At 62.2% G+C, this 56,332-nt stretch carries 55 protein-coding genes and 1 pseudogene (1 of these 56 cut by a window edge); 35 read left to right on the top strand and 21 right to left on the bottom strand.

Translation table 11 applies throughout. From position 1 onward, the window contains the following. The 4 genes in view from AB9K34_RS15585 to AB9K34_RS15570 are tightly spaced (each overlapping or abutting the next) and all read right to left on the bottom strand, a layout consistent with a single transcriptional unit that may run on beyond the window. Positions 1-748, bottom strand: partial view of a heme ABC transporter ATP-binding protein gene (locus tag AB9K34_RS15585; RefSeq protein WP_369955350.1) — the 5' portion only. 29 nt of this gene lie to the left of the window's left edge; the window shows 748 of its 777 coding nt (coding positions 1-748); it begins with the start codon at positions 746-748; its stop codon lies beyond the left edge, outside the window. Further along, entirely contained in the window at positions 748-1,818 is a 1,071-nt protein-coding gene (locus AB9K34_RS15580) for a FecCD family ABC transporter permease (RefSeq protein ID WP_369955349.1), read from the bottom strand. Before AB9K34_RS15580 ends, AB9K34_RS15585 begins: the two co-directional genes overlap by 1 nt. Further along, positions 1,815-2,678: a hemin ABC transporter substrate-binding protein gene (locus AB9K34_RS15575; RefSeq protein ID WP_369955348.1), complete on the bottom strand. Its 864-nt coding sequence runs from the start codon at positions 2,676-2,678 to the stop codon at positions 1,815-1,817. The genes AB9K34_RS15580 and AB9K34_RS15575 overlap by 4 nt, the downstream gene beginning before the upstream one ends. After that, the gene (locus tag AB9K34_RS15570; protein ID WP_369955347.1) at positions 2,678-3,730 is read right to left on the bottom strand and encodes a hemin-degrading factor; all 1,053 of its coding nucleotides are present in this window, start codon (positions 3,728-3,730) and stop codon (positions 2,678-2,680) included. Before AB9K34_RS15570 ends, AB9K34_RS15575 begins: the two co-directional genes overlap by 1 nt. 326 nt (positions 3,731-4,056) lie before the next feature. On the opposite strand from AB9K34_RS15570, the gene AB9K34_RS15565 reads away from it, so the two are divergent. The 9 genes from AB9K34_RS15565 to AB9K34_RS15525 all read left to right on the top strand — a co-directional run bounded on the left by AB9K34_RS15565 (position 4,057) and on the right by AB9K34_RS15525 (position 10,671). Further along, positions 4,057-4,230, top strand: a complete 174-nt coding sequence (locus AB9K34_RS15565; RefSeq protein WP_369955346.1) for a hypothetical protein — start codon at positions 4,057-4,059, stop codon at positions 4,228-4,230. Between the two features lie 23 nt (positions 4,231-4,253). Further along, positions 4,254-4,400: a hemin uptake protein HemP gene (hemP, locus tag AB9K34_RS15560; RefSeq protein WP_316773851.1), complete on the top strand. Its 147-nt coding sequence runs from the start codon at positions 4,254-4,256 to the stop codon at positions 4,398-4,400. Then, the gene (locus AB9K34_RS15555; RefSeq protein WP_369955345.1) at positions 4,397-4,882 is read left to right on the top strand and encodes a hypothetical protein; all 486 of its coding nucleotides are present in this window, start codon (positions 4,397-4,399) and stop codon (positions 4,880-4,882) included. The genes hemP and AB9K34_RS15555 overlap by 4 nt, the downstream gene beginning before the upstream one ends. A 13-nt stretch (positions 4,883-4,895) precedes the next feature. Then, positions 4,896-6,158 (top strand): imelysin family protein, encoded by a 1,263-nt coding sequence (locus tag AB9K34_RS15550; RefSeq protein ID WP_369955344.1) that lies wholly within the window; start codon positions 4,896-4,898, stop codon positions 6,156-6,158. Between the two features lie 25 nt (positions 6,159-6,183). Then, positions 6,184-6,450, top strand: a complete 267-nt coding sequence (locus AB9K34_RS15545) for a bacterioferritin-associated ferredoxin (protein ID WP_369955343.1) — start codon at positions 6,184-6,186, stop codon at positions 6,448-6,450. Continuing rightward, positions 6,425-6,913, top strand: coding sequence for a bacterioferritin (bfr, locus tag AB9K34_RS15540; protein ID WP_369955342.1), 489 nt, complete (start codon positions 6,425-6,427; stop codon positions 6,911-6,913). The genes AB9K34_RS15545 and bfr overlap by 26 nt, the downstream gene beginning before the upstream one ends. Before the next feature lie 123 nt (positions 6,914-7,036). Beyond that, entirely contained in the window at positions 7,037-8,602 is a 1,566-nt protein-coding gene (locus tag AB9K34_RS15535) for a di-heme oxidoredictase family protein (RefSeq protein ID WP_369955341.1), read from the top strand. Further along, positions 8,602-9,591: an imelysin family protein gene (locus AB9K34_RS15530; protein ID WP_369955340.1), complete on the top strand. Its 990-nt coding sequence runs from the start codon at positions 8,602-8,604 to the stop codon at positions 9,589-9,591. The genes AB9K34_RS15535 and AB9K34_RS15530 overlap by 1 nt, the downstream gene beginning before the upstream one ends. Before the next feature lie 3 nt (positions 9,592-9,594). Beyond that, positions 9,595-10,671 (top strand): DUF1513 domain-containing protein, encoded by a 1,077-nt coding sequence (locus AB9K34_RS15525; RefSeq protein WP_369955339.1) that lies wholly within the window; start codon positions 9,595-9,597, stop codon positions 10,669-10,671. On the opposite strand, the gene AB9K34_RS15520 is transcribed toward AB9K34_RS15525, so the two are convergent. The 4 genes from AB9K34_RS15520 to dgcN all read right to left on the bottom strand — a co-directional run bounded on the left by AB9K34_RS15520 (position 10,650) and on the right by dgcN (position 14,666). Beyond that, on the bottom strand, positions 10,650-11,651 hold the full coding sequence (locus AB9K34_RS15520; protein WP_369955338.1) for an alpha/beta fold hydrolase: 1,002 nt from the start codon (positions 11,649-11,651) through the stop codon (positions 10,650-10,652). The two genes, AB9K34_RS15525 and AB9K34_RS15520, sit on opposite strands and share 22 nt — an antisense overlap. Positions 11,652-11,768: 117 nt before the next feature. After that, complete coding sequence (locus tag AB9K34_RS15515; RefSeq protein WP_369955337.1) at positions 11,769-12,629, bottom strand: D-amino-acid transaminase; 861 nt, start codon at positions 12,627-12,629, stop codon at positions 11,769-11,771. A 2-nt stretch (positions 12,630-12,631) separates the two neighbouring features. Next, a complete protein-coding gene (gene dgcA, locus AB9K34_RS15510) occupies positions 12,632-13,597 on the bottom strand; it encodes an N-acetyl-D-Glu racemase DgcA (protein WP_369955336.1) in 966 nt (321 codons plus the stop codon). 67 nt (positions 13,598-13,664) lie between these two features. Then, positions 13,665-14,666 (bottom strand): N-acetyltransferase DgcN, encoded by a 1,002-nt coding sequence (gene dgcN / locus AB9K34_RS15505; protein WP_369955335.1) that lies wholly within the window; start codon positions 14,664-14,666, stop codon positions 13,665-13,667. 311 nt (positions 14,667-14,977) lie between these two features. Between dgcN and AB9K34_RS15500 the strand changes: the two genes are divergently transcribed. Beyond that, positions 14,978-15,934 (top strand): L-malyl-CoA/beta-methylmalyl-CoA lyase, encoded by a 957-nt coding sequence (locus tag AB9K34_RS15500; protein WP_369955334.1) that lies wholly within the window; start codon positions 14,978-14,980, stop codon positions 15,932-15,934. A 69-nt stretch (positions 15,935-16,003) separates the two neighbouring features. On the opposite strand, the gene irr is transcribed toward AB9K34_RS15500, so the two are convergent. Beyond that, positions 16,004-16,423 carry a Fur family transcriptional regulator Irr gene (gene irr, locus AB9K34_RS15495; protein WP_369955333.1) on the bottom strand — a complete coding sequence of 140 codons (420 nt, stop codon included), beginning with the start codon at positions 16,421-16,423 and terminating at the stop codon, positions 16,004-16,006. A gap of 177 nt (positions 16,424-16,600) precedes the next feature. Here irr and fabA point away from each other — a divergent pair, with 177 nt between their 5' ends. Genes fabA through AB9K34_RS15480 form a run of 3 tightly spaced genes read left to right on the top strand, consistent with a single transcriptional unit; the run spans position 16,601 to position 19,179 of the window. Next, positions 16,601-17,113 carry a bifunctional 3-hydroxydecanoyl-ACP dehydratase/trans-2-decenoyl-ACP isomerase gene (gene fabA, locus AB9K34_RS15490; RefSeq protein ID WP_369955332.1) on the top strand — a complete coding sequence of 171 codons (513 nt, stop codon included), beginning with the start codon at positions 16,601-16,603 and terminating at the stop codon, positions 17,111-17,113. A gap of 35 nt (positions 17,114-17,148) precedes the next feature. Further along, positions 17,149-18,378 (top strand): beta-ketoacyl-ACP synthase I, encoded by a 1,230-nt coding sequence (gene fabB, locus AB9K34_RS15485; protein WP_369955331.1) that lies wholly within the window; start codon positions 17,149-17,151, stop codon positions 18,376-18,378. Between the two features lie 9 nt (positions 18,379-18,387). Further along, positions 18,388-19,179, top strand: a complete 792-nt coding sequence (locus AB9K34_RS15480) for an enoyl-ACP reductase (protein WP_369955330.1) — start codon at positions 18,388-18,390, stop codon at positions 19,177-19,179. Positions 19,180-19,304: 125 nt separating this feature from the next. On the opposite strand, the gene AB9K34_RS15475 is transcribed toward AB9K34_RS15480, so the two are convergent. Both AB9K34_RS15475 and AB9K34_RS15470 read right to left on the bottom strand, forming a co-directional pair. Next, positions 19,305-19,460 carry a hypothetical protein gene (locus tag AB9K34_RS15475; protein ID WP_369955329.1) on the bottom strand — a complete coding sequence of 52 codons (156 nt, stop codon included), beginning with the start codon at positions 19,458-19,460 and terminating at the stop codon, positions 19,305-19,307. Positions 19,461-19,658: 198 nt separating this feature from the next. Next, entirely contained in the window at positions 19,659-20,048 is a 390-nt protein-coding gene (locus tag AB9K34_RS15470; RefSeq protein WP_369955328.1) for a VOC family protein, read from the bottom strand. A gap of 137 nt (positions 20,049-20,185) precedes the next feature. Between AB9K34_RS15470 and AB9K34_RS15465 the strand changes: the two genes are divergently transcribed. From AB9K34_RS15465 to AB9K34_RS15435, 7 genes are all read left to right on the top strand, one after another. Further along, positions 20,186-20,875, top strand: a complete 690-nt coding sequence (locus AB9K34_RS15465; protein ID WP_369955327.1) for a haloacid dehalogenase type II — start codon at positions 20,186-20,188, stop codon at positions 20,873-20,875. Beyond that, complete coding sequence (locus AB9K34_RS15460; protein ID WP_369955326.1) at positions 20,872-21,702, top strand: alpha/beta fold hydrolase; 831 nt, start codon at positions 20,872-20,874, stop codon at positions 21,700-21,702. Before AB9K34_RS15465 ends, AB9K34_RS15460 begins: the two co-directional genes overlap by 4 nt. Beyond that, on the top strand, positions 21,699-22,676 hold the full coding sequence (locus AB9K34_RS15455; RefSeq protein ID WP_369955325.1) for a threonine/serine dehydratase: 978 nt from the start codon (positions 21,699-21,701) through the stop codon (positions 22,674-22,676). The genes AB9K34_RS15460 and AB9K34_RS15455 overlap by 4 nt, the downstream gene beginning before the upstream one ends. Positions 22,677-22,710: 34 nt before the next feature. Beyond that, positions 22,711-23,499: a 3-oxoadipate enol-lactonase gene (gene pcaD, locus AB9K34_RS15450; RefSeq protein ID WP_369955324.1), complete on the top strand. Its 789-nt coding sequence runs from the start codon at positions 22,711-22,713 to the stop codon at positions 23,497-23,499. Positions 23,500-23,667: 168 nt separating this feature from the next. Then, positions 23,668-24,753, top strand: coding sequence for a Zn-dependent alcohol dehydrogenase (locus tag AB9K34_RS15445; RefSeq protein ID WP_369955323.1), 1,086 nt, complete (start codon positions 23,668-23,670; stop codon positions 24,751-24,753). A 47-nt stretch (positions 24,754-24,800) separates the two neighbouring features. Continuing rightward, positions 24,801-26,033, top strand: coding sequence for a mandelate racemase/muconate lactonizing enzyme family protein (locus tag AB9K34_RS15440; RefSeq protein ID WP_369955322.1), 1,233 nt, complete (start codon positions 24,801-24,803; stop codon positions 26,031-26,033). 110 nt (positions 26,034-26,143) lie between these two features. After that, a complete protein-coding gene (locus AB9K34_RS15435) occupies positions 26,144-26,428 on the top strand; it encodes a metalloregulator ArsR/SmtB family transcription factor (RefSeq protein WP_369955321.1) in 285 nt (94 codons plus the stop codon). A 186-nt stretch (positions 26,429-26,614) separates the two neighbouring features. On the opposite strand, the gene AB9K34_RS15430 is transcribed toward AB9K34_RS15435, so the two are convergent. Next, positions 26,615-29,560: an ABC transporter transmembrane domain-containing protein gene (locus tag AB9K34_RS15430; protein WP_369955320.1), complete on the bottom strand. Its 2,946-nt coding sequence runs from the start codon at positions 29,558-29,560 to the stop codon at positions 26,615-26,617. 259 nt (positions 29,561-29,819) lie between these two features. On the opposite strand from AB9K34_RS15430, the gene AB9K34_RS15425 reads away from it, so the two are divergent. After that, the gene (locus AB9K34_RS15425; protein ID WP_369955319.1) at positions 29,820-30,212 is read left to right on the top strand and encodes a DUF3307 domain-containing protein; all 393 of its coding nucleotides are present in this window, start codon (positions 29,820-29,822) and stop codon (positions 30,210-30,212) included. Positions 30,213-30,309: 97 nt separating this feature from the next. On the opposite strand, the gene AB9K34_RS15420 is transcribed toward AB9K34_RS15425, so the two are convergent. From AB9K34_RS15420 to AB9K34_RS15405, 4 genes are all read right to left on the bottom strand, one after another. Then, entirely contained in the window at positions 30,310-31,347 is a 1,038-nt protein-coding gene (locus AB9K34_RS15420; RefSeq protein WP_369955318.1) for a calcium-binding protein, read from the bottom strand. Between the two features lie 26 nt (positions 31,348-31,373). Then, complete coding sequence (locus AB9K34_RS15415) at positions 31,374-33,332, bottom strand: TonB-dependent receptor domain-containing protein (protein ID WP_369955317.1); 1,959 nt, start codon at positions 33,330-33,332, stop codon at positions 31,374-31,376. Between the two features lie 63 nt (positions 33,333-33,395). Then, a complete protein-coding gene (locus AB9K34_RS15410; RefSeq protein WP_369955316.1) occupies positions 33,396-34,439 on the bottom strand; it encodes a calcium-binding protein in 1,044 nt (347 codons plus the stop codon). Positions 34,440-34,638: 199 nt separating this feature from the next. Next, positions 34,639-35,256, bottom strand: a complete 618-nt coding sequence (locus tag AB9K34_RS15405; protein ID WP_369955315.1) for a TetR/AcrR family transcriptional regulator — start codon at positions 35,254-35,256, stop codon at positions 34,639-34,641. A 133-nt stretch (positions 35,257-35,389) separates the two neighbouring features. Here AB9K34_RS15405 and mbfA point away from each other — a divergent pair, with 133 nt between their 5' ends. The 9 genes from mbfA (at position 35,390) to AB9K34_RS15360 (ending at position 43,916) form a co-directional block, all read left to right on the top strand. Beyond that, positions 35,390-36,364: an iron exporter MbfA gene (gene mbfA / locus AB9K34_RS15400; RefSeq protein ID WP_369955314.1), complete on the top strand. Its 975-nt coding sequence runs from the start codon at positions 35,390-35,392 to the stop codon at positions 36,362-36,364. A gap of 41 nt (positions 36,365-36,405) precedes the next feature. Beyond that, positions 36,406-37,335 carry an AEC family transporter gene (locus AB9K34_RS15395; RefSeq protein ID WP_369955313.1) on the top strand — a complete coding sequence of 310 codons (930 nt, stop codon included), beginning with the start codon at positions 36,406-36,408 and terminating at the stop codon, positions 37,333-37,335. A gap of 101 nt (positions 37,336-37,436) precedes the next feature. Then, a complete protein-coding gene (gene fghA / locus AB9K34_RS15390; protein WP_369955312.1) occupies positions 37,437-38,267 on the top strand; it encodes an S-formylglutathione hydrolase in 831 nt (276 codons plus the stop codon). A gap of 5 nt (positions 38,268-38,272) precedes the next feature. After that, complete coding sequence (locus AB9K34_RS15385) at positions 38,273-38,740, top strand: YaiI/YqxD family protein (RefSeq protein ID WP_369955311.1); 468 nt, start codon at positions 38,273-38,275, stop codon at positions 38,738-38,740. A gap of 1 nt (position 38,741) precedes the next feature. Next, positions 38,742-39,362: an HAD family hydrolase gene (locus tag AB9K34_RS15380; protein ID WP_369955310.1), complete on the top strand. Its 621-nt coding sequence runs from the start codon at positions 38,742-38,744 to the stop codon at positions 39,360-39,362. Continuing rightward, a complete protein-coding gene (locus tag AB9K34_RS15375) occupies positions 39,359-40,276 on the top strand; it encodes an ornithine cyclodeaminase family protein (RefSeq protein WP_369955309.1) in 918 nt (305 codons plus the stop codon). Before AB9K34_RS15380 ends, AB9K34_RS15375 begins: the two co-directional genes overlap by 4 nt. Positions 40,277-40,384: 108 nt before the next feature. Continuing rightward, positions 40,385-41,338: an acetyl-CoA carboxylase, carboxyltransferase subunit beta gene (gene accD, locus AB9K34_RS15370; RefSeq protein WP_369955308.1), complete on the top strand. Its 954-nt coding sequence runs from the start codon at positions 40,385-40,387 to the stop codon at positions 41,336-41,338. Then, positions 41,335-42,609, top strand: a complete 1,275-nt coding sequence (locus AB9K34_RS15365) for a folylpolyglutamate synthase/dihydrofolate synthase family protein (protein ID WP_369955307.1) — start codon at positions 41,335-41,337, stop codon at positions 42,607-42,609. Before accD ends, AB9K34_RS15365 begins: the two co-directional genes overlap by 4 nt. 482 nt (positions 42,610-43,091) lie before the next feature. Next, positions 43,092-43,916 carry an ion transporter gene (locus AB9K34_RS15360; RefSeq protein ID WP_369955306.1) on the top strand — a complete coding sequence of 275 codons (825 nt, stop codon included), beginning with the start codon at positions 43,092-43,094 and terminating at the stop codon, positions 43,914-43,916. Here the strand turns inward: AB9K34_RS15360 and AB9K34_RS15355 are convergent. Beyond that, positions 43,901-44,518 (bottom strand): 2OG-Fe(II) oxygenase family protein, encoded by a 618-nt coding sequence (locus tag AB9K34_RS15355; RefSeq protein WP_369955305.1) that lies wholly within the window; start codon positions 44,516-44,518, stop codon positions 43,901-43,903. The genes AB9K34_RS15360 and AB9K34_RS15355 overlap by 16 nt on opposite strands. A gap of 39 nt (positions 44,519-44,557) precedes the next feature. Further along, positions 44,558-45,397 (bottom strand): neutral zinc metallopeptidase, encoded by an 840-nt coding sequence (locus tag AB9K34_RS15350; RefSeq protein ID WP_369955304.1) that lies wholly within the window; start codon positions 45,395-45,397, stop codon positions 44,558-44,560. A gap of 215 nt (positions 45,398-45,612) precedes the next feature. Between AB9K34_RS15350 and AB9K34_RS15345 the strand changes: the two genes are divergently transcribed. The 3 genes from AB9K34_RS15345 to recR all read left to right on the top strand — a co-directional run bounded on the left by AB9K34_RS15345 (position 45,613) and on the right by recR (position 48,474). Beyond that, complete coding sequence (locus tag AB9K34_RS15345) at positions 45,613-47,361, top strand: DNA polymerase III subunit gamma/tau (protein ID WP_369955303.1); 1,749 nt, start codon at positions 45,613-45,615, stop codon at positions 47,359-47,361. Between the two features lie 97 nt (positions 47,362-47,458). After that, a complete protein-coding gene (locus AB9K34_RS15340) occupies positions 47,459-47,803 on the top strand; it encodes a YbaB/EbfC family nucleoid-associated protein (RefSeq protein WP_369955302.1) in 345 nt (114 codons plus the stop codon). Between the two features lie 77 nt (positions 47,804-47,880). Next, positions 47,881-48,474 carry a recombination mediator RecR gene (gene recR / locus AB9K34_RS15335; protein ID WP_369955301.1) on the top strand — a complete coding sequence of 198 codons (594 nt, stop codon included), beginning with the start codon at positions 47,881-47,883 and terminating at the stop codon, positions 48,472-48,474. 41 nt (positions 48,475-48,515) lie between these two features. Here recR and AB9K34_RS15330 read toward each other — a convergent pair whose 3' ends face one another. Next, positions 48,516-49,667 (bottom strand): amidohydrolase family protein, encoded by a 1,152-nt coding sequence (locus AB9K34_RS15330; protein WP_369955300.1) that lies wholly within the window; start codon positions 49,665-49,667, stop codon positions 48,516-48,518. Positions 49,668-49,748: 81 nt separating this feature from the next. Then, positions 49,749-51,857 (bottom strand): YcaO-like family protein, encoded by a 2,109-nt coding sequence (locus AB9K34_RS15325; protein WP_369955299.1) that lies wholly within the window; start codon positions 51,855-51,857, stop codon positions 49,749-49,751. Positions 51,858-51,965: 108 nt separating this feature from the next. Here AB9K34_RS15325 and AB9K34_RS15320 point away from each other — a divergent pair, with 108 nt between their 5' ends. Beyond that, on the top strand, positions 51,966-55,289 hold the full coding sequence (locus tag AB9K34_RS15320; RefSeq protein WP_369955298.1) for an adenylate/guanylate cyclase domain-containing protein: 3,324 nt from the start codon (positions 51,966-51,968) through the stop codon (positions 55,287-55,289). A gap of 34 nt (positions 55,290-55,323) precedes the next feature. Next, positions 55,324-55,737: a BMA_0021/BMA_0022 family TOMM bacteriocin gene (locus AB9K34_RS15315; RefSeq protein WP_369955297.1), complete on the top strand. Its 414-nt coding sequence runs from the start codon at positions 55,324-55,326 to the stop codon at positions 55,735-55,737. A 291-nt stretch (positions 55,738-56,028) separates the two neighbouring features. On the opposite strand, the pseudogene AB9K34_RS15310 reads toward AB9K34_RS15315, so the two are convergent. Then, positions 56,029-56,139, bottom strand: a pseudogene (locus AB9K34_RS15310) (IS481 family transposase); the annotation flags it as partial. Between the last annotated feature and the right edge of the window lie 193 nt (positions 56,140-56,332).

Raw genomic sequence — 56,332 nt, 5'->3', positions numbered from 1 at the left:
GGCTGCCATCCGTCGGCGTGCTATTGACGCGCAGTGCCGGGCCGTAAGCCGACGACAGCGTGTCGTCGTTGAACACGTCACCCACGCGGCCGGCGGCGGCAACCCGCCCGAGCCGCATCAGCACGACCTTGTCGGCAAACATCGCAGTCAGGTTCAGATCGTGCATCACCGCGATGACGCCGCCGCCGCGGGCGGCAAAATCCTGGGCCAGCCGCATCACCATCAACTGGTGCCCGATATCCAGACTGGCCACCGGTTCGTCCAGCAAAAGCCAGCGGGGAACGCCATTGACCACGGGCTCCCACACCTGAACAAGCACCCGCGCCAATTGCACACGTTGCTGTTCGCCCCCTGACAGGTCCTGGTATCTGCGCGCACCATAGCCCGCCAGGCCCACCGCAGCCAACGCACGTCGCGGCAGGTCCGCGCAAGGCCGTGCTGCACGCGACGCCTGCGCCAGATGCACGACCTCGGACACGGTGAAGGGAAAGGCAAGCATGACCGATTGCGGCAGGACCGCCCGGATCGTGGCCAGCTCTGCCGCGTCGCAGGTCGCGATATCCCGCCCGTTGATCCGAACCTCGCCGTCATGCGGAATTTCATCGCAGAACGCCCGCAACAGCGTTGTCTTGCCCGACCCGTTCGGTCCGACAATCGCGGTGATGGCACCGGCAGTTGCGGTGAAATCGACATCGAACAGGATCCGCCGCCGGCCGAAGGTCACGGATATGCCCCGCCCCTCGAACATCACAGCATCAGATCCTTGCGCCGCTGCAACAGGATCCACAGGAATACGGGGGCACCAAGGATAGCGGTCACAATTCCGATGGGAAGTTCCGCAGGCGCGATCACGATCCGCGCCAGAATATCCGCCGCCAGCAACAGGCTCGCGCCCAGCAGTGCCGCGTTCGGCAGCAATGTGTTGTGATCTGGACCAGAGGCCAATCGCAGCAGATGCGGCACCACGATCCCGACAAAGCCGATGCCGCCGGACACGGCGACCGCCGCCCCCGTCGCCGCGGCAACCACCAGCACCGCCATGGTCTTGAGGCGCTGCACCGGGATCCCCAGATGCGCCGCCGGCGCCTCGCCCAGAGCCAGGGCGTTCAACCCCCGCGCAAGAAACGGCGACGCCATCAAAGCCACCAGAATGATCGGCGCGGCGACCATGACCCGTTGCCAGGTCGAACCGGACAACGAGCCAAGCTGCCAGAAGTTGAGATCGCGCAATTGCTGGTCATCCGCGAGATATATCATCAGCCCGGACCCTGCCGCCGTGATGGCCCCGATCGCGATACCGCCCAGAAGCATGGTCGCGACCGATGTCTGCCCGCCCCGCGTCGAAATCCGATAAAGAACGATAATCGTGATCCAGCTGCCGGAGAATGCCGCCAACGGCACCAGATGCGGTCCGGCCAGGCCTGTGAGGCCGGCCGGCAGCGCCGCTCCGAGCACGATTGCGACGATCGCGCCCAGCCCGGCGCCGGAACTGACGCCGACCAGACCGGGATCCGCCAACGGATTGCGAAACAACCCCTGAAGCACCGCCCCCGAGACGGCGAGGGCCGCACCGACAAAGATGGCCATCACCGTCCGGGGCAGTCGAATCTGCCAAAGGACGGCGTGATCCACCGGCACGAGGGTCCGTCCCTGCGCCAGATCGATCAACGCATACCACAGCGACGTGCCCGCCGCCCCCATCGCGAGGCTGGCCGTCGCCATGCAGATCAGGAGCATCGCCAGCAGCAGCCCCAGTCTTCGCGCCCGGCTGCGGCGGTCGTGGATCACATCCGCGTCGGCGGCCATCACGGTGGTCATGATCCGGTTGGACCGTAGATTCTCTCGGCCAGTTCCGTGACCGCCTGCGCCGTGCGTGGCCCGAACCCGAGCAGGTACTGTCCATCCATCCGGATCAGCGAATTGTCCTTGCCAGCGGGCGTCGCGGCAAGCGCCGGAACCGCGAGGATGGCGGCGTCATCCGCCATTCCTGCGCTGCCCCGGTTCATCATCAGGATAATATCCGGCGCGGCGGCGATCACGGCCTCTTCGCTCACCGGTTTGTAGCCCGTGAACCCGTTCATGGCGTTTACCGCCCCGGCAAGCTCGATCACCGACGAGGCCTCGGTCTCCTGCCCAGCGGCAAGGATACGTCCCCCCTGAAGGCTGAGCACGAACAACACCCGTTTGCGCGACTCCTCGGGAACGCCAGCGGCGCGCTCGGCAACCAGCTGCATCTGAGCGGCAACCTGCTGCGCCAACTGGTCGGCCGGTTCTGTCGCTCCCAACGCGTCGCCGACCGCGCGGATCTTGGCGGTGATCCCGTCGGTTGTCGGCACATCCGGGATCAGCACCAGCGGGACCCCCGAATCGCGCAACAGATCAAGCGTCTCGGGAGGGCCCGCGTCGGCTTCCGCGAGGATCAGACCCGGCCTGAGAGCCAGAACACCTTCGGGCGACAGGGCGCGCACATATCCCACGTTGGGCAATTTCTGCGCCTCTTCGGGAAAGGTCGACGTGGTATCGCGCGCGATCAACCGGTCCTGCTCGCCAAGTGCATAGACGATCTCGGTGATCGAGCCTCCGGCGGAGACCACATTTCCATCCCCGGCCTGCACCGCACCCGATACGAAAGCGAGCAGCGCCGCCGCCCAGAGGCAATGGCCCGTTTGCCACCGCATCAGACGGTCTCTCTGCTCAGATCCGGCAGGCCCGCAACAATCTCGCGCCAGGCAGGGCGATCATCGTTGCCTTCCTTGCCGACCGCAAAGATCTGGAAAATCAGGCCTCCCTCTGCGTCGAACGCCTCGACCGATACAGCCGGTCCCCGCTTGGTCGGCTTGTCCACCGCCCAGACCTCGGCCACGTGATCCTGGCGCAGGTGCAGGCTGAACCCCGCGTCCAGCACGTTCTGCCACGGACCCATCGGCCGCAGCGTCTGGATGGGTCCGGAATGAATCTGAATGCATCCACGATTGCCGACAAACACCATGATGCCGATGCCCTCGGCTTGTACCGCCTGCAACATGTCCACGACCGCGCCAGGCTCAAGCTGCCGCACAAAGGGCGCGCCCGCAATGCGATAGGCACCGAGACGGTTCATCCGCAACCGCGCGGTCAGGGTCAGAAACTGGTGGGTGTCGGTAAGGCGCGCCCATTCCTGACGCAATACATCGAGCTTTGCCGGGTTTGATCGCGCGGCCTCGACCGGCGGACGCGCAGCGACCGACAGGATTTCGGTCTGTTCCGCATGCCGCAGTTGCTCGACCGCCCGTGCCCAGGCGTCGAGATCGGACCGTTCGCGCAGAAAGATCTTGTGAACCGCATCGCCGGCGGCGTCGAACACCTGAATACTGCGGCGCAGACCTGCATCGGTCGGTTTTTCGACCGCATAGGCATGGTTCCAGTGCTTGGGAAAAATCCGCAGGTCGATTTCATCGTTCAGGATCATCGACGCATGCACGCCCGAATGGTAATTGGCATAGACCCCGGTCTTTTCATGAACGACCGACCGGTTGCGGGTCAGCGCCATCACTTCACCCAGTTCACAGGCCGCAGCCATGATCCCGTCCGGGTGCGCCTCAAGGCGGGTCGCGCCGCGCCCCACGCGTGCGGCAACGAGTTCCGCCTCGGAAATGCCGAGACTCTCGGCAAGGTCCCGTTCACGGGTCTTGGGGTTGTCCGCTTCTGCTTGCCGGATTTCCTCGGGCGTGGGGATGCCATCGAGTGCCATGTTCACCTCTGTCTTTATCGTGATTTCTGATGACGTCTGGCTAGGGCATGCCCATGGCTGGATGGCCGGCGGAACCGACGGCGCATAATGTTGATTCTTTTAGTTGGCCTTGTCCGCTCCTGCAAGACGAGATTCCGGACAGCCCTTCATACAAGGGCGGACCCATCTCGTGAACCGTCTGAAACCGGGGAGAAAATCGACCCGAAGAAATTCCGATCAAAAGAATCGGGTTTACAAATCCCAGCATTTTAGTCAGAAATATGGTCAACCCCAGCCACCCTGTTCGTTCAGGGCAGCCCGGACCCTGAGCAATGAAAGGAATGTTGATGACATATCCGGCACCTTTGCGTCCCGCGTCCGGGGACCAATACGCACCGCAACACACCCAGCACCTGGCCGCAGCATCCTGGCCGGATGTGCTGCAAGTCGCATCGGAAACCCTGGATGCCGATATCGCTCTGGTGGAACAGGTCCGCCGCCGCGAGGAGGTAAAGCAATGAACAGCACCGCTTCGACCCCCAAGATGATCGACATCAACGCGCTCACGGAAACGCCGGGTTACGACGTGCGCTCGCTCACCAATGGCGGTGATCAGGCGCTGCTGGTACTCGACGGTCAGGTGTATTCATTGCGCATCACGCGCGCTGGCAAGCTGATCCTGACCAAATGAGCCAGCACTTCGTCCCCTCCCGAGGCGCCGCGCCGGTCGGTCAGATGCAGGAATTGCCGCCGATGGAGCGCATGGCGATTCTCTATCTCCGGGCGTGGTGTGACGGGGGTCCGGGCAAGGCGCAGATGATTGATGATTTCCGCCGCGTGCTCGGCCCCGACGAGGGCGATCTGATCTACGAGGATTTCAACACCCTCTTGCGCATGATGCTGCGATGCGGTCGCTGCCCCTTGATGCGGCACGGGCTGAACTGCCGCTGCTTTGGCGGTCACGAAAGCGCGTTTGCGCATATGATCACTGCCGCCGCGACCCAGGATCGGGACGATGCGCTGTTGTTCGCCACGACGCTGTTGTCGGGCGGCGCGGCCTGGCATGCGGTCCAACTCGCCAGCAACCTCGGTCCGGTGCTGTTGCAGATCTCGCGCAGCATGGCGACCGAACTACCCGATACGACCCAATCCCACTCACGACATTTGCACTAACGGAGCAATCCATATGAAACGTCTCTTTCTGCCAGTCCTGGCTGCCACAGCCCTGACAAGCCTGCCTGCCCTTGCCGCAACCAAGGCCGAGGTGCTCGACACCTATGCCAATATTGCCGAGGCGGCCTATGGAGACAGCCTTGTCACCGCACGTGCGCTGCAAGCTGCCGTGGATGCTCTGATCGCCAATCCGTCGGCCGAGACACTCGACGCCGCCCGCGCCGCATGGGTGGCCGCGCGCGTACCCTATCAGCAAACCGAAGCCTTCCGGTTCGGCAACGCCATCGTCGATGACTGGGAAGGCAAGGTAAATGCCTGGCCGCTGGACGAAGGTCTGATCGACTATGTCGATCCGTCCTATGGCGGTGCGACCGACGAAAATGCCTATGCCGGGCTGAATGTCATCGCCAATCCCGCGTTCACGCTGTCCGGCGAAGAGATCGACGCGACTGAAATCACGCCCGAACTGCTCGAGTCCACGCTGCACGAGGCCGACGAGATCGAAGCCAATGTCGCCACAGGCTATCACGCGATCGAGTTCCTGCTCTGGGGGCAGGATCTCAATGGAACCGATCCGGGCGCGGGCAACCGCCCCTGGACCGATTACGCATCGGGTGACGCCTGCACCAACGGAAACTGCGACCGCCGCGCCGCCTATCTCGAGGCCGCAACCGATCTGCTGGTGAGCGATCTTGAATGGATGACCGCGCAATGGGGCGAGGCCGGTGACGGGCGAACCACTTTGCTGTCGGATCACGATGCGGGCATCAAGGCCATCCTGACCGGCATGGGCAGCCTCAGCTATGGCGAACTGGCCGGGGAGCGGATGAAGCTCGGTCTGATGCTGAACGATCCGGAGGAAGAGCATGACTGCTTTTCCGACAACACCCACATGAGCCACTATTACGACGGTCTCGGCATTCGCAATGTCTATCTCGGCGAATACGAACGGGTTGGCGGCGGTGTCGTATCCGGCCCGTCCCTTTCGGACCTGGTGTCGGATATCGACAGCAGCGTCGACACCGAACTCCGCGAGAGTCTTGACAATACCATGACCGAACTCGGCCTGCTGCGCACCGCTGCCGAAACCGGTCTCAGCTATGACATGATGCTGGCGCGCGGCAATGCCCGCGGCGAGGCAATTGTCATGGCCGCGGTGAATGCGCTGGTCGCGCAGACACGCTCGATCGAGCGCGTGGTCACCACGCTCGACCTGGACGAAATCGGGTTTGAAGGCTCTGACAGCCTCGATAATCCGGACGCGGTTTTCCAGTGAGTTCATCCTTCGGGGGGTAAAAGCCATGATTGTCTGTCATTGCAACGCGATCACCGATCACGAGATTCGCAGCGCCGTCGACTGGATGCGCGCATCGGATCCCGAGACAATCATCACCCCCGGGAAAATCTACCGCGCGCTTGGCAAGCGCGCGGAATGTGGTGGCTGTCTGCCGGTGTTCCTTGACACCATGAAGTCCTGTGACACAATCGGAGTCCCAATGGAATTGCGCGGGTTGACCGCGCATCTGCACAAGGACATTTCCGATGAAAGGCGACAAAAAGGTAATTGAATACCTTAACAAGGCGCTACGCAGCGAGTTGACGGCGGTCAGTCAATACTGGCTGCACTACCGTCTTCAGGAAGACTGGGGTTTTGGACGGATTGCCGACAAGTCTCGCGCGGAGAGCATCGAAGAGATGCACCATGCGGACAAGCTGATCGAACGTATCATCTTCCTCGAAGGCCATCCGAACCTGCAAAAGCTCGACTCCTTGCGGATCGGTCAGAACCTCAAGGAAACCCTCGAAGCGGACCTGGCGGCGGAGCACGAAGCGCGGACGCTTTATATCGAGGCACGTGATCATTGCGAAAGCGTTTCCGATTACGTCAGCAAGGGGCTGTTCGAAGAACTGATCGCGGATGAAGAAGGCCATATCGACTTTCTCGAGACACAGCTGGATCTGCACACGTCGCTCGGCGAACAGGGATATGCCCTGCTCAACGCCAAACCAGCGGACGAGGCAGAGGGATAAATTGTCTCACGCGGGTTGCGCAATCTCGCGTCGCCTCCCGCACCAGCGTAAGATTGAAAAGGCATCGTTTCGCGATGCCTTTTTGTTAACGGGCCCGACAGACCCGATCAGGACAGGAACAGAATGAGCAAGATCCGGGACATCGCGCTGCCCATCACCGCGTTTGCCGCTGCTCTGGCATCGACAATGCTCTGCGCCGAGCCATTCCCGGAAATAGGCGATCCGCATCTCGACATCGTTCCCCGAACCAGTGCCGAAGCGGCCCGCATCGCGAAAATAACCGCTATGCCCACGGATTTCGGCACAGCCGAGCCGTTCGAAGCCCGACCCGCCGGTGCCGCCACCGTGCGTGCCCGCAATGACAGCAACGCGTTTTCCCAACCATCCGCCAATATCAGCTTTGAACGCGAATTGCAGTTCAAGGTCGGCAATGGGCTGTTCCGCAAGCTCTGGGTCTCGTCCCCCTCGTCGACTCTGGGGTCTGACGGGCTCGGGCCGCTCTACAACGCCCGGTCCTGCCAGCGCTGCCACCTCAAGGACGGACGGGGGCATCCCCCAAACGGCCCGGAGGACGACGCGGTGTCGATGTTCCTGCGAATCTCGGTCCCGGCCACGCCGGATGACGCACTGTCGGCAATCGAAACCTATATGCGCCAGCTTGGCGATGATGTCGCGCGCACGCGCCCCGATCCGGTCTATGGCGGCCAGATGCAGGATTTCGGCGTCGCCGGGCATCCTGCGGAATACCGGCTCGACATCAGCTATGAAGAGATCGAGGTGCCGCTGTCGGATGGCGAAACCGCGTTCCTGCGCGCGCCGACCTATCGCGCCGCCGAGCTCGGATATGGTCCCTTGTCCGAGGGTGCGATGCTCAGCCCCCGGGTGGCCCCCCAGATGCTTGGCCTTGGCTTGCTCGAAGCCATTCCCACAGCAGATATTCTCGCCGCCGCCGATCCCGATGACCTCGACGGCGACGGTATTTCGGGCAAAGCCCAGATCGTCTGGTCAACCGCGTTCAATCAACCGATGTTGGGCCGTTTCGGCTGGAAAGCCGGGGCACCGACCGTCGAGGAACAATCCGCCGCCGCCTTTTCAGGGGACATCGGAATTTCAAGCCCGCTGTTCCCGGCCCCGGCCGGCGACTGCACGGGCGCGCAGACCGGTTGCCTTGCAGGTCCGCATGGCGATGGCGACGACCGGGTAACGGAAATCGACGGCGAAGGGCTGGATCTCGTTACATTCTACTCCCGAAACCTCGCGGTGCCGGCGCGCAGGAACGAGGGTGATCCGCAGGTTTTACGTGGAAAAGAGCAGTTTTTTGTCGTGGGATGCGCCGCCTGTCATACCCCGAAATTCGTGACGAACAGGCTTGTCGATCAACCCGAGCAGAGCTTTCAACTGATTTGGCCCTATTCCGATCTGCTGCTGCACGACATGGGCGACGGCCTGGCCGACAACCGCCCGGAAGGGCGCGCCAACGGGCGCGAATGGCGCACCGCGCCGCTTTGGGGTATCGGCATGACCAGGACGGTAAGTGGCCATACGTTCCTGCTGCATGACGGTCGCGCACGCAGCCTGCTCGAAGCGATCCTCTGGCATGGCGGCGAAGCCCAGGCCGCCCGCGATGCCGTGGTCGACATGCCCAAACAGGATCGCGATGCCCTGATCCGCTATCTGGAGAGCCTGTAATGCGTCTTGCCCCGGTCTTCGCCCTGGTCGCCATGATTCCCGCAGCCGCCCTTGCCGGACCTGCCGAGGTGGTGGAGGCCCATATTCTGCCCGGCACCGCCGCATTTTCCCAAGCCACCGACACGCTGGCGAAATCCGCCGGGGCCGACTGTCGCGCCGAAGCGCTGCGCGCGCCCTGGAATGCGACCTTTGATGCCTGGCTGGGCATCAGTCATCTCGCCTTCGGACCGATCGAGGCGGATGGCCGCGCCCTTGGCATTGCATTCTGGCCGGATACGCGCGGGCTGGTCCAGAAGACCGTCGCAGCCCTGATCGCCGACCAGGACCCGGCGGCGAATGATCCCGAGGAGTTTGCCCAGGTCTCGGTTGCCGGACGTGGCCTTTTTGCGCTGGAGCGGCTGCTCTACGATCCCGCGCTCGCCGACTATACGGAAGAGGATTACCGGTGCGGTCTGGTCCGCGCCATTGCAACCGACCTTGCCCGCACGGGGGCGAGTATCGACACGGAATGGCGAGAGGACCACGCGAAACGCCTGCAAACCGCCGGCGCGCCCGACAATGACACCTATCTGAGCGCGGACGAAGCGACGCAGACCCTGTATACAGCGCTCTTGACCGGGTTGGAGTTCACCGCCGATCAACGGCTGGGCCGTCCGATGGGCAGTGCCGATCGTCCCCGCCCCAATCGTGCGGAGGCACGCCGGTCCGCGCGCTCGCTGCGCAATGTGACGCTTTCGCTGACCGCCTTGCAGGATCTGGCGCAAACGCTGTCGGACGCACCGACACCCCGTACCGATGCCGCCTTTGCAGAGGCACTGGCGGCTGCCGAGCGCCCCGACCCCGCTTTTGCCGATGTCACGACGGTTCAGGGCCGGCTCCGCGTCGAAGCCCTGCAGCAGCGTGTGCGCGCCATCAGCGACGCCGTCCAGCAGGAGATCGGCCCCGCCCTTGGCGTCCGCGCCGGGTTCAATTCCGCCGACGGAGACTAGGACATGCAGAACCGCCGGCGCTTCCTGACCACGGCGCTTGCCGCAGCCACCTTGCCCGGCCTTACATGGGCCGACATCGGGGCACCCGCCTATCTGGCCGCCGCGCGTGAACCTGACGGCGCCTTCGCCCTGCATGGATTGTCGGGACGATCCAAACCGCTTTTTCGTATTCCCTTGCCCGGACGCGGTCATGCTGCCGCCGCCCATCCCCGCATTGCCGAAGCTGTCGCTTTTGCCCGCCGACCCGGTGCCTTTGCCCTGGTGATCGATTGCGCCAAGGGCCAGATCATCCACCGCCTGACGGCACCTGCGGGGCATCATTTCTACGGTCACGGCACCTATATCGCCGGTGGAGACATCCTCTGCACAACCGAAAACCATATCGACAGCGGCACCGGGCGCATCGGGCTGTGGTCGCGCAGCCGGGGCTATCTCCGCGTGGGAAGCTTCGCATCGGGCGGCATCGGACCGCATGACATTCTACGCCTCGACGATGATGTGCTGGCAGTGGCAAATGGCGGCATCCGCACCCATCCGGCCCACGGACGCGACAAGCTGAACCTTGATACCATGCGCCCGAACCTGAGCTATCTGTCCGCAGACGGAGCGCTTGTCGAACAGCTGGAACTTGCACCGGAACTGCATCACGCCTCGATCCGCCACCTTGCCAGCGGCCCCGACGGAACCCTGGCCTTTGCCATGCAATGGCAGGGCGACCCCGCCGAATCCGCGCCACTTCTGGGCCTGCATAGACGCGGAGAGGCGGCCGTGCTGGCACAGGCCGATCTGGCAAATGCCATCGCGATGCAGGGCTATGCCGGCAGCGTCGCATTTGACGGCACGGGCGCATTTGTGGCGATCACCTCTCCACGGGGCGGCAGGGTGCAGGTGTTTGATCGTGCGGGACGCCTGGTATCGGTGCAGCGTCGCGCCGACGCCTGTGGCATTGCCACCGATCGCGATGGCGGGTTTCTGATGACCGATGGGCTCGGCGGCACGTGGTCACTGACCGACCGGCAAATGCACGCAACCGGCAAATCCAACCTCGCCTGGGACAATCACCTCGTCGCGGTCTCCTGAGGCGCTTCGCATGCGGCCGGATTTGCCTCTGCCGTCTTGCCGGCCATCCGGATGATGAACTCGGCACAGTCCTGCGGCGCAGTCATCGGGATCATATGCCCCCGCCCTTGCAGCGTTTCAAAGTCCAGCCCGTGAACCTGCATGCCATGCCCGTGCACCGTCGGCGACAGGATCGAATCCGCCGCGCCGAACAGGATGCCGCCGGGAACCCGCAATTCATCGGCATAACGTGCCGTTTGCGCCCTACCCGCCGCCCTCAGAGCGACTGCGTCGGCCGATGCCGCGACAAACGCTCCGGGGCGCAACCCCAGTGCAGCCCCGGCACCGATCATGAAATCTTCGCTGGCCGCCTCCGGATGAAACACGATCCCCAGCACGCGGTCCTTGGTCGCCGCTGCCAGAGGAACCGCGATGGTCGCACCGATCAGGCGACGCAAGAAGGGGGATGTCACCAGAAGCCCCTTGAACACTTCGGGCACCGCCTCTTCATATTGTGTCGCCGGGCACAGCAAAGCCAGCGCGCCCACCTGTCCGGGCCTGTCCATCGCCATCGCAAGCGACACCGCACCGCCCAGCGAATGCCCCACGAGAACCGGGCGCTCGACACCCAGCCGGTCGAGCATCTCGCCAATCATCCGCCCCTGTTCACTCGGATGCGCGAGATCATCAGAATCCCGCGTGGAATAGCCGCAACCCGGCCGGTCCACCACGATCACCCGGTAGCTCTGTATCAGCAGCCCCGCGAGCGCATAGGTGAAATGCTGCAATTGCCCGCTCAACCCGTGAATCATCACCAGCGGCTGACCGTCCCGGGGACCAAGATCGACATAATGCACACTGCCCCCCGCAACCTGCATGATCTCGCCCGCCTGCGGCACCAGTCGCTCGGCCTCTGCCGCCATGCGACGCGTGCGAAATGCAGACAGCGCCAGCACGACGACGACAGCCAAAAACAGGACGAACAGGATGTTTGCGATCATGTAACAGGCTCCGGCGGATGACATTTGCGCATAGCTTACGCTATTTCAATCCGGACGTGAAACATGCCCCGGCCACCAGCGCGTTGACGTCACGCACCGGAATCCGACGGCAACCGCCTAGAGCGCCACCTTGCGGCTTTCCTCAAGGTAGATTTCCCGCAACCGGGCCGCAACCGGGCCGGGCGTTCCGTCACCAACTTGCGTGCCGTCGATCTCGACGACCGGCATGACAAAGGTGCTCGCGGACGTGATAAAGGCTTCATCCGCCGCCTGCGCCTCCGCCACGGTGAAGTTGCGCTCTTCGACCTGCATCTGGGCCTCTGCGGCAAAACGCAGAACCGCCGCGCGGGTGATCCCGTGCAGGATGTCATTCGATCGCTCGCGGGTGATGATCTTGCCGTCCTTGACGATATAGGCGTTGTTGCTGGTCCCCTCGGTCACGTACCCGTCCTGCACCATCCACGCATCATCGACCCCGGCCTTCCTGGCCATCATCTTGCCCATGCTCGGATAGAGCAGTTGCACGGTCTTTATGTCGCGGCGCCCCCACCGCACATCCTCGATGCTGATGATCCGGATCCCCTTGCGCGCGACGGGATTTCCGGCAAGGTCGGGCTTGTTCTGGGTGAAAAGCACGATGGAGGACGGGGTCTCATCCGGATCCGGAAAGGCGAAATCACGGTCCGCCGGCGCGCCCCGGGTAATCTGCAAATAGATCAGGCCCTGATCGATTCCGTTGCGCGACACCAGTTCCCGATGAATCGCCAGAAGTTCGTCACGGGTAACGGGGCTGGCCATCTCCAGCTCGCCCAGCGACCGCTCCAGCCGCGCCGCATGTCCGTCGAAATCGATCAGCTTGCCGTCCAGCACGCTGGTCACTTCATAGACACCATCCGCCATCAGGAAACCGCGATCAAAAATCGAGACTTTCGCTTCGTTTTCAGGCAGGTATTCGCCGTTTACATAGACGGTACGCATGGTCATCCCCACAGTTCGGCGCGCGGAGGATGCACCCCGGCGCCATCATAGATCAAAGGTTCCCGCCTGTCTTCGGCCAACAGGAGCGGGCCGTCAAGGTCGGTGATCATCGCACCCTGCGCCACCAGCACCGCCGGCGCCATCGCCAGCGAAGAACCGACCATGCAGCCAACCATCACCCGATAGCCCGCTTCCAGCGCCTGTTGACGCAGGCGCAGCGCTTCGGTCAGCCCGCCGGTCTTATCGAGCTTGATGTTGACCACATCGTATTTGCCCGAAAGCCCGGCCAGGCTCCGCCGGTCATGACAGCTCTCGTCCGCACAGACCGGCACCGGGCGATCCATGCCCAGCAAGGCGTCGTCCTGCCCCGCGGGCAGCGGCTGTTCGACCAGGGCCACGCCCAACCTCACCAGATACGGCGCCAGATCGGCATAGACCTCCGCAGACCACCCCTCGTTCGCATCCACGATGATCCGCGCCGCCGGCGCGCCCGCACGCACCGCCTCCAGCCGCGGCATGTCGTCGGGCGTTCCCAGCTTGATCTTGAGCAACGGCCGATGGGCATTCTGCGCGGCCTGCGCCCGCATCGCCTCTGGCGTATCGAGCGACAGGGTATAGGCCGTGATCTCGGGCCCCGGCGCATCGAGCCCGGCCAGCGACCAAACACGCCGCCCCGCCCGCTTGGCTTCCAAATCCCAGAGCGCACAATCCACCGCGTTCCGCGCCGCACCCGCCGGCAGCATCTCGTACAAGGCCTCGCGGTCGATCTGCTCCGGCAGGTCCTCGATCTGCCGCTGCACGCTGTCCAGCGTCTCGTCATAGCGCGCATACGGCACACATTCGCCGCGCCCCGTCACCGCTCCGTCACTGACCGAACAGGTCAGCACCCGCGCCTCCGAACGTGACCCCCGACTGATGGTAAACACCTGTGCCAACCGGAAAACATCGCGCGTCACTTCAATCTGCACGTGCCCGCTCCTTCATCTTTGCAACAATACTCCCGCCGGAGGCTCCGCCGGCAGCCACGCAAACCGTCTAAATCGACGCGAGCGCATCGGCCAGCCGGTCGGCACTCTGACGGAACGGATCAACCGCGGGAAGACCCATCCGCGCCTCGACCCCGGCAAGATAGCTCAGCGCCTCGTCATCTCCCATCCTCTGCGTGTTGACCGAGATTCCGACCACCTGACATGCCGGGTTCGCCACGCGCGCCAGCGGCAACACCGTATCGCGCAGCGCCTCGAGCGACGGCAATTCATAGCCCGGCAATCCGCGCATGTGCGCGCGGCTCGGCTCGTGGCTCAGGATCAGGGCATCGGGCTGCCCGCCATGGATCAGGGCCATCGTCACGCCGGAATAGGAGACATGAAACAGGCTGCCCTGTCCCTCAATGATGTCCCAGTGATCGTCGTCGTTGTCCGGCGTCAGATACTCGATGGACCCGGCCATGAAATCCGCGACAACCGCATCCAGCGGTACGCCATGGCCGGTGATCAGGATGCCGGTCTGACCGGTGGCGCGGAAGGTGCTCTTCATGCCCTTGCGCCGCATCGATTCGTCCAGCGCCAGCGCCGTATACATCTTGCCCACTGAACAATCCGTGCCCACCGCCAGTACCCGTTTGCCCGTACGTTTGACGCCATTGGCAATCGGATAGCCGACCGACGGAACCCGCACATCGTGCAAGGTGCCGCCAAAGGTTTGCGAGGCCGCCACGAGATCGCCTTCGTCCCGCAACAGGTTGTGCAATCCTGATGCCAGATCATACCCCATCTCGAGCGCCGCGATCAGCACCTCTTTCCACGCCGGGCTGATCACGCCGCCCCGGTTCGCCACGCCGATGACAAGGGTTTTTGCCCCTGCGGCACGCGCCTCTTGCAGGGTCATGTCGGTCAGCCCGACATCCGCCTGGCATCCGGCAAGCCTGATCTGGCCGACGGCGTTTTCCGGCCGCCAATCCTTGATCCCCTGTGCCACTTTCGCGGCAAGTTGATCCGGGGCGTCTCCGAGGAAAAGCAGGTACGGCGTCTCGATCATGGCGGGCTTCCTTCAAGGTGATTCATGTTTTTCGACAGATTTCACCAACGCGTCCGGAATTGCCTGCGGTTTCCACGCATAATTCCGATCTTTTCGGGAGATCCTCCGAACCAGACAGGATTTCCTGCAATTTTCCACGCAAACCGACGGAACCGCGATCCATTCCTTCACAGGGAAAGCCTGGCACCGGATCGACGAATGCCGGAACGTGAGAGTTTCTGCACCCGCACAATTACGCTTGCGCGGCGCAGCGCAATTTAATACCTCCTGAGGCGAAAAAATCGCAACCTTATTACTCAAGAGGCCCGATCATGAGCTTTCGCCTACAACCCGCCGCCCCGGCCCGGCCCAACCGTTGCCAGTTGTTCGGCCCCGGCTCGCGCACGGCATTGTTCGAAAAGATGGCCGGCAGCGCGGCGGACGTGATCAACCTCGACCTCGAAGACTCGGTCGCCCCCACCGACAAGGACATGGCACGCGCCAATGTCATCGCCGCGATTTCCGACATCGACTGGGGCAAAAAGACGCTGTCGGTGCGCATCAACGGACTCGATACGCCCTGGTGGTATCGCGATGTTGTCGACCTGCTGGAACAGGCCGGCGAACGGCTCGATCAGATCATGATTCCCAAGGTCGGTTGTGCTGCGGACATCTACGCCGTTGACGCGCTGGTGACTGCCATCGAAGCCGCCAAGGGCCGCAGCAGGAAGATCGATTTCGAGGTCATCATCGAAAGCGCTGCGGGAATCGCCCATGTCGAGGAGATTGCCGCCGCATCGCCCCGGCTGGTCGCGATGAGCCTCGGCGCAGCGGATTTTGCCGCCTCGATGGGGATGCAGACCACCGGCATCGGCGGCACTCAGGAAAACTACTACATGTTGCACGACGGCCAGAAGCACTGGTCCGATCCCTGGCACTGGGCGCACACGGCAATTGTCGCCGCCTGCCGGACCCACGGCGTTCTGCCGGTCGATGGCCCCTTTGGCGACTTTTCCGACGATGACGGGTTCCGCGCGCAGGCGCGACGCTCCGCGACATTGGGCATGGTAGGCAAATGGGCCATCCACCCGAAACAGATCGCGCTTGCCAACGAGGTTTTCACCCCGTCGGACGAAGCCGTGGCCGAAGCCCGCGAGATCCTTGACGCGATGGAAAAGGCCAAGGCCAACGGCGAAGGCGCAACCGTCTACAAGGGCCGTCTGGTCGACATCGCATCGATCAAACAGGCCGAAGTCATCGTGCGTCAGTCAGAGATGATCTCGGGCTGACGGAAATAATGTGGCGGGCGCATCCGGAAGCCCGCCAAACGATCAAGCCTCGAAGTCAGGAAAGCGCGATCAGCTCGTCTTGCGCAGGCGGATGACCACATCAACCGACGCGATCTCGGCCCCCTTGGGCGCGTCGGGCACCCGTGCGATCACCAGTTGCTCCGAAGGCGCATCGGTCAGGTGCCCCTCGTCCTCCCAGTAGAAATGCGGGTGATCATGCGTGTTGGTATCGAAATAGCTTTTCGAGCCGTCCACCGTGACTTCCTGAAGCAGCCCGACCTCGCAAAACGTGCGCAGCGTGTTGTAGACAGTCGCCAGCGACACCGCCGCACCGGTGGATTGCGCCGCTTCATACAGGCTCTCGGCTGTGACATGGCGATGCTTGCCGTCGCCCACGAGCAACTCGGCCAGCGCCAGGCGCTGACGGGTCGGACGCAGTCCGGCCTCTCCCAGCCAAGTGGCAGCATTTCCGATTGCGTTAGGGGTCATGGCTACGTTCCGCTTCTTCACCTTTGCCTTATATAAGGGGCGCACCAGGCAAATTTCAATTGAAATTCAGTCGCACCTATTTCATCCGCGCCGGTTTCACGCGTCAGCAGTCCCCTTGCAGACCGTGCAAACGCGGTGATAGACCGGAAAACAGAATTTGTGAGGAAAGGCAGCAGCATGGCTCAATACCCCAGCAGCTTTGACAAGGAAGGATTGCTGAAATGCGCGCGTGGCGAGCTTTTCGGCCCGGGGAATGCCCAGCTGCCGGAACCGCCCATGCTGATGATGGACCGTATCACCGAGGTCAGTGCCGATGGCGGCAGCCACGGCAAGGGCCATGTGATCGCCGAATTCGACATCACACCGGACCTGTGGTTCTTTGAATGCCATTTTCCCGGCAATCCGATCATGCCCGGCTGTCTTGGCCTTGACGGTCTCTGGCAACTGACCGGTTTCAACCTCGGCTGGCGCGGCATGCTGGGACGCGGCATGGCGATGGGCGTGGGCGAAGTGAAGCTCAAGGGCATGGTGCGTCCCGACCGCAAGATGCTGACCTATTATGTCGACATGACACGGATCATCGACCGCAAGCTCAAGCTGGGTGTGGCCGACGGGCGGGTTGTGGCTGACGGTGAAGAGATTTATGTGGTCAAGGACATGAAAGTGGGCCTGGCCACGGCCGAGGCCTGATTGCCCGATAGGGGTTGCCAAATAGGAGACCGCCGATGCGCCGCGTCGTAGTCACTGGGCTGGGTATTGTCTCGTCCATCGGAAACAATGCCGACGAGGTTCTTGCCTCGTTGCGCAACGGAACCTCGGGGATCGAAGCCTGCCCCGAGATGGCCGAACACGGGTTCCGCAGCCAGGTGGCCGGAACGCTGAAAATTGATCCCGCGGCCCATGTGGACAAGCGCACCCTGCGTTTCATGGGGCCCGGTGCGGCCTATGCCTATATCGCGATGAACGAAGCGATCAGCGATGCGGGGCTGGACGAGGATGACATCGTGAACCCGCGCACCGGTCTGGTCGCGGGCAGCGGCGGACCATCGACCAGCGCCATGCTGACGGCGCATCAGACCGTTCTGAAAACCGGCGCGACCAAGCGGATCGGACCCTTTGCCGTGCCCAAATGCATGTCCTCGACGATTTCGGCGAATCTCGCGACGGCATACAAGATCAAGGGCATCAACTATTCCATCACCTCGGCCTGCTCGACCAGCCTGCATTGCATCGGCAACGCGGCAGAGCAGATCATGCTGGGCAAGCAGGACGTGATGTTTGCCGGCGGTGGCGAGGAACTGGACTGGACCCTGTCCTGCCTGTTCGACGCCATGGGCGCGATGAGCAGCAAGTACAATGACGCGCCGCAAACCGCCAGCCGGGCCTTCGACGCCAATCGCGACGGGTTCGTGATTTCGGGCGGCGGCGGCATTGTCGTGCTGGAAGAGCTGGAACACGCCAGGGCGCGCGGCGCGAAAATCTATGCCGAAGTAACCGGATACGCGGCGACCAGCGACGGACATGACATGGTCGCACCGTCCGGCGAAGGCGGTGAACGTGCGATGCGGCTGGCGCTGCAATCACTGCCCGAGGGGCGCACGGTCGGCTATATCAATGCCCACGGAACCAGCACCCCGGTTGGCGATGTCGGCGAGGTCGAGGCCGTCCGGCGCGTATTCGGCGAGGGCAATACCCCGCCGATCAGCTCGACCAAGTCGATGACCGGCCACGCACAGGGCGCGGCGGGTGCGCTTGAGGCGATCTTCAGCCTGCTGATGCTCGACAACGATTTCATCGCCCGTTCGATCAACGTCGAAACGCTCGATCCGGCCCTCAATGCCTCGGAGATCGCGCTCGAAACCGTCGAGAATGCCGGGCTGGACAGCGTGATGACCAACAGTTTCGGTTTCGGCGGCACCAACGGATCAATGATCCTGTCGAAATTCAAGGAATAGGATCGGCAGATGACACAAGCACTTGCAGGAAAACGCGGTCTGATCATGGGTGTCGCGAACGACCGCTCGATCGCATGGGGCATTGCCAAGGCGATGCACGGTGCCGGCGCAGAACTTGCCTTTACCTACCAGGGCGAGGCTTTTGGCAAACGGCTCGAACCCCTGGCGGAGTCGGTCGGATCGGACTTCATGGTCGATGTGGATGTCACTGATGATGCCTCGCTCGATGCCGCGTTCGAGAAACTCGCCGCGCGCTGGCCGACGATCGATTTCGTCGTGCACGCCATCGCCTTCTCGGACAAGTCCGAACTGACCGGACGTTTCCTCAATACCAGCCGCGCGAATTTCAAGAATTCCCTCGATATCAGCGCCTATTCCTTTATCGACGTGGCCCGCCGGGCGCATCCCATGATGGTCGAAAACGGTGGCACCCTGCTGACGCTGACCTATCAGGGCAGCAACCGCGTCGCCCCGAACTACAACGTGATGGGCGTGGCCAAGGCGGCGCTGGAATCGGCGACCCGCTATCTCGCGAACGATCTGGGGCCGGACGGCATCCGGGTGAACGCGATTTCGCCGGGCCCGATGAAGACGCTCGCCGGTGCGGCCATCGGCGGCGCGCGCAAGACCTACAAGCACACCGACCAGAACGCCCCGCTGCGCAGCAATGCGACACTCGAAGCGGTCGGCGGCACCGCGGTCTACCTCGCCTCCGAGGCCGGGGCCTGCACCACCGGCGAAATCATCCGCGTCGATGGTGGATATCACGTCCTGGGCATGCCGCAGCCCGACTATCTCTGACGTCACAGTTCCGACGTCCGGCTTGGCACGGCGTACACAAAGCGCGCCGCGCGGCATCCGGCCATTAGCGTAGCTCCATGCGGCGAACTGCGCCCGAAACACCTTTTGCCCGTCATAGGCAGGTGTCATTTTCGGCTGCCGCCAGCCCGGCCCCTGCCCCACCACAGCAGCAAGACGCCGGCCAACGGCAAGGCGATGGTACGCCAGATATCCGCGAGGCTGGACCGCCAGCGCCAGTGGCCAAGACTTGCGATGTCATCACGTCGGTCTGCCAGTTCCATCGCCACCCCCAGCCCAGCGCCGCCGCAAGGGCACTCAGGAAAGGCGCAGCTCGCAATCCTCTGCGCGACCAGATTGCCGCCCCCGCCAGAAGAATCGCCCCGACGAGATAGTGCAGAATGTTGCGATCCAGCGGAACATACCCTTCCAGCCAGAGTTTGAACGCCTGATAGACGGATGTATCGCCCTCCACCGACGCCTCAGCCGGCCGATGCCGGAACGATCAGGCCCAATGGCGCGCCGACACTGTCATGCACGATGGCAATGCGCCCGACATTCGGCACATCGAACGGCGCGCGGGCGATCCGACCACCACCGACTTCGGCCTGATGCAACGCGGTTTCGAGATCATCTACGGCCATATACGTAATCCACCGCGCCGATGTCTGCGCGTGATGCGCCATCCGCGAGATATCGAGCATGCCCGCGACCGGTTGCGCCCCGAGATAGGCGACATGGTAGTCACCGCCATCCGCAGCCGGGATCGTCCGGAAACGCCATCCGCATACGCGCCGATACCAGGCCTGTGCATGGTCGACATCATGCGTCATCAACTCGTTCCACCAGATAGCGCCGCGAAATTCGGACATCACGTATTCCTTCCAAGATTTGGCCGCTCACGATTTGGGATGTGCGCAGCATAGACGAGTTCGGCCTGAAAATCATCCGTGGCGCCCTTTCCCCCTCTCCGCAACTGTGACAACCTGCGCGCAAAACGGAGTACCAGATGCCGATCACCACCTGCGTTTTTGATGCCTACGGCACCCTGTTTGACGTGTCCGCCGCCGCACGACAGGCCGCCGAAGAGGGCCGTTTTCCCGGGCTCGCCGACCGCTGGGCCGAGGTCGCGACGCATTGGCGGCTCAAACAGTTGCAATACACCTGGCTGCGTGCCGTGGCGGATGCCCATACCGATTTCTGGGAGGTCACGCAGAACGGGCTGGACTGGACACTCGAAGCGACGGGGCTCGACGCCGATCCCGCCCTGCGCCAGCGGTTGCTCGATCTCTACTTGGAATTGCAGGCCTATCCCGAAGTGCCCGAAATGCTGCGTGCGCTGAAAGACGCGGGCATGCAGACCGCGATCCTGTCCAACGGCTCGCCAGCGATGCTGGACGGGGCGGTGCAGTCGGCAGGTGTCGGTGACGTGCTGGACGATGTGCTGTCCGTCGAGAGCGTCGGCATCTTCAAACCCGCCGCGTCGGTCTATCAACTGGTCGAGGATCGGTTCGGATGCGCGAAATCCGAGGTGCTTTTTGTTTCCTCCAACGGCTGGGACGCGGGCTGTGCAACCGGTTACGGATTTCAAACCGCCTGGGTCAACCGTGCGGCGGAGCCGGTTGATCGCCTGCCATGGACCCCGGCGCATGTCCTGAGCGACCTGCGCCCGATCCCCGATCTGGCCCGCGGGCAATGAGCCGCTTTGCCGCGCCCGATGGCCTGAGCCTGCATTACGAAGACAACGGCGACGGGCAACCGCTCCTGTGTCTGCCCGGGCTGACCCGCAACACGCGCGATTTCGATTTTCTCGCTCCGCACATGGGGGCCTGCCGGATGATTGCGATGGACTATCGCGGACGCGGACAATCGGATTATGCGGATGATCATGCCACCTATTCCATTCCCCATGAAGCCAGTGATGTCATCGCGTTGCTGGAGCATCTGAAACTGGACAAGGTCACCGTGCTTGGCACCTCGCGCGGCGGGCTGATCGCGATGGCCCTGGCAGCCGCACATCCGGACCGGTTGTCGGCAGTGATCCTGAATGATGTCGGTCCTGTTATCGCACCCGGCGGCGTCGAACGTATCATGCAATATGTCGGCGTCACGCCACCCTACCGCAATCTGGCTGAAGCGGCCGAGGCGATGGCGGCGACGCAGGGCCAGCAGTTTCCGGGTCTCGCCGCCGAGACATGGCAGCGGCTGGCCGCGGCGCAATATGCCGAAACCGCAGAGGGGCTGGCGCTGCGCTACGACGCGCGGCTGCGTGATGCGCTGATCGAACAGGCACAGGCCGGCCCGCCGCCGGATCTGTGGCCGCTGTTCGATGCGCTGAAGCCGTTGCCGGTTGGCGTATTGCGGGGCGAAAATTCCGATATTCTCTCACCGGACACGCTTGCAGAGATGCAGGCCCGGCATCCCGGCCTTGTCGCCGTCACGGTCGCGAACCGTGGACATGTGCCGCTGCTTGACGAAGCCGAGAGTCTTGACCTGATCAACCACATCCTGAGAGACGCCAGATGAGTACGATAGAAATGATCCGGGACGCTGAAATGCGGTTGCGCGGCCACGCCCGGCGCACGCCTTTGCTGTCGTCACCATTTCTCGACGAGATCGCGGGCAAGCGGGTGCTGGTCAAGGCCGAGTGCCTGCAGCATACCGGCAGCTTCAAATTTCGCGGCGGCTGGTCTGCGGTGTCGGCTCTGCCGCCGGAGACACGCGCGCGCGGCGTCATCGCGTTTTCCAGCGGCAACCACGCACAGGGCGTGGCGCTGGCTGCGAAACGCCACGACACGCCAGCGGTGATCATCATGCCGTCAGACGCGCCCCGGATGAAGATCGACAATACCCGCGCCCTCGGGGCCGAGGTCGTGCTCTATGACCGCGCCAGCGAAGACCGCGATGCCATTGGCGCGCGGATTGCGAGCGAGCGCGGACTGACGCTGATCAAGCCGTTTGATGAGCCGCAGGTGATTGCCGGGCAAGGCACCACCGGCCTTGAAATCGCCGAACAGGCAACGGAACAAGGCATAGGCGATGCCGACGTGTTGATCTGTTGCGGCGGCGGTGGGCTGACGTCGGGCATCGCGCTGGCGCTCGCAGATCGCGCGCCCGGTCTGCGCCCGCGCCCCGTTGAACCCGACGGTTTTGACGATGTGACGCGCTCTCTCGCCAGCGGCAGAATAGAACGCAACGACCGCATGTCGGGATCGCGCTGCGATGCCATTCTGACCCCCGAGCCGGGCCAGATCACCTTTCCGATTCTGCGGCGCCTCTGCGGTCCGGGCCTCGTCGTGTCGGATGACGAGGCGCTGCGCGCTGTTGCGCTGGCGTTTTCCCGGCTCAAGATCGTGGTGGAACCCGGCGGCGCGGTTGCGCTTGCGGCGGCGCTGTTTCATGCCGACGAGATCGAGGGGGACACGGTGATCGCCGTCGCAACCGGTGGCAATGTCGATGCGGGCGTGTTCCGCGAGGCGCTGGAACGATTTGGCGACTAGATCGGGGCCGCCACAAAACAAAGGAATAGAGTCCATGCAGATTGCCGACCTTGGCGATGTCCAACTTCACTATCGTATCGACGGCGACCCTGACGGGGCACCGGTGGTGTTTGCGAACTCGCTTGGCACCGACCTGCGGCTGTGGGATCCGATCCTGCCGCTGCTGCCCGCCGGGCTCAGGATCATCCGCTATGACAAGCGGGGGCATGGCCTGTCCTCCTGTCCGCCGGCACCCTATTCGATGGGCGCATTGGTACGCGACGCAGAACAGCTTCTGGACCTGCTCGACGTCCGGGACTGTGCCTTTGTCGGCCTGTCGATCGGTGGCATGATCGCGCAGGGGCTGGCGGTCAAGCGGCTCGACCTCGTGCGCGCGATGGTCCTGTCGAATACAGCGGCCAAGATCGGCACGGCGGATATGTGGAACGCACGAATCGACGCGGTCAGGGAGGGAGGCATTGCCGCGCTCGCCGACCCGGTGATGGAGCGTTGGTTCAGCGAAGCGTTCCGCAACACCCCGGAACTCGCCCTCTGGCGCAACATGCTCGTTCGTCAGCCATCCGAGGGCTATGCAGGGTGTTCCGCCGCGATCGCCGGCACCGATTTCTATACTCCGACCAGCGGGCTGCGCCTGCCGACACTGGGTATTGCGGGCGATCGGGATGGCGCGACGCCACCCGACCTTGTGCGCGAGACGGTAAAACTGATCCCCGGATCGCAATTTCACCTGATGAAAGGCGCGGGCCATCTGCCCTGCGTCGAGAACCCCGCAGAATACGCCCGTGTTCTGAGGGGCTTTCTGGCGGATATTGGACATATCTGACGAAGCGGCTTCCCGGTTCTGCCGCAGCGCATATCGCTGGCCTTGTTGCTGATCGCAGTCACGATCGTTCTGCGCCGGGAAACCCGTTTGGGTCCGGCGCATCAATTTCCGTCTTGCGGAGCAAAGTGGCGCGGGCCACGGTAATCGCAAGAAACGGGGAGACACAGCATGCAAACGATCAAAGCGGCGGTTTGCCGTGAATTTGGCGCACCCTTGGTCATTGAAGAGATACAGCTCGCCGATCCAGGGGTTGGCGAGGTCGAAGTGACCCTTGATGCAGTCGCGATATGCCACTCGGACATTTCCTATGCCGAAGGCGCATGGGGTGGTCACCTTCCTGCGGTCTACGGGCACGAAGCGGCCGGTGTGGTTACTGCACTGGGCGACGGTGTGACCGGTTTTCAGACGGGCGACGCCGTGGTTGTCACCCTGATCCGGGCCTGCGGGACCTGTCCGAATTGTGCCGGTGGGCAGCCGACGATATGTGAAAATCCGCCCGACGGCGTCAACGGGCCGATTAGCACCGCCGATGGCGAACCGCTGCTTCAGGCGATGGCCTGTGGCGCATTCGCGGAAAAGGTCGTCGTGCATCGCAGCCAGATCGTGAAGATCCCCGGCGACATGCCACGCGACGCCGCCTGCCTGTTGTCTTGCGGCGTGATCACCGGCGTCGGCGCGGCGGTGAACGCCGCCAGACTGCGCGCCGGTCAGGATGTGGTCGTGATCGGCGCGGGCGGCGTCGGTCTCAACGCGATTCAGGGCGCACGCATTGCCGGGGCGCGGCGTATCGTGGCCGTGGACATGACCGAGGACAAGCTCGAAATCGCCAAGGAATTCGGCGCAACCCACGGCATACTGGCCACCGAACCCGCCCCCTGGCGCCGGGCCTACAAAGCCTTCGGCGGGCGCGGTGCGGATGCGGTCATGGTGACGGTCGGCGCGGCGCGGGCCTATGACGAAGCACCCAAATACCTGGGCTGGGGCGGCAAGGCGATCATGATCGGCATGCCTCATGCGGAGTCGCGCTCGGAGTACAGCCCGATGAACATGTCCTACCAGGGGCAGGCTCTGGTCGGCTCCAAGATGGGCGACACCGTCATCCAGCGGGACATACCGTGGATGGTAGACCTGTACCAGCAGGGCCGTCTGAAGCTTGACGAACTGATCTCGGGCCGCTGGTCGCTCGATCAGATCAACGACGCCATTACCGACACCAAAACCGGCAGCGCAAGACGCAACGTGATCCTGTTCTGAGCGCGACGGGGCACAGCACCACTTTTCCCAGAACAAGGAAACTGCCCATGAAACTGCGTGACCTTGATATCATCGTGACCGCCCCGCCTGCGCCGGGTTGGGGCGGACGGTACTGGATCCTGGTCAAGGTGACGACCGATACCGGGATCACCGGCTGGGGCGAATGTTACGCCTCATCGGTGGGGCCAGAGGCGATGCGCGCGGTCATCACCGACGTTTTCGACCGGCACATGCGCGAAGAGAACCCGGAAAACATCGAACTGATGTTCCGTCGCGCCTATTCCTCGGGTTTCACGCAACGGCCCGATCTGACCGTGATGGGCGCATTTTCCGGTCTGGAAATTGCGTGCTGGGACATTCTCGGCAAGGATCGCGACCGCCCCGTGCATGCGCTGATCGGCGGGCGGATGAACGACCGTATCCGGGCCTATACCTATCTCTATCCGCTGGCCCAGCACAATCTGACCGATTTCTGGACCTCTCCCGATCAGGCCGCCGAAGCAGCCGCCGATTTGCTGCGCCAAGGGTACACCGCGGTAAAATTCGACCCTGCGGGCCCCTACACAATGCGCGGCGGTCACATGCCCGCCATGACCGACATTTCGCAATCCGTCGCCTTTTGCCACGCCATTCGAGAAGCGGTGGGGGACCGGGCGGACCTGCTCTTTGGGACGCATGGACAATTCACCACCGCCGGCGCCATCCGCCTGGGTCAGGCGCTTGAACCCTATTCACCGCTCTGGTTCGAGGAACCGGTGCCCCCGGACAACGTGACCGAAATGGCCCGCGTCGCGGCCGCCGTGCGTATCCCCGTTGCCACCGGCGAGCGGCTGACCACCAAGGCAGAGTTTGGCGCGGTCCTGCACGCCGGCGCGGCATCGATCCTGCAACCGGCACTGGGACGCGCAGGCGGCATCTGGGAAATGAAAAAGGTTGCTGCGATGGCAGAGGCCTGCAACGCCCAGATGGCCCCGCATCTCTATGCCGGCCCCATCGAATGGGCCGCGAATATCCAGTTGTCCGCCTCCATTCCCAACATCCTGATGGCTGAAACCATCGAAACACCATTTCACGCAGCGCTTATCAAGGGAACCATCCGGGTCGAATGCGGCTTTGTGAGCCCGCCAACAACGGCGGGGCTGGGAATTGAAGTGGACGAAGATCTGGCCCGCGCGCATCCCTACACCGGTACCGGTCTGCACCTTCAAATGCAGGAAGAAGGCTGTGACTATGTCAATGGAAACGCATTTCAAGGGGGTGCACCGCCGACAGAGGGGTGACATCCGGTCGCAGTTTGAGTCAGTATAGGGAAATATTGTTATATTTTTCGGATATGATTAACGTGACCCTTCAAACCCCAAATTCATTTCCCCAATGTGTGCCGGAAGTCATGGCCAATCGCGCCCACGACGCGGCATCCTATCTCAAGACACTCGCCCATGAGGGCCGCCTGATGATCCTGTGCCACCTTGGCGCAGGCGAAAAATCGGTCGGAGAACTCGAGATCCTGCTGAATATTCGTCAGGCCGCAGTCAGCCAGATGCTGGCCCGGTTGCGTGACGAGGGTCTGGTGACGACGCGCCGCCAGGGCAAGACGATCTTCTATTCGCTTTCGGACAACAACACCGAACGGGTGATCGGTCTAATCTATGTGCTGTTCTGTGGCGAGGATTAAAGCGTTTCGCGATTGACTTGAAACATTTCGCATCAACTAACGCGTTGAAATCTTTTATTTCAGGCAGCGTTAGGTGTTTCAGGTTTATCGCGAAATGCTATAGCGCATCAGGCAACATATCTGTCGTCACGAGGCCCGACATGTTCCCGCCATTTGGCAGGAAACCCAAGCGTTTCGTGCGAGGCTCTACCCGTTCACATAGCCTGCCACCACCTGCAGCAACCGGAACGCGGTGGCCGCGTCGTTTTGCACCACGTCGAGAAACTCCTCGGCACCCACACGCAGGCATCTGAGTTCGGAGGTGGCCCGCATGCTGAGCGCGCGTGGCTCGTTGCGGATCAGTCCGAGTTCGCCCACAAACGCTCCCGGACCGACGGTTGCGATCAACTCGTCCTGTTCGTCGTCGTGAGGGTGGTACAGATCGGCGGACCCCTCGATCACCACATAGGCGCCGTCCTTGGGTGCATCGCCCTTGTTGAACACGATCTCGTCCTTGCCGGCAGCGAACCACCGCGCACCGAAGGCCAGCAACCGAAGCTGTTTCCGGTTCAGCCCCGAGAACAAGTCGGTTTGCTCCAGCGCCCGCAGTTTTCGCGCAAGATCCGCACTGCCGACGCTGTCCCCCTCACTGTCGCGCGCCACATCATCGCTGACCATTCGTCCTTGCCGCAGCTCGAAATGGCGATCGAACACGTCCTCGCGCTCGAAACTGTCGCTCAGGTAGATCAGCGTCGTGTCCGGCAGCAAGGCACGCAGCTTCTTGTGCGCGCCCACCTTGATCGCGATGTCGTAGCTGTCCAGCGCCTTGTCGAGGATGAGAATATCGGGGCGTTTGATCGCCGCCCGGCTGAAGGCAAGCGGTTCGGCGAACAGCGCAGGCAAATTCGCGCCCCCCAGGCTGATATCCATGTCATAGATCAATTCGACCACCAGCTTTTCCGCGTCGTTTTCGGCGAGCACCTTGGCGACGAGGTCATGGACATCTTCCGCCTTGCCGCCTGCGGTTTCCGAGATCACCCCGAACAGGGCGTTTTCGATCACCGTCCGGTCTGGCACGAAACGGTCCTTGTCAAGCGGTGCAAAGAGATCATCCAACGCACGCTGCATGTCTTGCGAATGACTTTGGCGCAGGTCGAGGATACGCGCCTTGATCTCATCGGGAAAGGCCGGTCCAAGCTGCTCCGCAGTGATCTGGAAGGGCACGCTCAGCATGATCGACAATTCCTGCGGCGTCAGTTCATCGGTCCCCCCCTTGCAACTCCGTTCGACGAGTTCGACCGCACATTCGTAGGTTTTGACATTGAGTCCGAGCTTGCGAAACAGCGGGTGATCCGTGCCATCCAGCCCGAAAGTCCGGCGCAGCAGCGCGAGAACATCCCGGCTCAGTGTCAGCAGATCCTGCTCAAGCCGCAACGCCCTGAGTTGCGCCATGAAGTCGGTCTTGCCGGCCAGCAACTCCTGGGTGATCTGCACCCGCGGCGTGGCGTATAACAGGTTCTCGCCCACGGCCAGGCCCGGATTGTATTTCTCCGGATCGAACAGCAGCACGTATTTGTCCAGCTCGGCGTCGCGCACGGCGGCCTGGACCTTCGGGCGCAACTCGATCAGACGTTTGGCCAGATCAGGGTGCTTTTCCGCGTCGAAACGCTGCTCGACGCCGCGCCGGAACAGATCGGACCCCGAGCCGATCCCCTCGATCAGTTCGAGCCACCATTCGCGCAGTGCGTCGGCGTCCTCCAGATCCGCCATCGCCTGCGCGGTTCCGCTCCCGGCATCCGGATCGGAGCCATTGCCGACCCTGTCCGCCTTTCGCGACTGCGTCTCGTTCCTCGTTGCATCCGGCGGTTCGGCCCTCAGTGACATCATGACATTCTCGCCAAACGTGCCCTGGAACAGCACTGGATGTGAATTGGCATAGCCGATCCGCGTCGCGATAACGGACTGATGAAACTCGCGCAGATCCTGGTCGCCGACGGTGATCTTTCCTGAAGACGGCAAATATTCGCGGATCATGAGTTCCGACATGACCTTGCGATCCTCAGCGCTCGGCGCGGTGATACCAACGACCGAACCGGCGGGGAAACTTGCCGAGATATCCTCGAGCACGATGTTGCCGTCGGCGTCGTGGGCGGTCACGTGGTCAAAAGCCAGATCTCCCTCCAGATGCGGGATCGGGTCAGGCGGATCCGAGATCAGCGTCTCGTTTACCATGCCGTCGGGCGCGAACCGCTCCAGGATCACATCCCAACGCACGGCCATGTCCTGGGTCTGGTTGTAATAGGCCAGAAGCTCTTTCCACGGGCTCGACAGGTCCTTGTAGGCCGCCAGCGCCGCAACCAATGCCCCAAGGGACACCGACCCCTGCAAGACGAGATAGCCACCGACCGAGAAAAAGAAGAATGGCGTGAGCTGGGTAATGAAGTTGTTGAGAAACTTCATGAAGAACTTTTTCTGGTAGATCAAAAAGCGGATGTCAAAGAGCCGGCCCAACTGACCCAGTGTCTGGGCCATACGGTATTGCCAGCCCCCATTGCTGCGCAGGGTCGATGCGCCGGCGGCACTCTCGCCGATCATGCTCGCCAGAACCCGAACCTCCTTGATCCGGGACTTGTTCAACTCGTTGATCTCGCGTTGCAGCTTGGGAATGAGCCAGGCCTGCAACGGGATCAGCGCCACCGCCGCGAGCCCGAACCAGAAGCTTTGCAGGAACAGGAAACCGAGTATGGTCAGCATCTGGCCCGCTTGCAGGACCGGCTGGCTGATTGCATCGCCCATGAGGCCGCCCATCGGTTCGGACTCGGCGGTTACCATCGACACCAGTTCGCCCTGGCTCACGCGCTCGAAATACGGCTGGGGGAATCGCAGGATGCGCGAGATCAGCTGATAGCGGAACCGGCGCAGCATGCGTTCCGACAGAACCCCCTTCATCGTGTTGATGCGCATCTTCAGCAGGCCATGACACAGCACCGACAAAAGGAACGCCCCGCAGAGCAGCCAAAGGAACGTCACCTGTCCGACCTGCATGCCAAAGACGTCGATCATCGGCGATTGCGCCCCGATGGCATCGTTGATGATCCGCTTGGGCAGTTCCAGCGTCAGGTAGAGCAGCGGAAATAGAAAGCTGGTCACCATCAGCAAAATCAGCTGATCGCGCTTTGAATACTTCCAGATGAAACCAAATATCGTAGGTTCTATTGAATTATTCCAAATGTGTTTCCGTACACGCCACCATTCCCGATGGCCCTCGCAAGGCCATGTAGTGCCGAAAGCCTAGCAACCACACCCCCCGTGGCGCAAATAATTTGGCCAAAGGCATTTGAGACGCAGCATGATTGCAGCGTCACCGGTAAAGTCCTAAGCTGAAGGGGGAGAGCACGGACAGGAGGCTGATTTGTCCGACGTGACCAGTACGATTTTATTGCTTTTGTGCTTGCTGCAAATAAAGCATATGTTTGCCGATTATTTCCTGCAGACCCCGCGCATGCTGGCGGATCGCGCAATCTATTTTCATGTAGGCCGGGCTCAGCACGCGGCCGTCCATGCACTTGGCTCCGCGATCGCTTTTTTCCTGGTCGGCGCGCCACTCGGGTTCATCGTTGCAATCTGCACCGCTGAATGGCTTGCGCATTTTCATATCGACTGGGCCAAGGCCCGCCACGGCGAAGCCAGCGGTTGCGGCCCCAGCGACGCCAAATTCTGGCGCGCCGCAGGGGTCGATCAGGCCCTGCACCAGTTGACCTATATCGCGATGGTCTGGGCCTGGGTTCATTTCGTGGTGCACTGAGCAGCAGCGGCACCCGGTATATTTCGCTGCGCCATCGCAGCGGCACATCAGCGACGCGCGAGCGGCAAACCGCCCGCGCGCAATAGCGCTTTCCGCCTCAGAGAATGAAGTCGTCGACCGTGAGATCGTGCACGCCGTTGAGTGCGATCCGGAAATCGCGCATGCCATCGCCATCCGTGTCCCCCCCGACAAAGGTCGACTGACCGTTGTTCCAGACCCGAAGCTCACCCGACTGCCCCGAGAAACCGGCGTTACCGATCAGTGTAAAGGCCTGGTTTCCGCCGATATCCTCGCGGGCGTCGATGCCGTTGAGTGCGATCCTGTCCCCCTGCCCCGCGTCGAAATCCTTGATCCGGTCGTTCCTGACATGTGCCAGCTTGGAAAAGACAAAGGTATCGCGCCCGTTGCCACCGATCATCGTGTCCCTGCCTGCACCACCGACAAGCCGGTCCGCCCCATTGCCACCGCTGAGAATATCGATGCCGGAACCGCCAAACAGCAGATCCGAACCATTCTGGCCAAGGATCGTGTCACTGCCGCCCCTGCCGTTCAGAAAGTCTCTGCCGTTGCCCCCCCGGACCGTGTCGCCAAAATCGGTTCCCGCGTATCTGTCATTGGCGCTGGTGCCGGTGACATCGTGCGCCTCGGCCCAGATATTGTCATAGATCGGCGTAGGGTCGGCCTGACTGCCGTTCAGACCGCCCCCCATCATGCCCGCGACAATCTCGTGCACATCGCCTTTCACCCCGACCGGGTTGGTGATGTTGAATCCGGATATGGTGATCATGTCGCCCATATCGGTGATCACACCGTTTTCCAGCGCAAGGTCCTGCGTCGCCGGATCCCACGCCTCATCGAGCGTACCGAAGCGGATGGTTTCGATGGTGCCGCTGACCGAGTGGTTCGAGAACGTGTATGCGAAATCATCCCCCTCGAGCAGAACAACCCGCGTGTCTGCCTCGCTCCCGTCTGTCGGAGTGTCCAGGTGCAGAACCTGCGTCGTCACCCCGGTCTCGGGCAGGAAGACCGGTGTCTGATAGGGTTCGAAGCCAACGAAATGCGCCTCGAGATCCGCGTTGAAATCGATACCCGCGCCAGTCACCGGGTTCAGGGAGAGTCGGATTGAGAGTGTCATGGATTGTCCTTTCTGTACGTCCGGATTCAGAATCGCACGATGAGCGACGCCAAAGCGTTGAACCCGGGTGACGGTTGGGTTTCGAGGTGAGCCGTGTAGTTCTCGTTGAAGATGTTGTTGAGCGCCAAGCCGAAGGTCGTGCGGTCGGACACCGCCTGCTCGTAGAACAAATCCACCGTCTGCCAGGCCGGACTGTGCAGGTCCCCACCCTCCTTGGTGCCGACCGACGTGAATCGCGCGCCCAGTTCGCGGCGGCCGTCCGGACTGCGATACCCGGCGGTCACAACCATCCGGTCAGGCGGTACGCTGGCCAGTTCAAGACCTGTCTCAAGGTCGATACCGTCCAGCAACTGCCCCGCGAATTCGCCGAAGAAACCGCCGGACAGATACGATGCCTCAAGCTCGAAGCCGCGAATGCGCACATTGTCGATATTGTTGTATTGATAGGAGGCGTCGAACAGGCCGCCGACACGGACCAGACCGATATAGTCCTCGATCTTGTTGTAAAAGCCGGTCGCCCGCAGTTGCAGGAAATCCCCGGTTGTGAACAGATCCTGTCGGCTGTAGCCGATACCGATCTCGATCGAACGCATGCGTTCGGGTTGCAGATCGGGGTTGGGGATGACCGGGAAATCCGCCGGTTCCGGATGCATGCCGTTGACCAGCGTTTCGTTCAGGGATGGAAATCGGGAAGCGAGCGCCATGCTGCCGTAAAGCACGACATCAGAGCCGACCGGAAATTCCAGGCCGATCCGGGGCGAGAGAGCCTCGCCGGTGACCGTCGCGTCCGGGCTGTCCAGCTTGTAGCTGTCGGCGCTCAACCCGAGAATGAACGTCGCGGTGCCGACGGTGATGCGATCTTCGATGGCCAGTGACCAGAGGTCACGATTGCCCGATGGCGTCAGGCTGTCATTCACCGGATCGTCGGTGGTGACCGTATCGCGGAACCCCTCGAGCGTCAGCCCGATATCATGATCCGTTGTACCGACCGCGAACAGGCGTGCCGCCTCGACCAGAAGACCGGTTGTCCCCGTGTCATAGGACCGATCCACACCGGTTGGCATCAGGTTCTCGTTCAGAAGACGCTGTGAGACCGTGGTGGAGACGTCGTAGAGCCGGCCATTGAGTGCCCAGCCGCCCAGAACATCCTCGGCCTGATAGCCGAAGGACACCGTGTCAGTCCGCATGTCGTTGTCCCGTGGCAGGCTGGACAGGCGTCCGGTGTAGTAATTCATGTCGAGCCGACTGGCGCTGAAGGTCAGGCGCGCGCCGCTCTGGTTGGTGAACCCGAGAGTCGCGAGGGCGCTCTGTGTTTCCTGCCATGCATAGACTTCGGTGCCATCGGGGGCGGTATAGTCACCCATCTCGGCCCGTGTTGCCGCAAAGGTAAGATCGACCGCGTCGCTTAATTGCCCGGCGACCGCACCATGAACCGTTGGCGCTTCGGTCAGCGTGCCATAGCGCATGCGGAATTCCCCGCCCACACGTCCACCGTCATCGGGCAGCAGGTCGCCGGCCCCGACGGTTCGCATTTCCAGCGCCCCGCCGATTGCACCCGCCTTTGCTCCCGGTCCGCGCGCGACCGTGATGCCGCGCAGCATCTCGGTATCCACCGCGAACGTACCATTGGCCTCGTGGCCGGAGCGGGCAAAATTCTGGCGCATCCCGTCAACGGTAACCGCCACCCGGCCGAAATCCTGCAACCCGCGAATGTTGACCGCAGTTTCCGCACCGCCCGCCGCGCCGCCAAGCACCGTGACGCCCGGCGCGCTCCGCATGATTGTTTGCAGGTTGCTCCCCTGATACTCGGTTTCAAGCTGCTCGTCGGATATCTCGGTTTCGTCCCAACTCAGGGCTTGGGGCAGATCCGCGTCCACCTCGATCGTATCCAGCACGAACGGGTCGCCATCCTGCGCGGCGACCGGGCTGGCCAGAACCACGCTTAGCGAGATCAGGTAGCGAATATCGGATTTCGGTAGCAGCATTTCGACCCCGTGGCGGGGCGCGCACCAAAGTTCGATACGCGCCCCGCCATGCCTCGTAGGCGCCTAGAACATGAAGATGTCGTCAGAGAGATCGGCCAGTTCCACACCGAAGAGGCGGATATTCGCATCCCCCGCCGACAGTTCGATCCAGTTCTGGCTCTCAATCACTGCAAAGTCGCCGAGGGTCGACAAACCAAGCGCAGTCACATCAATCATGTCTTCGGCGACGTCGAGGTCGCGAATTATGTCGCGCGTGTTGCTGGCAACGATCACGAACACGTCGGCTCCGGCACCGCCAAACAGCCGGTCGGCTCCCGCTCCGCCCTCAAGCACATCGTCACCTATACCACCGAACAGCAGATCGCGCTGTGCGCCCCCGGTCAGCGTATCGTTACCGGCGCCGCCCTTGAGAAAGTCCCGGCCATCACCACCCGAGAGCGTGTCGTCACCATACCCTCCGACCAGCTGGTCATCGCCATTGCCGCCCGTCAGCGAATCGTTGCCGCGCCCGCTCGACAGGCTGTCGTCGAGATCGAAGCCGATCAGCGTGTCATCTCTGGAGCCGCCCGTCACGTCGACCGCGTGTTCGGACCAGATCGCGTTCAGCGCATCCGCATCCGCGTCCTGCACCGCCTTGTAGAGCGCGTAGACCGGGTTGGTCGCGACATCGGTGCCGCCCCCCGGCTCGACATCGAGCATGAACCCGCTCACCTTGAGGCCGGCATCGAAATCGACAACGCGTCCGGCAACCCCGGTTCCCTGCTCTCCGGTGGTGACACCTTCGACCCAGTCGCCGAATACAAGCGCATCCAGCTGACCGGAAATCCCATGACCGTAGGACGCGCCGTGATGGAGGTAATCATAGGCAATGCCCTCTCCTTCGAGAAGGACCGACGACGACACCAGCGCCCCGTCCGGACCATCCGTGTAGCGCCCCAGCACCTGCGACCCGTTCAGATAATAGGTCGAGCCGTAAACCGAGTCAGGCGACCCGCCATAGAAATCCATCGAGTCATTGGTCAGGTTCGCAAAGAACTGGTCGAGGAAGTTCGGCATGTCAAAGCCACCGCGCAGGGTGCTTGCATCGAATATGAGAGTAGAGGGCAATGGTCCGCTCCTGTCAGCTAGTGAAGATCACGTGGGGATGCTGACTGGCGGACCGCTTGCTCGCATTGTTCAAAACGCTCCTATATTAATCTTAGTAAATCTGTCAATTAACGAATTTGTGGCAATGAATATGTGCTTTCGCGCATGGGTTGCTCGCTCAAAAGTCGCTCAATCCAGGTGTGCGAAAAGCGTGGCGTGGCTACGTCGCGTAGCGGGCCAGAAAGGTTTCGACCGCGTTCTCGACCACATCGTCGATTTCTTGCTGGCTGAATTCGGACTGGATACCGAATACCGCACGCGTCCAGAGCCTGGCACGACAGAGTTCGGAAAACTGCTCTGCCGCCATCTGCACGTCGGCGATGTCGAGTTCGCCCCGGGTGATCGCCTTTTGAAAATACGCGGTCAGCTGCTGGCAACCCATTTCGGGACCGCTTGCATAAAACGCTCGGCCCAGTTCGGGAAACCGGTCGCGCTCGGCCACACATATGCGAAAGCACTGCTGTGCAAATGGCGACAACAGGAACGGAACCAACTGCTGCGCGGCAATTCTCAGCACCTGCCGCGGCGGCGCGGTTTCGTCTATCAGACCAAGCGCACGTCCTGCCATGCGCCGGCATTCATTTGATGCGACTTCCATGAACAACAGGCGCTTGTCTGGAAAATAGCTGTAGAGCGTCGCCTTGGAGACCCCCGCCGCGCGCGCGATATCGTCGACGCTCGCCCCCTCGAAACCGTCAGCCATGAATACCTCCCGCGCGCCCTCGACCACCTGATCGAACTTGCGACCGGTTCGCACGATGGTATCTGGCTGGCGCATAAAGGCTCCGTTGGCTGATCTCCGTGCGATCAACTTAAACCGAACGGTTTAGTTTCGACAACTCCATACAGGGAAGCGGTTGCCATTCACGCGTCCGCTCCTATATTTAGAATCATTCTAAAGAGTGGATAAAATGCGATACCCCGGCCAACGAAAACGCTTCCGTGACCTTTCCGAGCAAGAGATACTTGCGCTTGCCATTGCATCGGAAGAAGACGACGCGCGCATCTATCGCGGTTACGCGGAACGCCTGCGCGCAGACTACCCCGCCAGTGCGCGTATGTTCGACGGCATGGCGGCAGAGGAAGACACCCACCGCGCACGCCTCATCGATCTGCACCGGCGCAGATTCGGAGACACCATTCCGCTCATCCGTCGCGAGCATGTCGCCGGATATTATGCCCGGCGACCGGTCTGGTTGATGGAAAACCTGGGGCTGGAACGAATTCGCGACGAGGCCGAGATGATGGAACGGGATGCCGAGCGCTTCTATCTCGCCGCGGCTGCGCGCACCAGCGATGCCGACACCCGCGAATTGCTGGGCAATCTGGCAGCGGCAGAGGCGGGTCACCGGGTCACGGCGACCGAACTTGAGACCGATAACCTCGACACCGGCACCCGCCAGCACGAGGACGCCATCGCGCATCGGCAATTCGTCCTGACCTGGGTACAGCCGGGGCTTGCGGGTCTGATGGATGGGTCCGTCTCGACCCTCGCACCGATCTTTGCAACCGCCTTCGCAACTCAGGACACCTGGACGACTTTTCTCGTCGGCGTCGCCGCATCCGTAGGCGCGGGCATCTCTATGGGCTTTACCGAAGCCGCATCGGATGACGGCGAAATATCGGGACGCGGATCGCCGATAAAACGCGGACTGGCATCGGGCGTCATGACCACCATCGGCGGGCTGGGTCATGCGCTGCCCTATCTCATCGCCGATTTCTGGACTGCGACGATCCTCGCCTTTGTCATCGTCTTTGTCGAACTCTGGGCCATTGCCTGGATCCAGAACAAATACATGCAAACCCCGTTCTTTCGTGCCGCTTTTCAGGTCGTCCTGGGTGGAGCCCTGGTGTTGGGCGCGGGGATTGTGATCGGCTCGGGCTAGCGCCCCTTGCGGCTCTCGGAACTTGAAGCTACGCCTGTGGAATGGTCGAGATTTTTCTGAGAACCCTGCCCTTTTTCGCGATTATCGGCCTGGGTTACTGGGCGGGCCGCATACGGTTCTTCAGCGAAGAGGCGACGGCTTACCTGACCAAGTTCGTGTTCTATTTCGCCCTGTCGGCAATGATCTTCCGCTTTGCCGCCAACCTGCAACTGGCCGAAATATTCAACGGGCGGCTGGTGTTGGGTTACCTGTGCGGCACCACCGTCGTCTATTGCATTGCGACAGCGGTCGGGCTGGCCCGCAAGCTCGACGTGCCCACCGCGGCCATCGAGGCGCAGTGCGCGGTCATCGGCAATGTCGGATTTCTCGGGTTGCCGATGTTCGTGATGCTGTTCGGCGAAGCGTCGATCGGCCCGATGATGCTGATCCTGGCAACCGACCTGATCGTGTTCTCCAGCCTGATCGTGATCCTGATTCATGGTGGACGCGATGGCCAGTTGTCGCTGTCGATCCTGCGGACCATCGCAATTGGCCTTGTGCGCAATCCGATGATCGTATCGATCGTGCTCGGTCTGACATGGTCGGGGCTGGCCCTGCCGATCCCCGAGCCGATGAACGACTTTCTGTCGATCCTGGGCGGTGCAGCGACCCCTGGCGCCCTGTTTGCCATCGGCGCATCACTGGCCAGCAAATCAGCGGAACGGGTCGAGATCGCGCTCTGGCTGACCTTCTGCAAGCTGGTGCTGCATCCGCTCTTCGTCGCCATCGCCGTGCTGGTCCTGTTTCCGCTTGATGACTATTCCGCGACCATCGTGGTCTCTGCCGCCGCCATGCCGGTGGCAGGGAATGTGTACATGCTCGCCCAGCACTATGGCATCGCACCGCATCGGGTATCGGCAGCGATCCTGTTTTCCACCGCGATCAGCATTCTGACGCTGCCTGTCATAATGTCGTGGGTATCGGGCGGTTAATCGGGCATGGACCAACGAATTGGATCGCGGACACGCCCGGGCACTGGACGCCACGCGGTGCGGCCGCTAGCTGATAGACAACATTCATCAACGGAGTGACCATGCAAACCGTATCGGAAAACGCCTGCTTTGGCGGCACGCAAGGGGTATACAGCCACAAATCGACCTCATGCGAGTGCGACATGACCTTTGGCCTGTTCCTGCCGCAAGAGGCGCAGGACGGACCGGTGCCGCTTTTGTGGTACCTCTCGGGTCTGACATGCACCCACGAAAACGCCATGACCAAGGCCGGCGCCCAGGGCTGGGCCGCAGAGCATGGCATTGCGCTGGTGTTCCCCGACACCTCGCCACGGGGCGAAGGGGTCGCCGATCATGAGGATTACGACCTTGGGCAAGGTGCGGGTTTCTATGTCAACGCCACTCAGGCACCATGGGCCCCGCATTTTCGGATGTGGGACTACGTGGCCGATGAATTGCCCGCATTGCTGGCCTCGAATTTCGCCATCGATGCCGAGCGCCAATCCATCACCGGACATTCGATGGGCGGGCATGGCGCGCTGACGCTGGCGATGAACCTGCCCGGCCGGTTCCGCTCGGTCTCGGCCTTTTCGCCGATCTGCAACCCGACGGGGGCCGACTGGGGCCGCAAGCAACTGGCCGCCTATCTCGGCGACGACAAAGCCGCGTGGGAACGCCACGATGCCAGCATCATGATGCGCAAATCCGGCTTTGACGGTCCCGTTCTGATCGACACCGGCAGCAATGATCAGTTCATCGACCTGTTGCGTCCAGAAACGCTTGCCGCCGCCATCGCCACGCGCCGCCAGCCCGCGACCTTCAGGCTGCAACCGGGCTACGATCACAGCTATTTCTTCGTGTCGTCCTTCATGGAGGATCATGTCACTTTCCACGCACAGGCCCTCTGGGCCTGAGACCGGTGGGCGCGCTTTACATCGATGCCGACGCCTGCCCGGTCAAGGCCGAAGCCGAGCGCGTCGCCAGCCGCCATGGCATAAGGATGTTCGTGGTCTCCAATGGCGGGTTGCGCCCCTCGGCCAATCCGCTGGTCGAAACGGTCATCGTGCCCGAAGGCCCGGACGCGGCAGACATGTGGATCGCCGACCGCTGCAGGGCCGGAGATGTCGTGGTGACCAGTGACATCCCGCTGGCGGCGAAATGCGTCGCCGCTGGCGCGCGGGTGATCCGCCACAATGGCGACGCCTTTACCGAGGCCAATATCGGTCAACAACTGGCGATGCGCGACCTGATGGCCGACCTGCGCGCCGCCAATCCGCTGGCAACGGGCGGCGGCGGCAAGGGCTTTACAAAGGCGGACCGCTCCCGTTTCCTGAACGCACTGGAACGAGAGATCAGGGCCGCCACCCGATCAAGACAGGGATCATGACATGCAACCAGAAGCCGTGGTTTTCGACATCGGCAACGTGCTGATCGAATGGCAGCCCGAGCGGTTCTATGACAGCGTCATCGGCCCCGATCGCCGCAAAGTGATGTTTGAGGCGGTGGATCTGCACGCCATGAATGACCGTGTGGATATGGGCGAGCACTTTACCGACACGATATACGCGACCGCCGAGACCTACCCGGAATGGCGCGACGAGATCCGCATGTGGCACGATCGCTGGATCGAACTGGCGCAGCCGGAAATTCCACATTCCATCCGCCTGTTGCGAGCCTTGCGCAGCAAGGGCGTGCCGGTTTTTGCCCTGACCAATTTCGGTATCCAGAGCTTCGATTACGCCGCCACCCATTACCCGTTCCTGCACGAATTTGACCGGCGCTATATCTCGGGCCACCTCAAGCTGATCAAACCCGATCCTAAAATCTACGAGGTTGTCGAAACCGACAGTGGCATCGCCCCCGGCGCGTTGCTGTTTACCGATGATCGCGCCGACAATATCGCGATGGCGCGGGACCGGGGCTGGCAAGCCCACTTGTTCGAGGGGCCAGGTGGCTGGGCCGACCGCCTGGTCACGGCGGGATTGCTCACAGAATCGGAGGCCGCATGACAATACCCTTCATCCCCTTTGCCGAGGGCGAAGCGCAGCTTGACTGGCTGGCGCTCACCGATGCGCTTGCGCGTGGCCATGATCTGCCCAGGGCGGAAATCGGCGATACCTTTCTCTATCGCGACCCGGATACGCTGCTGTCGCGGTCCGCATGGATCGACGGCATGGGGCTTGCCGTCAAGACCGCGACGATCTTTCCGGAAAACCCGGCAGGTGGCACACCGATGGTAAACGGCTCGGTCAGCCTCTATTCCGACCGCGACGGCACATTGTCGGCGCTGATCGATTTTCACCTCGTGACCAAGTGGAAGACCGTGGGCGACAGCCTGCTTGCCGCCAGACGACTTGCGCGGGCCGATAGCAAATCCATCCTGATCGTGGGCACCGGAACGGTTGGCGGCGGTCTATGCGAAGCCTTTGCCGCCGGGTTCCCCGACGCGCGGATCACGCTCTGGAACCGGACCCGTGCCAAGGCCGACGCGCTGGCGAGCACACATCCCGGCGTCACCGTCGCCGATGATCTTGAAACGGCGGTCCGCGCTGCGGACATCGTCATCACCGCCACAATGTCATCATCGCCGATCATCAGGGGTGAATGGTTGCAACCCGGTCAGCACCTGAACCTGATCGGTGCCTATCGCCCGGACATGCGCGAGGCCGACGACGACGCACTCCGCCGCTCACGGCTGTTTGTCGACAGCTTCGACACGACCATCGGCCATATCGGCGAAATCCAGATTCCTCTGGACAACGGTGTGATCACCCGCGACGACCTTGTTGCCGACTATTACGACCTGGCCGCTTTTGCGCGGGGTGCAGATGACGAAATCACCCTGTTCAAGAATGGCGGCGGCGCACATCTGGATCTGATGACCAGCCGCTATATCCTCGATCGCTGGCGCGCCAACCGCTGAGCGGGGATCAACTGGCAGGTGCACGAGGCGTGGAATGGCCGTGCACCAATTGCATTTCTTTGGAAGGGCGCTTATCTGGGCGCCACACCGGCCAACAGGGGCAACGCAATGAACTGGATTACCAACTACGTCCGTCCAAGGATCAACTCGATCTTTTCGCGCCGCGAGACCCCCGAAAACCTGTGGCAGAAATGCGACGAGTGCGGCACCATGCTGTTTCACCGCGAACTGCGCGACCATCTGAACGTCTGCACCAACTGCGGCCATCACATGGCCATCAGCCCGCGCGAGCGGTTCAAGGCACTGTTCGACGGCGGCGTCTTTGCAGAGATCGAAGTGCCCACCCCGATCGCCGATCCGTTGCATTTTCGTGACCAGAAAAAATATCCCGACCGCCTGAAGGCCGCCCAGAAGGACACCGGCGAAGCCGAAGCGATGCTGGCCGTAACCGGCGAGATCGGCCGGACACCCATTGTTGCCGTGGCGCAGGATTTCAGCTTCATGGGCGGATCGATGGGTATGTATGTGGGCAACGCGATCATTGCCGCTGCGCAAGAGGCCGTCAAACTCAAGCGCCCGCTCATCCTGTTTTCCGCCGCCGGCGGTGCCCGCATGCAGGAAGGTATCCTCAGCCTGATGCAAATGCCGCGCACCACGGTCGCTGTACAAATGCTGAAAGAGGCCGGCCTGCCCTATATCGTCGTCCTGACCCATCCGACCACGGGCGGCGTCACCGCGTCCTATGCCATGCTGGGCGATGTCCATATCGCCGAACCCAACGCGCTGATCTGCTTTGCCGGCCCCCGCGTGATCGAACAGACCTTGGGCGAACGGCTACCCGACGGGTTCCAGCGCGCCGAGTATCTGCTGGATCACGGCATGCTGGACCGGGTGGTCACCCGCACCGACATGCGAGACGAACTGATCGTACTGACCCGGATGCTGCTTGGCCTGCCCCCCGCGGTTCGCGGCGATCTGCCGCCTCCCGAACCAACCGCTCCCGAGCCCGAGAAAACCGTGGCCGAATCCCCGGCACCCGCTGAAACGCCCAGGGAAAAATGACCGTGGCCACATCCGACATCATTCTGGAACGGATGATGTCCCTGCACCCGAAAATCATCGATCTCACCCTGGACCGGATGTGGCGTCTGCTCGCCGCGCTGGGGCATCCGGAGCGCCGCCTGCCCCCGGTGATCCACATCGCGGGAACCAACGGCAAAGGCTCGACCCTCGCCATGATCCGGGCCGGACTGCAAGGTGCCGGACACACGGCACATGCCTATACCAGCCCCCATCTGGCGCGGTTTCACGAACGTATCCGTCTTGCCGGCGAGCTAATCCGGGAAGAGGAACTGACCGCCGTTCTTGACGAGTGCTACGCCGCCAATGGCGATGCGGAAATCACCTATTTCGAAATCACCACCTGCGCGGCCCTGCTCGCCTTTGCCCGCACGCCCGCCGATTTCACCCTGCTGGAAGTCGGATTGGGCGGGCGTCTGGACGCGACCAATGTCGTGTCATCCCCCCGGCTCTCGGTCATCACCCCGATTTCGATCGACCACGAACAATTTCTTGGCGATACGCTCGAACAGATCGCCGGCGAAAAGGCAGGAATCATCAAGCGCGGCGTACCCTGCGTGGTGGCTCCGCAAGAAGACGCCGCTCTGGAGGTGATCGAGGCAACCGCCGCACGGCTCGGCGCGCCCCTTCTGGTGCACGGACAGCACTGGCATATTACGCAGGAACGCGGACGGCTGGTTTATCAGGACGAGACCGGCCTGCGTGACCTGCCGCTGCCCAACCTCATGGGGCCGCACCAGATCGTGAACGCCGGTACGGCCCTCGCCGCACTTCGGCATCTCGATGCAGGGGAAGGGACCTGTGAGGCGGCCGTCACCCGGGCGGAATGGCCCGCACGAATGCAGCGGCTGCGGAGCGGCCCCCTCTCCCAGGCCGCGCCCGACGCCGAACTTTACCTTGATGGCGGTCACAACGCCGCCGCCGGGCATGCGCTGGCGGACGTCCTCGCCGCCCTGCCGCAACGCCCGACACATCTGATCTGCGGAATGCTGAACACCAAGGATGTCAAAGGATACCTGCGCCCGCTTTCAGAGCATGCGCAAAGCCTGACAGCGGTGTCGATTCCCGGCGAAGCGAATACCCTCACAGCGGACGAGACTGCAAAAGCCGCACAGGCGGTCGGTCTGCCGGCAACGACGGCCGCCACGGTGGCAGAGGCACTGCGCTCGATCACGGCCCACACCCCGCGTGCCCGTGTCCTGATTTGCGGTTCGCTGTATCTCGCGGGAACCATCCTGCGCGAAAACAGCTGACCTTCGCGTCGCAAACAAGTTGTTTTTGAGTATTTTGACAAAGATGAACCAAGCAGCCCGCTGAAACAGCCGGTCCAGACAGCGGTTTGAGAACATCATCACCTTTGGAACGGCTCGGTCGGTCCGAGCAATTTCGGGCGGTTTCGCAAGTGGATTTCCCGCCAGGTTATACCGCCACAGGGTTTGGTGACGAAGGGTTGAGATATGCCTGATCGGGGTCTGTCCGCCCAGCGATGAATGCAGTCTCCTTCCGTTTGGTACGCCAGAAACCGACCCAAGCCTGTCCGGACCGCCGACACGTTGCCACAGGCACGCAGATAGACCTCTCCTCTTATTTGATCGTCCGCCAGAGCCTTTCGACGAAGACATTGTCCCGTCACGCATCTTCATACGCAGTCGTGTTTGCGCTTTTCCGCGTCATCGGTGTGCAAGTGCGTGGAACCTTCTTGTCACTGCGCAGGAACCAACCCATATGTGCCGCCATGACAGACACAACGTCCAATCCGGTCGCGCAAGGCCGAATAGCAACCATCCTCGCGGATCGGCGCTTTCGCAATTTCATCCTTGGCGTGATCCTCTTTAATGCCGTTCTGCTGGGACTCGAAACATCGCAGAAGGTGATGGGCGTCGCCGGTCCGGTCATACTGTTCCTGGACGGTCTCTGCCTCGCGATTTTCGTCGTCGAACTGACAGCCAAGATCTATGTCCAGAAACTGCGGTTCTTCCGGGATGGCTGGAACATCTTCGATTTTGTCATCGTCGGGATTTCTCTGATCCCCGATGCGCAGGGGCTGTCGGTACTCCGCGCCCTGCGCATATTGCGGCTGTTCCGCGTGCTCTCGGTCGCGCCCAACCTGCGGCGCGTGGTCGAGGGTCTGATCATCGCGCTGCCCGGCATGGGCTCGGTGTTCCTGTTGACGGGACTGATCTTTTACATCGGCGCGGTCATGGCGACCAAACTGTTCGGTGCGGCGTTTCCGGACTGGTTCGGCACCATCGGCCTGTCGGCCTATTCGCTGTTCCAGGTCATGACTCTGGAAAGCTGGTCGATGGGAATCGTTCGTCCGGTGATGGAGGTCTATCCCTATGCCTGGGCGTTTTTCATTCCCTTCATCCTGACGACGACTTTCGTGGTTGTGAACCTCGTGGTGGGTCTGATCGTCAACTCGATGCAGGACGCCCATCAGGCCGAAGCGGATGCCGAAACCGGAACCTACCGCGACGAGGTGCTCGAACGTCTGGCCCAGATCGAAACGATGCTGAAACAGCAGGACGAGCGTCGGACCGGCGGTCAGACCCAACCGTAGTTGAAACTCACGCTGATCCGTTCATCCTCGGACATGTTCATCGGCACTTCGTGGCGCAGCCAGCTTTCCCATAGCAACACGTCGCCGACCTTGGGCGTCACGTAGATAAACGGCTGCAATTCGCGTCGCCCGTCCCTGATCCGCGTTGGCGCGGCCATCATGCGGGCCGAGCGGGGATCCTCGAGTTTGAGCGCGCTGGCACCCTCGGGCATCGACACGTAGGTGGTGCCGCTGATCACCGAATGCGGGTGGATATGGCTGGCATGCATGCCGCCCTCGGGCAGGATATTGATCCAGATGTCTTCAAGTTTGAGATCCCGCCCATCCAGATCAAATTCCAGATCCTTTGCAAACGCCGCCACATGCCGGTCCAGCGCCGCCACGAGGTCACCAAAGATCGGAAAGCGCCACGGCAGGTCGGTGAGCGAGGCATAGGACGTATAGCCCGGATAGCCGTTCTGCTCGCACCAATCCTGCCCGGCCTCATCGTCTTCTGCAATCGACAGGCAAGAGGTTTCAAGCTCATCGGGCGGGATGTCCCCGAATTCATTCAGGGCTGCGCGATAGAGTCGGGTGACAAAAAGCGATTCAATCTGTGACATGATGCCTGTCTAGACGAGCGGCCCGATCTTGACGAGTGTTCAAAGCCGGTCAGTACCGAACGTGTCGCAGGCCGCGATGTTGCGATCGTCATAGCCGCGCCGGAACCAGCGTTCGCGCTGCGCCGAGGTGCCATGCGTAAAGGTGTGGGGCCGCGGTACCTGTCCGGCCTGACGTTGCAGGCGGTCATCCCCGATCATGTTCGCCGCGTTCAGCGCCTCTTGCAGATCGCCCGGTTCCATCAGCGCGCCCACAGCGGCGGCCCAGACACCGGACAGGCAGTCCGCCTGCAATTCGAGGCGCACCGTCAAGGCGTTGGCCTCGACCTCCGAAGCTTGCTGGCGTGCCGCGTTGACCTTGCCGAGAATGCCGACCTGGTTCTGCACGTGATGCGCGACCTCATGTGCAATCACGTAGGCTGCGGCGAAATCCCCGCGCGCGCCCAGTTGCTGCGACATAGTGGAAAAAAACGCGAGGTCGAGATAGGCCTTCTGGTCAGCCGGACAATAGAACGGTCCGGTCGCACCGGATGCACCGCCACAGGGGCTTTGCGTGACCCCGGAGAACAGCACCATGACCGGAGGGTTATAGGTCGCGCCGAATTCGTCGCGAAAGATCGCGGTCCAGACCTCTTCGGTGGTCGCAAGCACGCGCGCGGCAAACTCGGCTTCCTGTTCTTCCCCAGGTCTGGCGACATAGGGCTGATTGCTGGCCGGTTGCTGGGTCAGAAGAGGCGTCACATCGATCCCCGCAAAATAGCCGACGGCCAGCACCAGCAACAAACCGACACCGCTTATGCGGCCAACTGTCCTGCCGCGTCCCCGGCCACTGTGGCGTCGATCCTCGACGTTTCTGCTGCTCCTGACACCACGCAAACGCATCCTGCACTCCTCGCTAACCACCCGGCCATGTAACATTATCATCGGGCTCGTCACAGAAAAACAACATCTTGCCGCGCTGACCACGCGGTATTCCGAGCGCTTTGCGCTGCCGCCGGTCGCTCCAAGGCGCCACCGACGGGATCGCCTGTCTGGCATGGACCTCGTCACCGCTGCCGACTACGCTCTGGCGGACTCCGAATCCGATAGGACTGCCCATGACCGACACAGACGCCCCTGCCTACCAGGTTCTGGCGCGCAAATACCGGCCCGAGACCTTTGCCGACCTTGTCGGGCAGGATGCGATGGTGCGCACGCTCAAGAATGCCTTTGCCACCGACCGCATCGCGCAGGCCTTTGTCATGACCGGTATTCGCGGCACCGGCAAAACCACGACCGCGCGCATCATCGCCAAGGGAATGAACTGTATCGGACCCGACGGCAATGGCGGACCGACCACCGAACCCTGCGGCACATGCGAACATTGCACCGCGATCATGGAAGGGCGTCATGTCGACGTGATGGAAATGGACGCTGCCAGCCGTACCGGCGTCAACGACATCCGCGAGATCATCGATAGCGTGCGCTACCGGGCAGCGTCGGCACGCTACAAGATCTACATCATCGACGAGGTGCACATGCTCTCGACCAGCGCCTTCAATGCGCTGCTGAAGACGCTCGAGGAACCGCCGGCGCATGTGAAATTCATCTTTGCCACGACCGAGATCCGCAAGGTGCCGGTTACCGTGCTGAGCCGTTGCCAGCGCTTCGACCTGCGCCGGATCGAACCGGAGGACATGATTGCCCTGCTGCAACGGATCGCGGCCAGCGAAGGTGCGGCGATCGCCGACGATGCCCTCGCCCTGATCACCCGCGCCGCAGAAGGATCGGCGCGCGACGCGACATCCCTGCTTGACCAGGCAATCAGCCATGGCGCGGGCGAGACCACCGCCGAACAGGTGCGCGCGATGCTGGGGCTGGCGGATCGTGGCCGGGTTCTCGACCTGATGGACATGATCCTGAAAGGCGATGCGGCGGGTGCGCTGAACGAGCTGGGCACGCAATATGCCGAAGGTGCGGACCCGATGGCGGTTCTGCGTGATCTGGCGGAAATCGCCCATTGGGTGTCGGTGGTCAAGATCACGCCGGACGCGGCAGAGGACCCGACGGTGGCGCCGGATGAACGCGCGCGCGGCAGCGCGATGGCCAACACCCTGTCGCTGCGGGTTCTGTCCCGGATGTGGCAGATGCTGCTCAAGGCACTGGAGGAAGTTGCGGCGGCGCCCAACGCCATGATGGCGGCGGAGATGGCGATCATCCGGCTGACCCATGTGGCAGACCTGCCAAGCCCGGAGGAATTGATACGCAAGCTCCAGAACAGCCCGCCATCTTCTCCCGGTGGAAACGGGGGCCTTGCGCAGGGCGCAAGTTCGCCTGCGGCGGGCGGGGGGGCCTCGGCTGTCGCCTCGGCCCGGGTGGGCGGCACCGGCAACACCCGGACAGCACCCGCAGTGGCCCCCGAGAGCGCACTGGCGCGGTTTCCGACCTTCGAGCACGTCGTCGAACTGATCCGCGCGAACAGGGATGTGAAGCTGCTGGTCGAGGTCGAATCCGGTCTCAGGCTGATCAGCTATCAACCCGGGCGGATCGAATTCTCGCCCGCCGATGGCGCACCGCCGGATCTCGCACAGCGGCTCGGGACGCGGTTGCAGGGCTGGACCGGAAATCGCTGGGCGATCAGCGTGAGCGCCAAGGGCGGTGCACCGACGATCGCCGACATACGGGATCAAGCGGAAAACGCATTGCGCGAAGAGGCCGAGGCACATCCGCTGGTGCAGGCGGTGATCACCCGTTTCCCAAACGCCCGGATTACCGATATCCGTACCCCGGAACAGATCGCGGCCGCCGCCAGCGCCGAGGCCCTGCCCGAAGTCGAGGACGAATGGGATCCGTTCGAGGACGGGTAGCGCGCACCGCTCCCTGATCCCGCCCGGATCCGTTCCGCCCCTTGTGAGCAGGCACCGGGACGCGTATCTGTGCAGCAAGCAATTCAGGAGAAATCACATGCTCAAGGGACTCGGCGGGCTTGGCGACATGGCCAAGATGATGAAGGCCGCGCAGGAAATGCAGACCAAGATGACCCAGTTGCAGGAAGACATGCACAGCCAGACCGTCACGGGCGAATCCGGTGCCGGTCTGGTCAAGGCGGTCTGCTCCTGCAAGGGCGAGTTGAAATCGCTCGACATCGACCCGTCAATTTTCAACAGCGATGACAAGGAAGTCGTCGAGGACCTTATCCTTGCCGCGATCAAGGACGCCCAGCAGAAGGCCAGCGACAAGGCGCAGGAAGAAATGGCCAAACTGACCGAAGGCATGGGTCTGCCCAAGGACATGAAGCTGCCCTTCTGATCGCGCGCCCGGCGGACGCCGACGCCGGGACGTACGAGCCCGTCGCGCCCCGCCAGCCCGGCTCCGGATACCCTGCAATGTCAAGCACCCGAGATATCGACAATCTGATCGAGCTTATGGCGAAACTGCCCGGTCTTGGCCCGAGATCGGCGCGGCGCGCGGTTCTGCACCTGATCCGCAAACGTGCGCTGCTGCTCACGCCATTGGCGGACAGCTTGCAGATTGTCGCGGAAACGGCGCGGGAATGTCTTAACTGCGGTAACGTGGGCACCACCGATATCTGCGACATATGCACCGCCGAAAAACGCGCCACCGGCGAATTATGCGTGGTCGAGGATGTCGCCGATCTCTGGGCAATGGAACGCTCGGGGGTGTTCAGGGGGCGCTATCACGTCCTCGGCGGCACGCTCTCGGCACTTGACGCAATCGGACCGGAACAATTGCGTATCCCGCGTCTGATCGACAGGGTGACAAGCGAGGGCATCACAGAGGTGATCCTGGCGCTGAATGCGACGATCGACGGGCAGACCACGGCGCATTACATCGCCGATCAGCTGGATGGACAGGTCCGCCTCACCTCGCTGGCGCAGGGCGTTCCGATCGGCGGAGAGCTCGATTATCTCGACGACGGCACGATCATGGCCGCGATGTCGGCGCGCAAGGATATCTGACGCGACCGACATGCACCGCCGATCCCGACAAGCCCCGCGCGTCAGCCGATCCCGAAAAACCTGCGGGCGTTTTCACCCATTGCCCCGCGCAACCGGGCCTCGGGCAAGTCGAGCGCGAGCGCCTCGGCGACAATGTCATCGCCATGGTCAAGATGCGGGAAGTCACTGCCGAACATCAGATGGTCTTCGCCAAGATAGGCAATCGTTTCGTTCAGAAATGGCTCGTCGGGTTCGAAACCGATGGTGCATTGCGCCTTGAAATACTCGGAGGGTTTCCTGCGGATGGTCGCGGCGACCTCGCCGGCGAGATGGGCATATTCAAGCTCGTCCAACCGCCAGAGCCAATGCACCATCCAACCCGCACCGGCCTCGAGAAACGCGACGCGAAGGTCCTTGTTGCGTTCGAATGTTCCGCTCTCGAGCAGCGACAGAAACGCCATCATCTGCTCCATCGGATGCGAACACGCGTGTTGCGAAAAACGCGACGAAAACCGGTCGGCGCCCGCCGTGGTCGTACGTGCATGCGCAGCTTCGTGGACCGCAACCCGCAAGCCGTTCTCGGCGCAGAACGTCCAGAACGGGGCGTCCGCCGGATCGCCCAGCAAGCGGCCGGCGATCGGGTTCGGCCGAACGACCACGGTGTTCCACCCCTGCGCGAGCGCAAACCGGGCCTGCTCGATCATCGCCTCGGGTTGGTAGCGCGCAATCAACGCCGCCCCGCGCAAACGGTCGGGATCGGCAGAGCACAGATCGGCAAGCCAGCGGTTATACGCATCGGCGAACGCCGCTGCGACACGGGGTTCGCGATGCGGCATCGCCACAAGATACCCGGCATAGGAGGGCAGCAGGAGCGCCGCGTCGATGCCATCCTTGTCCATTGCGCCCAGATGCCCCGGTGCGGTGGCACCAAGCGCCAGATCTTCGGGACGATCGACCGCGGCGGCAGCGATTTCGATCTTGGCGCTCCTGGATATGTCCATGACCGGTTCCCCCGCCACCAGGAGATCGGGAGGCAGGTGCAGAGGTCCCGCAGGTCGGGCCACGGTCATCCGTTCGGACAGCGGTTCGCCACGGTCGAGATAGGCCAATGTCGGAACGTAATCGGACATGCCCGAGGGCAGGTATTCCTGCCACAGATCCAGCGGTTCGTGCACATGACGATCCGCGTCGAATATCCAGAACCCGTTGCGCACGACAGCTGCCCCTCTTTGTTGTCAAACTATTGGCAAGGAAACAGAAAAACACTTGTACTGCAATCGGGTTGATCCCGGCACCTACAGGAAAAGATGTGCCGGGTTCAGGTCATCCTCGCTCAGAGCGCGCGCGCGCCAGCCCATTTGCACCGGCACATCATAAAGGCGACCCGGTCCGAAGCGGGGCCAGAAATGACGCAGCCCCGGCGCAAAGATCTTGACCACCGGCAATCCGGTCTCCGGGCGGGTCTGGTCGAGGATGAGGGTTTCGATCCCATGTTCCGCCAGCCTTTTGACAGACCAGTCAAACAGCGCGCCCAATGTCGCCAGATCTCCCACCGGGGCGTCCTTCAATACCGCCTCGCCACGCGGAAAGAGGAACGCGTCGTCCCCTGCTGCACCGGTATCCCAGGGCGGTGGACCGTCCCGGCCATTCGCGCGGAACAATTGCACAAGTTCGGTCATCGCACGTTCGATTGCGATTGCGCTTTCAAAATGACAGCCGAAACCGATGCACCAGCGCCCATCGCTTCGGGCCCGGGCGACCGCCGCCAGACAGGGTATATGCAGGTCTGCCGTGACATCGAGCAGCCAGCAATCCCACCCCTGATCGAGGAAACCTTGCGCCAGAGTTCTGACCCGCGCGTCCGCAACCGACAGTGGATCCAGTCCCGGACGCGGTATGCGGTTATACCACCAGATTGCGATACTGTCGCGTTCGACAAGCTCCAGAAACGCCTGTAGCGCCGCCTCGACACGTGTTGATCCGGCTGCACAGCCATTTGGATCGAACCGGCCATAACGCGGCTCTGGCGCGTTGGCGAAACACAACTCGCGCGGCATCCATTTCGCGCGATCCTCGGTCACCGACCACACCTGCACCCAGTCGAGTTCGCGATCCGGCGCCAGCGGCACAGGTACGTGACGCCGGTCATCGCCGCTGAGCGCATTCCATTTGTCCCGGTCACGGAACTGCGCCGCACTGAACTGCCAGAGCGAATTGGGATGAACGGCGTCCGCGCCAATCGTGTCCAGCGTGGCTCGGCGAGTCGGATACCCGTCGGGAAATTGCGCCGACATGCGTTCCACAGCTTCGCACAACACGCTGGCCTCGGCCTGCGCCCCGGTCAGACCCTTGCCCAGAGCCACGCCGTGGAAGGCATCGGCGTCGGGCGATGAGGACCGTGGAACAATCGGATAGGACGCCGCCCAGACATGCCGGGTGGTGTCGCCCGTGCCTGCCGCCGCGCGCGTGTCCAGTGGGCCGGCGCTGCTGACAAGCCCGGTGAGGTCGCTCACCAGCGGACGCAGCGACCGCACGACATCTTCGGCACTGCGGCCCCTGTATCCGCCAAGGCTCCGGCGCACCGGGGTTTCATCGCGCAGATCCATCGAATCTGATGCGCTGCACGCGCAGATGCAAACCGTTTCATGATCGTGGCGTCCCTCTGTGCCAAGCTCCACGACATGCTGCAAGGCAGGTTCAGGATCGCGCAAATAGGCGTATACGGCCCTGGCGGTTTCCATCGCCATTGGTGACGGCGGCAGGTGTTCTGCAACAGGACGCGCGATTTCCACCAGTGACTGGCTGGCCGCCCAGGTCTCGATCGGCCGGTTCAGCCGCAGGCGGCGGCGCAGGCAGGGCAGACAGGGACCGTCATCGAAATGCGGTCCGAAATAGCTGCGTGGCCCGACCAGTTTGACCGGCAAGCACGGTCTCCCACGCTCGACGGCCTGCGTCACGATCGGGGCGAGATAGTCCGAACACAGAATGAGCGAGACCGGCGCCACGTCGACAAGACTGCCCGCCGCGAGGACATCGCACATGATCGAGAGAGCGGCCCTGTTATCCGACACCAGATTCACCGGTCCGATCTGCCGCGAGGCCCAGTTCGCGTCGGACGCACATGGCCGGGCCTCGGAGCGGATCTCGACAATACCCTGAGCCCGGAGCCTGCTCAGCGCAAACAAGATCTGTGCCGCCGGGAAGTTCGGCAATTCGGCGACGATCTGCGCCGCTTCGCGGGTTCCGTCCGCACAGGCAAGAACCGCAGAGACAAGCGGCGATGCACTGTGCTGGCTGCCCGTTTCCGATACCAGAAAAGCCCCGCCACCCGGCGCAGCAAAGACCCGCAGGTCGCTTGAAAGGCAGACAAACTCCGGGCGAGTGATCGTATTTCGTTCAACCATTCATAGCACTGTATGTATACACGCAATAGTTTATCCGCTAACCTCTCACTAAACTACAGATCTGCGCTCGAAAAGGGGCGGGACGCGGATAGGATGACCAGGGATACGATGTCTACGGAACTAAATGACTTTCTGGCCGGTGTCGGGTTGGGGCACCGATTTGATGATTTCGTCGCCAACGGAATCGACATGGATGTCATCGCCGACCTGACGGCGGAAGACCTTGGCGAACTGCGGCTGAACCTCGGAGAACGCAAGCGGTTTCTCAAGGCGGCACGCGCAGCGGATGTGGCGAAGCCCGAAATAATACCGGTCGCAGGGCCCGAACGACGCCAGTTGACGGTCATGTTCGTGGATCTGGTGGGTTCTACGGCGCTCTCGGCTTCGCATGATGTCGAAGACCTGCGCACGGTGGTCGGGGCCTATCAGACCTGCTGCGCGGCCATCATTCAAAAGCATAACGGAACGATTGCCAAATACATGGGTGACGGGATTCTCGCCTATTTCGGTTATCCCAGTGCCGCCGAGCATTCGGCGGAACACGCGGCCCGTTGCGGACTGGAATTGATCCGAGAGGTCAATCGCCTGACTCCTCTGCCGGATGTGCAGCTTTCCTGTCGCGTCGCGGCGGCGACGGGCATGGTCATCGTCGGCGACCTGATCGGCAGCGGCGACTCGCAGGAACGGCAGGTGGTCGGAGAAACTCCGAACCTCGCGGGCCGCCTGCAATCGCTCGCAAATCCGGATCAGATGGTGATTTCCAACAGCACCTATCAATTGCTCAAGGGGCTGTTTGCATGCTCGTCCATCGGCAATCACGATCTCAAGGGTTTTGACGAACCCATCGAGTGCTTTGCCGTCAATGCCGAACACGAAGTCGCCAGCCGCTTTCGCGCCACGCGGGAAGGGCGCAGCCTGTCCCCCCTGCTCGGGCGCGAAAAGGAACTGGAGGCACTGGTCACGCAATGGAATGCCTGTTGCGCAGGGCACCTGGAATCCGGCCTGCTGGTTGCAGAAGCAGGTATCGGCAAGTCGCGGCTGATTGCCGAACTGGTCGAGCGGATTTCCGAGACCCCGCATGAGGTGATCGAACTGGCCTGCCATCCGCAATTCGCCAATTCCGCCCTGCGCCCGTTCAAGAGGCTGGCGGAGAGCCTGTTCGGCTGGTCCCGGAGCGATGATGCGAAGACACGTTTCGCGACGTTGAAAGACTATCTTGAACGCCACAACATGGTCTCCGAAACGGAGGTATTTGCATCGACACTGGGGATCCCCGCCGAGGGGATATACCAGCCCCCCACGGAATCGCCACAGATCCAGCGCGCTGGCCTCGCGCGCGGACTTGCCCGATTGCTCGCGGGTCGGGCGGCGGCCACGCCCCTGCTTATCCTGTTTGAAGACCTGCACTGGGCCGACAGCAGCACGCTCGAGATACTTGAACCCTTGCTCGCCGGACTCCGGAACGCCCCGATATTTCACGTGGCGACAACCCGTACCTCCGATGGTTTGACCATCGCCAAGGCCCCTGGCGTCAAGACGCTGCACCTGAGCGGGATCAGCGGAGAAGCGGCAATAGAACTTACTCAAAGCCTGACTGGTGGCAAATCCCTTTCCAAGGAATTGGCCGCGCATATCCTGTCACAGGCCGAAGGCAATCCACTATTTCTTGAAGAGTTGACCAAGAGTCTGATGGAATCCGAAGCCATCAGCGAGGAAAATGGGGTTTTACAAGTGAAACGCAATTCGATTGAATCCGAGATACCCACCACTTTGCAAGATTCGCTGATGGCTCGCCTTGACCGGGTGGCCACCGCCAAGGAATTGGCGCAGATCGGCGCGGTTGTCGGCCGCGAATTCAGCCTTGACCTGCTATCGCATGTCTGCGGCCAACCCCCCAATATCGTGGTTGCCGGAATTTCAGTGCTCGAGCAGGCGGAACTGGTTTTCCCGGTCGAAGACAAATCCGAGAAAACCTGGATATTCAAACACGCGCTGATCCAGGAAGCTGCCTATGACAGCCTGTTGCGCAGTCGGCGGCGCGAACTTCACGGGCTGATCGCGCAGGCTTACGAGGCGACACGACCGGACGAAATCGCCAGCCAGCCCGAGATCATGGCGCACCACCTGGGTCAGGCGGGGGAACATGAGCGCGCCATCGAATTCGGCCTGGCCGCGGGTATGGGTGCGCTGGTCCGCTCCGCCAATTCCGACGCGGTCGCGCATGCCCGCAAATGCCTGGACTGGGTGGCGCAGCTTCCCGACGATCCGGACCGATGCCGCCTGGAACTCAAGATACAGGGTATTCTGACCCCTGCCCTGATGCAGTCGCAGGGGTATTCAGCGCCGGACATAGAAGAAAGCACGAGCCGGGCGCTGGCGTTGCTCGAACAGCATGGCGACCAGCCGGAAGCCTTCCCCAATCTTTGGGGTCTGAATCTGTTTCACCACGTGCGATCCGAACGCAAGCAGGCCCGCGATGTCGCTGAACGCTTTGTCACGCTCGCCGAACAGATAGGTGACGGCAGCCAGCTGGTCGCCGGCCTTCCTCCCCTGAGCCAGTGCAGCTGGATCGAGGGCAATCTCCAGGCTGCCGAAACGGACCTGCTGCGGTGCATCGAACTCTACGATGCCGCCCTCCACTCCATGCATGGTGCGATGTATGGAATGGATTCGCTCAGCTACAGCCGGGCGACGCTGTCGCAGGTTCTCTGGATGACAGGACGCAGGACCGAAGCGGATGTCGCGGTGGACCAGGCCGTATCGCATGCCAGGGAACTCAATCATACCAATACGATTGGCATGTCGCTGCTCTATCGGATCATGCTCAAGCAACAGAACGGTTTGCGCGAAGAGGTCGCCGAAGAGGCAGCCGAGGCGCTGGAATACTGCAACCGGATGGGCGTCAGCACGCCAACCTCGTATATCGCGATGATTTCCAACTGGGCCAGAGGCGATGTCGCGGCCTCGCAGGAAATCTACGAAATCCACAACATGATCGGCGCGCAGCTCGGGATGACCTATTATCGCAGCCTCGGCGTCGAGAACGCGATCGATGCCGGCAATCTTGAGACGGCGCAGCACATCCTCGACGTGGCGCTCCATCAGGCCCGCAACACGGGCGAGGCCTATTGGCTGCCGCAACTTCTGCGCCTTCAGGCCCGCATAGAAGCCGATCCTGAAAAGGCCCGCGCGCACCTGCTGGAGGCAAGCCGGCATGCACGGCAATCGGGTGCCCGGATGCTCGATGCGCTGGCGACAGTCGACCTGCTCTGCCTTGAAACCGAAGCGGACACTTCAGGCGCTCTGGCGCATCTGAAAGGCCTGATCGACAACGAAAGAATCGAACTCCCCGCCTTTGCGCTTGCCAAACTCGAAACGTTTGCGACGAAGGCAAGCCAGGCGCCGGCACGTCGGATCGGCACTGCAACATAGCTCGTAGGATCAACAACTGGGAAGGTGAAACGAAATGACATGGTTTCTGAAAGACTCCGACAACGCACTTGGGCACGATTCAAAACCCGGTGCGCTGGAATCGACGATGCACTGGCAGGTGATCTGGCCGCGCGCCATCGCACTTGCCTGGGAAGACCCGGGATTTCACGCGCAGCTCAAGGCAGATCCGCGAACCGCCATCCGCGAAAAATTCGGCTATCACCTGATGGATGATCTGGATCTGACCATCGAAGACGCACCGGAGGACGCCAGGTTCGACCCGAAGCAGGCGACAAATTCGCCAGATGAAGAGCGTGACCCGTGGGCGGCGTTGCCGCACATGAAGCTAACGCTTTGCATCCCGCCTGCCCCGCCGGTCGAACTGCAAGGCATCGCCATCACATCCTACCAGGATACCGGCCGCACCTATCCGTTCAGCTGCTGTTGACCGGGTAAGCAACCGGAGCCATCTAGCAAGTATTGTAACACCCGGCACCGCGCGACGTGCCGGGCCCTGCTGATTGCTTTCACTCTGATCTTCCCCCTGCAGTGGTCCACCAACTGGGATAGATTGTCCGGCGAATTGGAGGATCAGCGATTGCTGGGAAAGAGAGAAGCCCGAGGGGATTGTATCGAAACTTTGGCAGGTTGAGGTTCTGCCAGAACAAGAGTCGACGATTGCCGAGGCTGTGCGTCAGATCGGCGTGACGCCGCAAACGTTTTACCGATGACGAAAGCTCTAGATATTTAGTCCCGGCATTTGGTGGATCGGGTTAAGGATGAATCTGTCTGGTTCTGATGTCCATGTCTTGCAGATGTATTCGTAGGGCGTGAGCCCGCTGAGCGTCTTGCCGGAATAGTTTGATATCATTCATGGGAACGACTCATTTACATGCAGTGTATTTGACCTGCCCCCCGCGAAATCCCTCATCATGATGTAGAGTCTGCCCAACCTTGAAGGAGCAGACGAATGCGAAAGAGCCGTTTTACCGAGGCGCAGATTATCGGGATGATCAAGGAGCAAGAGGCGGGCATGCCGACGG

The sequence above is a fragment of the Sedimentitalea sp. XS_ASV28 genome (assembly GCF_041224545.1).
Lineage (GTDB): Bacteria > Pseudomonadota > Alphaproteobacteria > Rhodobacterales > Rhodobacteraceae > Sedimentitalea.
Note: the sequence above shows the minus strand (reverse complement) of the source record. Positions and strands in the feature narration are given on the sequence as shown.

Excerpts from the sequence above, each read along its gene's own strand:
- AB9K34_RS15580 (WP_369955349.1), bottom strand. The coding sequence starts at position 1,818 with ATGACCACCGTGATGGCCGCCGACGCGGATGTGATCCACGACCGCCGC.
- AB9K34_RS15575 (WP_369955348.1), bottom strand. The coding sequence starts at position 2,678 with ATGCGGTGGCAAACGGGCCATTGCCTCTGGGCGGCGGCGCTGCTCGCT.
- AB9K34_RS15570 (WP_369955347.1), bottom strand. The coding sequence starts at position 3,730 with ATGGCACTCGATGGCATCCCCACGCCCGAGGAAATCCGGCAAGCAGAA.
- AB9K34_RS15565 (WP_369955346.1), top strand. The coding sequence starts at position 4,057 with ATGACATATCCGGCACCTTTGCGTCCCGCGTCCGGGGACCAATACGCA.
- hemP (WP_316773851.1), top strand. The coding sequence starts at position 4,254 with ATGATCGACATCAACGCGCTCACGGAAACGCCGGGTTACGACGTGCGC.
- AB9K34_RS15555 (WP_369955345.1), top strand. The coding sequence starts at position 4,397 with ATGAGCCAGCACTTCGTCCCCTCCCGAGGCGCCGCGCCGGTCGGTCAG.
- AB9K34_RS15550 (WP_369955344.1), top strand. The coding sequence starts at position 4,896 with ATGAAACGTCTCTTTCTGCCAGTCCTGGCTGCCACAGCCCTGACAAGC.
- AB9K34_RS15545 (WP_369955343.1), top strand. The coding sequence starts at position 6,184 with ATGATTGTCTGTCATTGCAACGCGATCACCGATCACGAGATTCGCAGC.
- bfr (WP_369955342.1), top strand. The coding sequence starts at position 6,425 with ATGAAAGGCGACAAAAAGGTAATTGAATACCTTAACAAGGCGCTACGC.
- AB9K34_RS15535 (WP_369955341.1), top strand. The coding sequence starts at position 7,037 with ATGAGCAAGATCCGGGACATCGCGCTGCCCATCACCGCGTTTGCCGCT.
- AB9K34_RS15530 (WP_369955340.1), top strand. The coding sequence starts at position 8,602 with ATGCGTCTTGCCCCGGTCTTCGCCCTGGTCGCCATGATTCCCGCAGCC.
- AB9K34_RS15525 (WP_369955339.1), top strand. The coding sequence starts at position 9,595 with ATGCAGAACCGCCGGCGCTTCCTGACCACGGCGCTTGCCGCAGCCACC.
- AB9K34_RS15520 (WP_369955338.1), bottom strand. The coding sequence starts at position 11,651 with ATGATCGCAAACATCCTGTTCGTCCTGTTTTTGGCTGTCGTCGTCGTG.
- AB9K34_RS15515 (WP_369955337.1), bottom strand. The coding sequence starts at position 12,629 with ATGCGTACCGTCTATGTAAACGGCGAATACCTGCCTGAAAACGAAGCG.
- dgcN (WP_369955335.1), bottom strand. The coding sequence starts at position 14,666 with ATGATCGAGACGCCGTACCTGCTTTTCCTCGGAGACGCCCCGGATCAA.
- AB9K34_RS15500 (WP_369955334.1), top strand. The coding sequence starts at position 14,978 with ATGAGCTTTCGCCTACAACCCGCCGCCCCGGCCCGGCCCAACCGTTGC.
- irr (WP_369955333.1), bottom strand. The coding sequence starts at position 16,423 with ATGACCCCTAACGCAATCGGAAATGCTGCCACTTGGCTGGGAGAGGCC.
- fabA (WP_369955332.1), top strand. The coding sequence starts at position 16,601 with ATGGCTCAATACCCCAGCAGCTTTGACAAGGAAGGATTGCTGAAATGC.
- fabB (WP_369955331.1), top strand. The coding sequence starts at position 17,149 with ATGCGCCGCGTCGTAGTCACTGGGCTGGGTATTGTCTCGTCCATCGGA.
- AB9K34_RS15480 (WP_369955330.1), top strand. The coding sequence starts at position 18,388 with ATGACACAAGCACTTGCAGGAAAACGCGGTCTGATCATGGGTGTCGCG.
- AB9K34_RS15475 (WP_369955329.1), bottom strand. The coding sequence starts at position 19,460 with ATGGAACTGGCAGACCGACGTGATGACATCGCAAGTCTTGGCCACTGG.
- AB9K34_RS15470 (WP_369955328.1), bottom strand. The coding sequence starts at position 20,048 with ATGTCCGAATTTCGCGGCGCTATCTGGTGGAACGAGTTGATGACGCAT.
- AB9K34_RS15465 (WP_369955327.1), top strand. The coding sequence starts at position 20,186 with ATGCCGATCACCACCTGCGTTTTTGATGCCTACGGCACCCTGTTTGAC.
- AB9K34_RS15460 (WP_369955326.1), top strand. The coding sequence starts at position 20,872 with ATGAGCCGCTTTGCCGCGCCCGATGGCCTGAGCCTGCATTACGAAGAC.
- AB9K34_RS15455 (WP_369955325.1), top strand. The coding sequence starts at position 21,699 with ATGAGTACGATAGAAATGATCCGGGACGCTGAAATGCGGTTGCGCGGC.
- pcaD (WP_369955324.1), top strand. The coding sequence starts at position 22,711 with ATGCAGATTGCCGACCTTGGCGATGTCCAACTTCACTATCGTATCGAC.
- AB9K34_RS15445 (WP_369955323.1), top strand. The coding sequence starts at position 23,668 with ATGCAAACGATCAAAGCGGCGGTTTGCCGTGAATTTGGCGCACCCTTG.
- AB9K34_RS15440 (WP_369955322.1), top strand. The coding sequence starts at position 24,801 with ATGAAACTGCGTGACCTTGATATCATCGTGACCGCCCCGCCTGCGCCG.
- AB9K34_RS15435 (WP_369955321.1), top strand. The coding sequence starts at position 26,144 with ATGGCCAATCGCGCCCACGACGCGGCATCCTATCTCAAGACACTCGCC.
- AB9K34_RS15430 (WP_369955320.1), bottom strand. The coding sequence starts at position 29,560 with ATGGTGACCAGCTTTCTATTTCCGCTGCTCTACCTGACGCTGGAACTG.
- AB9K34_RS15420 (WP_369955318.1), bottom strand. The coding sequence starts at position 31,347 with ATGACACTCTCAATCCGACTCTCCCTGAACCCGGTGACTGGCGCGGGT.
- AB9K34_RS15415 (WP_369955317.1), bottom strand. The coding sequence starts at position 33,332 with ATGCTGCTACCGAAATCCGATATTCGCTACCTGATCTCGCTAAGCGTG.
- AB9K34_RS15405 (WP_369955315.1), bottom strand. The coding sequence starts at position 35,256 with ATGCGCCAGCCAGATACCATCGTGCGAACCGGTCGCAAGTTCGATCAG.
- mbfA (WP_369955314.1), top strand. The coding sequence starts at position 35,390 with ATGCGATACCCCGGCCAACGAAAACGCTTCCGTGACCTTTCCGAGCAA.
- AB9K34_RS15395 (WP_369955313.1), top strand. The coding sequence starts at position 36,406 with ATGGTCGAGATTTTTCTGAGAACCCTGCCCTTTTTCGCGATTATCGGC.
- fghA (WP_369955312.1), top strand. The coding sequence starts at position 37,437 with ATGCAAACCGTATCGGAAAACGCCTGCTTTGGCGGCACGCAAGGGGTA.
- AB9K34_RS15380 (WP_369955310.1), top strand. The coding sequence starts at position 38,742 with ATGCAACCAGAAGCCGTGGTTTTCGACATCGGCAACGTGCTGATCGAA.
- AB9K34_RS15375 (WP_369955309.1), top strand. The coding sequence starts at position 39,359 with ATGACAATACCCTTCATCCCCTTTGCCGAGGGCGAAGCGCAGCTTGAC.
- accD (WP_369955308.1), top strand. The coding sequence starts at position 40,385 with ATGAACTGGATTACCAACTACGTCCGTCCAAGGATCAACTCGATCTTT.
- AB9K34_RS15365 (WP_369955307.1), top strand. The coding sequence starts at position 41,335 with ATGACCGTGGCCACATCCGACATCATTCTGGAACGGATGATGTCCCTG.
- AB9K34_RS15360 (WP_369955306.1), top strand. The coding sequence starts at position 43,092 with ATGACAGACACAACGTCCAATCCGGTCGCGCAAGGCCGAATAGCAACC.
- AB9K34_RS15355 (WP_369955305.1), bottom strand. The coding sequence starts at position 44,518 with ATGTCACAGATTGAATCGCTTTTTGTCACCCGACTCTATCGCGCAGCC.
- AB9K34_RS15350 (WP_369955304.1), bottom strand. The coding sequence starts at position 45,397 with ATGCGTTTGCGTGGTGTCAGGAGCAGCAGAAACGTCGAGGATCGACGC.
- AB9K34_RS15345 (WP_369955303.1), top strand. The coding sequence starts at position 45,613 with ATGACCGACACAGACGCCCCTGCCTACCAGGTTCTGGCGCGCAAATAC.
- AB9K34_RS15340 (WP_369955302.1), top strand. The coding sequence starts at position 47,459 with ATGCTCAAGGGACTCGGCGGGCTTGGCGACATGGCCAAGATGATGAAG.
- recR (WP_369955301.1), top strand. The coding sequence starts at position 47,881 with ATGTCAAGCACCCGAGATATCGACAATCTGATCGAGCTTATGGCGAAA.
- AB9K34_RS15325 (WP_369955299.1), bottom strand. The coding sequence starts at position 51,857 with ATGGTTGAACGAAATACGATCACTCGCCCGGAGTTTGTCTGCCTTTCA.
- AB9K34_RS15320 (WP_369955298.1), top strand. The coding sequence starts at position 51,966 with ATGTCTACGGAACTAAATGACTTTCTGGCCGGTGTCGGGTTGGGGCAC.
- AB9K34_RS15315 (WP_369955297.1), top strand. The coding sequence starts at position 55,324 with ATGACATGGTTTCTGAAAGACTCCGACAACGCACTTGGGCACGATTCA.